The organism is Nocardioides cavernae, assembly GCF_016907475.1.
In the GTDB taxonomy this organism is placed as follows: domain Bacteria; phylum Actinomycetota; class Actinomycetes; order Propionibacteriales; family Nocardioidaceae; genus Nocardioides; species Nocardioides cavernae.
This window is the reverse complement of record NZ_JAFBCA010000001.1, coordinates 566687-623483: the sequence shown is the minus strand read 5'-3', so window position 1 is coordinate 623483 and position 56797 is coordinate 566687. Positions and strand designations below refer to the sequence as shown.

Sequence of the window (56797 nt, the reverse complement as noted above, 5' to 3'; positions counted from 1 at the left end):
GCGTCGACGTGGATCTGTGGTCGGCCTACGTCATCAGCCAGGACCCCGGCCCCGGACTGGAGGAGGCCGAGCTCGCGGCACTGCCCACGCCGAGCCGCACGACCGGCGTCCGCAACCTCCTCTACGCCGTCGAGTGGTGGGTCTTCGGAGCCTTCGCCGCCTTCATCTGGTGGCGCTGGCGGCGCGACGCCACCAGGCCCGACCTGGCACCCGATCTGCCCTCACCGAGTGCCGGATAGGTTGACCGCCGTGTCCCGCAACCTCACCGCCTACCGCGTCATGGCTTCCATCGTGGGGGTCCTGCTCGTGGTGCTCTGCCTGATCGGCGTCCCGCTGGCCAACTTCGACGGATCCCCGATGTGGGGGGTCTTCGACAGCACCCCGACCTGGGTCACCCCCGGGTCCGACGCCCAGCACGTGGGCGAGCTGATCACGACCTACCTCGGCGTCGCGCACGGCTGGCTCTACATGATCTTCCTCTTCAGTGCCTTCCTGCTCTCGCGCCGGGCCAGGTGGGACTTCCCCTTCACCCTGGTGACCCTCGTCTGCGGCACGATCCCGCTGGTCTCCTTCTGGGCCGAGCACCGCGCCACCCGACGCGTGCGCGCGGAGTACCCCGAGCTCGCCTGATCCTCACTAGGGTCGACCCATGGTGACCGCGTTCGTCCTCGGTGGCGGCGGCGTCCTGGGTGCCGTCGAGGTCGGCATGCTGCGGGCGCTGCTCGAGCGCGACATCGTCCCGGACCTCGTCCTGGGCACGAGCGTCGGTGCCCTCAACGGCGCGATGGTCGCCCGGCAGCCCGAGCTCGCGGTCGTGGACCGGCTCACCGACCTGTGGGTCGCCACGGCGGAGGGACGGGACGTGTACGGCGACCGGCCGCTGCGCACGGTCCGGCGAGCCGTCTCGACCGGCACCCACATCTACTCCTCCCAGCCGTTGCGCACCCGCCTGGAGGAGGAGCTCGGCAGCGCACGCTTCGAGGACCTCCCGGTGCGGCTCGAGGTGTGCGCGGCGAGCATCGAGCGTGCGGCCGAGCACTGGTTCACCGAGGGGCCGATCGTGCCGGCGATCCTCGCCAGCGCCGCCGTGCCCGGCCTCCTCCCGCCGGCTGAGGTCGACGGCGAGCACTTCCTTGACGGTGGGCTCGTGAACTCCATCCCGGTGGGCCGGGCGGTCGAGCTCGGCGCCACCCGCGTCTTCGTGCTCCAGGTCGGCCGGATCGACCGGCCGCTGCGGGTGCCGACCCGACCGTGGGAGGTCGCGCGGGTGAGCTTCGAGGTGGCCCGCCGCCACCGCTTCACGCGCGACATGGCGACGATCCCCGACGGCGTCGAGGCCCACGTGCTGCCCGCCGCCGGCACGTCGTCACGCGACGACTCGCTGCTCTCCCACCGCGACTTCTCGGGCGTGCAGGCGCGCATCGACGCGACGTACGTCGCCTCGCGGGACTATCTCGACGCGGAGCTCGGCCGGCCATGAGGCGCTCGCTCGTGTGGGTGCTCCGTCGGCTGGTGGTGGCCCCGGCGGTGATTGCGCTGACGGTGCTGATGTGGGTGACCCTGCCGGGCTGGCTGCTGGTGGCGGCGGCGCTCGCTCCGGTGCTGCCCGGCCGGTGGCGCGCGCTGCGCGTGCTGTGGTTGGTGCTGCTGTACGCCACCTTCGAGACGCTGATGCTCGCGGTGCTGCTCGGCCTGTGGCTGGCCAGCGGCTTCGGCTGGCGGATCCGCTCGCCCTACTTCGCGGGCATCCACTACGACCTGGTGCAGGGCACGTTGATCGTGTTCTTCCGCGAGGCCCGGCGCGTGCTGGCGCTGCGGATCCGCACCGACGGGCCGCACCCGTCGCGGGTGCCCGACGGTCCGGTGCTGGTGATGTGCCGCCACGCGGGGCCCGGCGACTCGTTCGTGCTGATGTACGCCCTGCTGCACTGGTACCACCGCGAGCCGCGCGTGGTCCTCAAGAACACCCTCGCCTGGGACCCGGCGATCGACGTGATCCTCAACCGGGTCCCGGCCCGCTTCATCTCCCCCAACCCGGCGGCCGGGGAGGACCTCGAGTCGCAGATCGCGTCGCTCGCGACGGGCCTCGACCACAACGACGCCTTCGTGATCTTCCCCGAGGGCGGCAACTTCACCGCGGCGCGCCGCGACCGCGCGATCGCCCGGCTCCGCCGGCTCGGCCTGGAGCGGATGGCGGTCCGCGCGGAGGAGATGGTCCACGTCCTGGCGCCCCGCCCCGGCGGCGTACTGGCCGCGCTCGAGGCCGCGCCCGAGGCCGACGTGCTGATGGTTGCCCACACCGGGCTCGACCACATGCTGACCGTCGGCGACGTGTGGCGCGAGCTGCCGATGGACAAGCAGATCACCATGCGGTGGTGGCGGGTGGCCCGCGAGGAGATCCCGGTCGACCGCGAGGAGCGCATCGAGTGGCTCTTCAACTGGTGGGAGCACATCGACGACTGGATCGAGACCAACCGCGTCGACGCGCCCTGACCCTCCGGGCGCCCCGAGCGGTGGCCCACCCACATCGGGAGCCGGCCGAAGGTGGCTGAGCCACCGCCCGACCGACGACACGCCGTGCACGCGACTCGGGCGGTGCCCCACCCACGTCTTGAACCAGTCGAGTGTGGGTGGGGCACCGCCCGGTGCGGTGCTGCGGGTGCTGCTAGTTCTTGCGGGGCACGTCGTCGATGTCGATCACGTCGGCGGGCGCGTCGGGGTCGGTCGGCGGGTGCGCCTCCTCGATCGAGTCGCTGATCGCCTCGCCCGGGGCGCCGCCGCCGGTGTCGTCGGTGGCCGGCGGGTCGACGGTCACGACGTCGTCGGCCGTGACCTCGTCGGGCAGCGGGTCGGTGAGCGGGTCGCCGCCGGGTGCGGCCGACGTCGCGGCCGGGGAGGCGGGCGTGGGCGGCGGGGTGGCCGACCCGGTCGTGGTGGCGGGCTTCGGCGGGGCCGGTGGCACGTAGGTCGACTGCCAGTTGGCCTCGGCGTCCTGCTTGCCCTTGAGCTTGCTGAACACGAAACCGCCGACGGCGAGCAGCCCGGTGAGCACCAGGAGCTTCTTCAGCTTGCTGCCCTGCGGCTCGGGCTCGACGCCACGCAGCTCGTTGACCTTGGCCACGGCGATGTCGCGACCCTCCGCGGCCCGCTCGGAAGCGAGAGCGGCGGCGACGGCCGCCTTGTCGGCGGCGGTGGCGCGTGCCTCGGCCAGCAGCGGGGCAGCCTTCTCGCGCGCCTCGGCGCCCTTGACGGCTGCGAGCGCGGCTCCGGCCGCGGCCGCCTCGGTGGCGCGGGTGCGCCCCTCCTCGAGCAGCGGCTGGGCCTTGTCACGCGCGTCGGTCAGCGCGGGTCCGGCCTTCTCCACCGCCTGCTCCCACGCCGACTCCAGCTGGGGGACGACGGTGTCGGTGACGGTCTCCGAGAGCTGCTCCACGTAGTCGTGCGCACGGTCCATCAGGGACTTCTTGCGGCCGAAAGGCATGCGTGACCTCCTCAGTCAGTGTGGCTCCATCTCACCACGGCCACCCTGACGCGACCAGCCCCGACCGGGTGGGCGAGACGGACGACGTCACGCGGGCGCCCTGCCTGGCTCGCGGGTGGGCGCGGCGTGGCAGGATCGAGGCGCACGGCAGCCGTGCCGCGCCACTTCGACGTACGACAGACCCACAGCTGAGAGGTACATCCCATGGCCGACCCCAAGGCGACCTTCAAGACCAACCGGGGCGACATCGTCGTCAACCTGTTCCCCAACCACGCTCCCGAGACCGTCGAGAACTTCGTCGGCCTCGCCGAGGGCACCAAGGACTACCGCGACGACGCCGGCCGCTCGGGCGAGAAGTACTACGACGGCCTCGGCTTCCACCGCGTCATCGACGGCTTCATGATCCAGGGCGGTTGCCCCCTCGGCACCGGCACCGGCGGCCCGGGCTACACCTTCAAGGACGAGATCCACCCCGAGCTGGTCTTCGACAAGCCCTACCTTCTCGCGATGGCCAACGCCGGCCCGGGCACCAACGGCTCGCAGTTCTTCATCACCGTCGGCGCCACCCCGTGGCTCAACCGCAAGCACACGATCTTCGGTGAGGTGGCCGACCAGGCCAGCCGCGACGTGGTCGACGCGATCGCCACCTCCCCCACCGGCGCGATGGACCGCCCGCAGGAGCCGGTGGTCTTCGAGTCGGTCACCATCGAGCGCTGACCCACCCCGGTCCGCACACCGCGACGCGATCCACGTTGACCCAGCCACGTCCCCGCCATGACCCAGCCGCCTGAGGGGCCGTCCGCGGACCAGACCGCGGCCGGGGTGCCCACCTGCTACCGGCACCCCGACCGCGAGACCTGGATCCGCTGCCAGCGCTGCGACAAGCCGATCTGTCCGGACTGCATGCGTGACGCCGCGGTGGGCTTCCAGTGCCCCGACTGCGTCAAGGAGGCCAGCAAGGGCTCGCGCCAGAACCGCGCCATGTACGGCGGGGAGCGCAGCGCCGACCCGCGGCTGACGACGTTCGTCCTGATCGGCATCAACGCGGTGGTGTGGCTGGCGATCACCATCACGGGTGGTCGCACCTCGTGGCTGACCCACCTGCTGGCGCTGCGACCGGTCGGGGTGTGCGACCCGGCCAACGGCTCGCTCTACGACATCGAGGAGCGGGTCTGCGAGGCGTCAGGGGCGACCTTCCAGGCCGGCTTCTCCGACGGGGCCTGGTGGCAGCTGCTGACGGCGGCGTTCACCCACGTCGAGATCTGGCACCTGGCGATGAACATGTTCGCCCTGTTCCTCTTCGGCCCTGCGCTCGAGGGCATCGTGGGCCGGGCGCGCTTCCTGGCCATCTACCTGATCAGCGCCGTCGCCGGATCGGTGATGGTGGTGTGGTTCAGCTACGACTTCACCTCCACCGTCGGTGCCTCCGGAGCGATCTTCGGTCTGCTGGGCGCCCTGCTGGTCCTGGCCCGCAAGGCCCGGCTCAACTCGCAGTGGCTCGTGCAGAACCTCGTCCTCGGCGTCGTCATCACGGTGGTGGGCTGGCGCTACATCTCCTGGCAGGGCCACCTCGGTGGCCTCCTCGGCGGGGCGCTGGCAGCGGCGATCATCGCCTACGCCCCGGCCTCCAGGCGCGCGCTCGTGCAGTGGGTCGGCCTGGGCCTCCTGCTGGCCGTCCTCCTCGGGCTCGCGCTCGTGCAGGACGTCGCCCTGTCCTGACGCCTGCCCGGGCGGGCTCACCGGCCCCCGCCCCCTCGTCGTACGACGCGGAGGCGGGGGCTGCGTCGTCTCGCGGGCATCGTGAGCCGGGGCGTCGAGCGCCGCGCTCGTTCTCCCCAGCTGTGCACACAGGTGTGGATAACTACAGGCGTGTAATTCTCCACAGGCGTTGTCCACAGTGGGGATATCTCCGTGCCTGACAAGTCGCCCTGAAATCGACTCGAGCGGTGAGAGAGACGCCTTCCCTTCCCCAGGAAGGCGCCTCACTCACCGCTCGAGGCGAGAGTGCCGTGGTGACCCGGATCACCGGGCCGAGGGAGAACCTACTCCCACTTGGTCGCGAAGCTGAACCCGACCGCCATGAAGGCGATGCCGACGACGAGGTTCCACTGGCCGAGGTCGTTGAAGATCGGCAGCTTGGAGAGGTCGTCGGAGAAGACGTAGAAGGTGCAGATCCACACCAGGCCGATGAGGAAGCAGCCCAGCATGCCGACCACGACGCCGCGGCCGCGGCCGAGGGGCGTGGAGGGGTGGGCGGAGACCATCAGGCCGACCAGCAGGAGCCCGAAGCCGATGAGGTAGTTCCAGTCGCCGAGGTCGGCGACAGCCTTGGGCGTGCCCTCGACCGGCGGGAAGGCGAGCGGGTTGCCCCGGGCCTGGACGTAGTAGAAGACCAGCCAGCCGATGCCGGCGAGGATGAGCACCAGGGCGATCACGAACCTCGGGGTGAAGAGCGACGTCTTCTCCGGGGAGGTGACCGTGGGGGACTTCGACACTGCTGCTCCTGGGGCTGGTCTGTCAGGGTCCCGGCGCGCTCGCAGCGCCGGTCACGGGCGGTACGGTGCCCGACGGGGGGTTAGCGTAGTCGTCATGCGGTCACCGTCCCACTCGTCCCCCGGGCGTCGTCGCCTGTGGCGGGTGGCGACCCCGGTCATGATCCTGCTCATCGGAGGCCTGTTCGCGGTCAGCGCGGAGCAGAGCGACGGCTTCGACCTCCGCGGCGGACGGCTCACCGACCTCGCCTCCGTGGTCCGCGCCGAGCGCGACGAGGCGGCCGAGCTCACCGCGCAGGCCGGCTCGCTCAACGCCGAGGTCGAGGCGCTCAGCACCCAGCTCGGCGACCGGTCGGTCAAGCGCGCGCAGGACGAGATCGCGACCCTCGTCGACCCCGCGGGGCTGACCGAGAAGACCGGCCAGGCCGTGAAGGTCTCCCTCGACGACGCCTCCGAGGAGTCGCGGATGGCCTACGAGGGCGACCCCAACGACCTGGTGGTGCACCAGCAGGACATCCAGGCCGTCGCCAACGCCATGTGGAACGCCGGCGCCGAGGCGGTCACCATCCAGGGGCAGCGGCTGATCTCCACGACCGGCATCAAGTGCGAGGGCAACCAGGTCACCCTCCACGGCATCCCCTACTCGCCGCCCTACGTGATCGTGGGCATCGGCGACCCGGCCGCGATGGAGGCCGAGCTCACCACCGACCCCATCCTCGCGACCTACCGCGACTACACCCTCGTGCCCGGCGGCGGCGTCTCGTGGGACATGACCCGCCTGGACTCGGCGGTCGCGCCGCCCTACGAGGGCCTGCTCGACCTCACCTACGCGACCCCGATCCCGGAGTAGTCCACGGCGGCGATCACCGCGGTCACGCCGGCGGGGTCTCCGTGGGCGTCTCGGTCGGAGGCACGGTGGGTGTCTCCGTGGGTGTCTCGGTGGGAGCCTCGGTCGGCGTCTCCGTGGGCGTCTCGACCGGCTCCTCGTAGGCGGAGACGAAGATCGTCACGGTGCTGCCCTGGTCGGCGGTGCCGCCGGCCGGGATCTGGTCGACGACCGTGCCCTTGGGCTCGGTGGAGGCGGCGTCGGTGCGTACGTCCGGGGTGAAGCCCGCGTCGCGGATGGCCCGCTCGGCCTGGCCCTGCTTCAGCCCGCGGACGTCGGGGATCTTCTCGGGGCCGTCGGAGAACACGATCGTGATCGTGGTGCCCTCCTCGACCGACGTGCCGGCGGGCGGGTCGGTGCTGAGGACCTGGAAGCGCGGCTCGTCGGAGTCCTCCTCCTGGAAGCGCACCTTGAGGTCCTGGGCGAGCATCGCGGCGCGCGCATCCTTGCGGAGCGTGCCGACGACGAACGGGACCTCGACCTCAGGCCTGCCCAGGGAGAGCACGAAGTCGACCGAGGAGCCGGGGTCGGCGAAGACGTCGCGGTTGGGGTCCTGCGAGATGACCGTGTCGGGCGCGACCGTCTCGGAGGTCTCCCGGGTGATCCGGCCGACCGCGAAGCCGGCGTCGGCGATCTGGAGGCGCGCCTCGTCCTCGGTGAGGCCGACGACGTTGGGCACCGCGGAACGCTCGGGCGCGTCGTCGAAGAGCATGCCGTTGAGGACGTACGCACCGCCCGCGAGCAGGGCCACGACCAGGATCCCGGCGAGGACCCACCACCCGGCGCGGCTGCGCGACGGCTCGTCGCGCTGGGGCGGCGGCGAGGCGGCCATGGTCGAGGTCGCGTCGCCCGGCGGGACCGGGGGGACGTACTGAGTCTCCGCCGGCGGCGGCACGGCGGGCGCCTGGATCGGGTGCCCGGCGAGGTAGCGCTCGATGTCGGCCTTCATCGCGGCCGCGCTCTGGTAGCGGTCCTCGACGCGCTTGGCCAGCGACTTCATCACGATCGCGTCGATCTCGGGGTCGAGCTGGTCGTCGAGGTCGGACGGCGGGGCCGCCTGCTCGCGCACGTGCTGGTAGGCGACCGCGACGGGGCTGTCGCCGACGAACGGCGGCCGGCCGGTGAGGAGCTCGTAGAGCATGCACCCGGTCGAGTAGACGTCGGACCGTGAGTCCACGGTCTCGCCGCGCGCCTGCTCGGGGGAGAGGTACTGAGCGGTGCCGACCACGGCCGCGGTCTGCGTCATCGTGGAGGAGGCGTCGGAGATCGCGCGGGCGATGCCGAAGTCCATCACCTTCACGTCGCCCGACGGGGTGAGCATCACGTTTCCGGGCTTGATGTCGCGGTGGATGATCCCGGCGCGGTGGCTGTAGTCGAGGGCGGACAGCACGCCGGCGGTGATCTCGAGCGCCCGCTCGGGAAGGATCTTGCGACCCTCCCGCAGGATGTCGCGCAGCGTGCGCCCCTCGACGCACTCCATCACGATGTAGGGCTGGGCGACCCCGGACCCGTCGGTGGCCATCTCCTCGCCCGTGTCGTACGTCGAGACGATCGAGGGGTGGTTGAGCGACGCGGACGACTGCGCCTCGCGGCGGAACCGGGCCTGGAAGGTGGCGTCGCTCGCGAGGTCGGTGCGCAGCCGCTTGACCGCGACCGTGCGACCGAGGCGCTGGTCCTTGCCCTTGCGGACCTCGGCCATGCCACCTCGGCCGAGGAGCTCGCCGAGCTCGTAGCGGCCGCCGATGAGCGTCGGCTCCGGCTGCGTCATCCCTCGTCGTTCCCTTCGTCGTCCTTCTGCTGGCCGGGCGGGATCTTGGCCCAGAAGCTGACCGTCACCTGGTCGCCCTCCTGGAGCGTGCCGCTCGGTTCGACCGACTCCACGATGCCGTCCGGCTGGTCGCCGGGGTTCTCGAGCTCCACGGCGACCGGCTCGAGGCCGAGGTCGCGCAGCTCCTTCTCGACGTCCTTGCGGTCGCGCCCGACGTAGGCCGCCGGGTCGACCTCGACCGTGGCCGGCTCGGTCTCGGTCGGCGTCTCGCTCGGGGTCTCGCTCGGCGTCTCGGAGGGAGACTCGGTGGGAGTCTCCGTCGGCGTGTCCGTGGGCGTCTGGCTCGGTGACTGGCTGGGTGCCTCGCTCGATGACTGCGACTGGTCCTGCGAGGGGGTGTTGTCGCCCGTCGAGCCGGTGGGCTCGTCGTCGCGGGTGCCGAGCCAGACGGCAAGCAGCACGGCGGCCAGCACGGCCGCGATCCCGATGAGCAGCGGCCACGGCGTCGTACGTCGTCGGGCGGGCGCCGGCTCGGGCGCCGGTGTCGGGGCGGGCGCGGGGGCAGGTGCGGCCGCCGGCATCACCTCTGTCGTGCCCCCCGCAGGTGCGACGGCCGGCGCGACGACGGTGGCGGCCCCCGCCCCGGTGACCGACGCGGGCGAACGCAGCGCCCGGGCGAACGCGGCACCGTCGGGGAAGCGCTCCCCGGGCGACTTGGCCATGCCACGGCGTACGACGGCCGCGAGGTCGGCGGGCACCGTGTCGGGCAGGTCGGGGACCGGGTTGCGCAGGTGGGCGATCGCGGTGCCGACCGGGGTGTCGGCGACGAACGGCTTGCGTCCGGCCAGGCACTCGAAGGCCACGACGGCGAGGGAGTAGACGTCGGACGCCGCCGTGGCGGAGGTGCCCTCGGCCTGCTCCGGCGAGATGTAGGCGGGCGTGCCCATGACCTCGCCGGTCTGGGTCAGCGCCATCCCCTCGGCCGCGCGGGCGATGCCGAAGTCGGTCACCTTGATCCGGCGGTCGGGGGTGACGAGCAGGTTGGCGGGCTTCACGTCGCGGTGCACGATCCCGGCGGCGTGGGCGACGCCGAGGGCGTCGGCGGCCTGGGCGAGCAGCTCCTGGGTGGCGGCCGGGTCGAGCGGCGCCCCGGGTCGCAGCAGGGCGGAGAGCGGCTGGCCGTCGACGAGCTCCATGACCAGGTAGGGGCGGTGGGTCGACGACCCGTCGGTGGGTGCGCCCTGCCCGTAGTCGAAGACCGCGGCGATGCCGGGGTGGTGGAGCGCGGCGGCGTTGCGCGCCTCGGTCTCGAAGCGGGTGCGGAAGAGCGCGTCGTCGGCGTACTCGGCCTTGAGCACCTTGACCGCCACGGGCCGGTCCAGGACGGTGTCGCGCGCCGACCACACCTCGCCCATGCCGCCGGTGGCGATCCGTGACTCGAGGAGGTAGCGGTGGGCGTCGTCGACGTGGCCGCCCGGGGTCAGCGCCGTCACTGGTTGATCACCGCCTCCATGACCGCCTTGGCGATCGGGCCGCCGAGGCGCCCGCCGCCGATCTCCGAGCGCGAGGTGTCGCTCGACTGCACCAGCACGGCGACGGCCACCTGGGGGTTGTCGGCCGGGGCGAAGGAGACGAACCAGGCGTAGGGCGGCCGGTCGGCCGTGGACTGCGCGGTGCCGGTCTTGCCGGCGACCTGCACGCCCGGGATCTGGGCCGGGGTCGCGGTGCCGGAGTCGACGGTCGCGACCATCATCGTGGTCAGCTCCTCGGCGGTGGTGCTCGAGATCGCCTTGCTGATGCTCTGCGGGTCGGTGCGGTCGAGCACCGACAGGTTGGCGGCGCGCACCTCGTCGACGACGTAGGGACGCATCACGTCGCCGTCGTTGGCGATCGCGGCAGCGACCATCGCCATCTGCAGCGGCGTGGCGGTGACACTCGACTGGCCGATGCCCGACAGGGCCGTCTGCGGCGGGTCGAGGTCACGCGGGTAGAGCGACTCGGCCTGCCCGCCGAGGTCCTCCAGCGAGGTGTCGTTGAAGCCGAACGCCTCGGCCTGCTCGGCCATCGCGTCGACGCCGAGCTCGTTGGCCAGGCTCATGAAGGTGACGTTGCACGAGACCTGCAGTGCCTGGGTCAGGGTGATCCGGCGACCGCCGCAGTTGCCGCCGTCGTAGTTGCCGACCGTCGTCGAGGACTGCGGCAGCTTGAAGCGGTAGCCACCGGGGACCTGGGAGTCGGCGTCGTAGTTGCCCGACTCGATCGCGGCCGCGGCGGTGACCAGCTTGAACGTCGACCCCGGAGGCAGCGTGGTGCCGATCGCGCGGTTGATGAGCGGCTCGCGGGGGTCGGCGTTGAGCTCCTTGCTGAGGTCGGCCACGGCGCCGAAGTCGTGCGAGGCGAGCTTGTTCGGGTCGAACGTCGGGGTGGAGGCCATCGCCAGCACCCGGCCGGTCGTCGGCTCGAGCGCCACGACGGCACCCTGCGCGTCGCCCGGCAGGCCCTCGAGGCCATCCCAGGCGGCGTCCTGCGCGGCGGCGTTGGTCGCCAGCTGGACGTTGCCGCCCTTGGGGTCGCTGTTGCTGAGCATGTCGACGAGGCGGGTGACGAACAGCCGCGAGTCGTCGCCGGCGAGCACGGAGTTCTGCGAGCTCTCCACACCGGTCTGGCCGTACCAGGAGAAGTAGCCGGTGATGGGGGCGTACTTGTACGGCTGGGAGTAGGTGCGCTGGAACTTGTACTTGTCGTCGGACGGCACGCTGCGGGCGATCGCCTCCTTGCCGACGAGGATCGCACCGCGCTCGCGGGAGAAGGTCGCGGTGATGATCCGCCGGTTGCGGGGGTCGTCGGACAGGCTGTCCGCGCGGACGTACATCAGGTAGGAGGCGTTGACGAGCAGCGCCAGGAACAGGACGAGGCAGAAGACCGACACGACCCGGATGGGCTTGTTCACCGCAGCTTCACCACCTGGGTGCTCTCGCTGTCCTCGCCCGCGTCGTCGACGGGGTCGAGGCGGGGCGCGGGCCGGCGGGCCTGGTCGGACACTCGCAGCAGCAGCGCGACGATGACCCAGTTGGCCACCAGCGAGGAGCCGCCGTAGGAGAGGAACGGCGTGGTCAGGCCGGTCAGCGGGATGAGGCCGGTGACGCCGCCGACGACGACGAAGACCTGGAGGGCGACGATGGCGCCCAGGCCGACGGCGAGCAGCTTGCCGAAGCCGTCGCGCGAGATGAGCGCGATGCGCAGCGCCCGCTCCACGATCAGGCCGTAGCAGAGGATCACCGCCATGATCGCGCTCAGGCCGAGCTCCTCGCCGATCGTGGAGATGATGAAGTCGGAGTAGGCGAACGGCACCCGCTCGGGGAAGCCGTTGCCGAAGCCGCGGCCGATCAACCCGCCCCAGCCCTGCCCGAACAGCGCCTCGACGAGCTGGTAGCTGCCGGGCGTGTCGTCGTAGTGGTCCATCGGGTGCAGCCAGAAGTTGAAGCGGTTCTGCACGTTGCCGACGAAGGTGTACGCCGCCAGCGCGCCGGCGCCGAACAGCAGCCCGCCGACGACGAGCCAGCCGGGGCGCTCGGTGGCGACGTAGAGCATCGCGAGGAACAGGCCGAAGAACAGGAGTGAGGAGCCCAGGTCGTTCTGGAGGACGAGGATCATCATCGAGACGCCGAACATCGCCAGGATCGGGCCGAGGTCGCGGCCGCGGGGCAGGTCGATGAACACGACCCGGCGCCCGGCGAGCGCGAGGGCGTCGCGGTGGAGCACGAGGTAGCCGGCGAACGCGATCACCAGCAGCACCTTGGCGACCTCGCCCGGCTGGAAGCTGAAGCCGGCCACGTTGATCCAGATGCGGGCGCCGTTGATCTCGCGCCCGACGAGGGGGAGGAAGGGCAGGATCAGCAGCAGGATGCCGAGCAGGCCCGCGGTGTAGGTGAACCGCTGGAGCACCCGGTGGTCGCGCAGCAGGACCAGCGTGGCGATGAACAGGATCACGCCGAGCGTCATCCAGGTGAGCTGCTGGCGGGCGAAGGTGTGCTGGGCGAGCCCGTTGGCCTCGTAGGTCAGGTCGAGGCGGCGGATCACGGCGAGGCCGAGCCCGTTGAGCGCGGCGACGAGCGGCAGCAGGACCGGGTCGGCGTAGGGCGCGACGATGCGCACGGTGATGTGGGCGGCGACGATCAGCGCGGTCAGCCAGCCGCCGTAGCCGACGAGGTCGGCGGGGACGACGCCCTCGACTCCGAGGCCGACGGCGGCGTAGGCCCCGATGCCGACCATCAGGGCGAGCACGAGCAGGAACAGCTCCGCACCCCGGCGGCGCCGGTGCACGAAGCCCATGAGGGTCCCGGTCTGACTCATACGCGTCTGCCCGTCACTCCTAGTCGACGTCCTGGCGCGCGGCGTAGTTGTCCACGGTCAGCCGCGCGTCCTCCAGGTCGTCGGACTCGATGCCCTCGCGGACCTGCTCGGCGTCGATGTCGCTGAGCCGGGTCAGCTCGACGTCGGTGACCTCGTAGGGGTGGGAGAGCGAGACGCCGGGCAGGCTGGCGTCGATGCCGCGGAAGATCGTGACCTTCCCGCCGTCCTCGGCGACGTAGAACTGCTGCTGGCTCCACGACCAGCCGGCGGCCAGCACGACCCAGCCCAGGCCGAGCAGCACGGCGGCCATCAGCAGCCGGCGCAGCCAGGCGTGACGACCGGGGTCCCGGGGCGCGTAGCGCGCGGCCTCGGGGTCGATCGGGTCGGCGACGTAGGCGCCCTCGGGCACGTCGTCGGGGACGGGCGGGATCTCGCCGGTGTCGCCGGAGCGGTGGCCACGGAACAGCCCGCCGACCGCGCCGCCGAGCGGCAGGCGCCGCGGCAGGTCGGCGGCCGCGCCGACGAGGAGGGGCGTGAGGTCCTCGGGCGGCGCCTCCTCGGAGACGTCGGCGACGAGGCAGGTGACGTTGTCGGTGCTGCCGGCCTCGAGGCTCGCGCGTACGAGCTCCACGGCGGCGAAGTCGGGGGTGCCGGTGCCGAGGATCTCGGCCATCCGGTCGTGGGTGAGCGTGCCGCACGCGCCGTCGCTGCAGAGGAACACGCGGTCGCCCGGCTCTGCGGGGAACTCGAAGAGGTCGGGCTCCTCGTGGCGGATGCCGTCGAGCGCCTTGAGGATGAGGTTGCGGTGCGGGTGGGTCCGCGACTGCTCCTCGGTGATCCGGCCCTCGTCGATGAGCGACTGGACGAAGGTGTGGTCGTGGGTGAGCTGGCGCAGCTCGCCGCGGCGGTAGAGGTAGGCGCGGCTGTCGCCGATGTGACCGATCCCGAAGCGGGTGCCGTCGAAGAGCGCGACGGTGGCGGTGGTGGAGGTGCCGTTGAGGGCAGGGTCCTCCTCGACCAGCTCGGCGATGCGGTCGTCGGCGCGGTGCACGGCGCCGGCCACCTGGCCGAGGATGTCGTCGTCCGGCTCCTGGTCGAGCTTGCGCAGCGCCTGCACGGCGGTGCTCGAGGCGAGGTCGCCACGGACCGCGCCGCCGACGCCGTCGCAGACGGTCAGCAGCCATGGACCGGCGTAGCCGCTGTCCTGGTTCTCGCGGCGCACGCGGCCGACGTCGGAGATCGCGGAGTAGTGGAGGTACATCACTTCCGCAGCTCCAGGATCGTCTTGCCGACGCGGACCTGGACACCGAGGCCGATGGTGGTGGGCTGCGTGATGCGGACGGGGCCGACGTAGGTGCCGTTGGTCGAGCCGAGGTCCTCCACGAACCACTCGTCGCCGCTCACCGCGACACGGGCGTGGCGGGTGGAGACGTAGTCGTCGTCGAGCTTGATCGCCGCGTCGCTGCCGCGGCCGATGAGGAGCGGGGCGTCGGCGAGCTCGGCGCGGGTGCCGGGGTTCTCACCCTCGACGACGAGCAGGTGGGTGGGGGCACCGCGGCGCGGCTTCTTGTTGGCCTTCGCGTTGCCCTTGCCCTTGCGGGCAGGCGCGGGCGCGCCGTTGCGCGCCGTCTCGGGGACCCGCGCGCCGAACATGTCGGAGCGGATCACCGAGATCGCGGACAGGACGAAGATCCAGAGGATGGCCAGGAACGCCATGCGGATGAGGAAGAGGGTCAGCTCAGACATTCCAGCCCCCGGCCTCGTCGCGTCCGCCGTCGATGCGGACCGTCATCTCGGTGTGTCCGATGCGGATGGTCGACCCGTCGCGCAGGCGGGCGCGAGCCACCTTCGACCCGTCGACGAGGATCCCGTTGGTCGAGCCGAGGTCGACCGCCTCGACGCCGTCGATGCTCACCTCGAGCTCGAGGTGGCGCCGGCTCACGCCGGGGTCGTTGATCCGCAGGTCGGCCTCGGTGCCACGGCCGACCACCAGGCCGGGCGGCCGCAGCGGGTGGCGGGTGCCGTTGACCTCGAGGGTGGCGTGGGAGGAGCGGGTGCGGGTGCGCTGGTCGTTGTCGGTGACGCTCGCCTGCGCCTTGGACCGGATCCGGAAGCGGCCGGTGGTCAGGTCGTCGGCGGACTCGAAGGCGATGCTGATGGGCCCTGTGAAGACGTAGCCCTGGGCGTCGGCGTGGTCCTGCAGCTGGTCGACGAGGTCCTGCTCGAGCGCGCGGCCGAGGCCGACGATGCGCTCGAGGTCGGCGACGGACAGCTCGACGTGGAAGTCGTTGGGCACCAGCCGGCGCTGCCGGCTCAGCACCTGCGCGTTGTTGTCGCACTCGCGCTGGAGGGCGGCGGCGATCTCGACGGGCTGCACGGCGCTGCGGAAGGCCCGCGCGAAGACACCGGAGATCACGGTCTCGAGCCGCTGCTCGAAGCGCTGCAAGGGGTTCATCGTCAGGCCTCCTCTCGTCGAACCGTCGTGGTGGGCAGGCACAAACGACCGCCCGACCGGTGCGGCCGAGCGTACCGGCCGGGCGCTGCTGCGCCACGGTGGCGCCCCGGCGTCCGGCCGATTGGGAGGGCCCGTTGGGGGTGGGGTAGCCTGAGCCCGCTTCTCGCGCGAGTGGCGGAACGGCAGACGCGCTGCGTTCAGGTCGCAGTGTCCGAAAGGGCGTGGGGGTTCAAATCCCCCCTCGCGCACCCAGTGAACAGGGCCCCCGACCAGACGGTCGGGGGCCCTGTTCGTTCCCCGGACCGCCGCCGGAAACTACTCCGCTGTGGGTGAGGCGTCCCTCCCTGTCGACGCCTACTTTCGAGCCACGGAACCGGCGCGGCAACGTCCGATGGAGACGACAGGAGAGTCGCTGATGACGACGGAGCATGCAGTCCCTGGCGCCGCGAGCCCGACGATCGATCCGGTCAGCTCCGACACGGCACAGGTCGCCCAGGCGTTCGGCGTCGTCCCCGAGACAGGCCTCTCCGCACAGGAGGCGACGGCGCGGCTGGAGTCGATGGGCGCGAACCGACTCTCGGAGACCGCCAAGGAGTCCGGCCTGAAGGCCTTCCTGCGGCAGTACCAGGACTTCATGCAGGTCATCCTCCTGGTGGCGGCCGCCGTCAACCAGATCGTGACGCAGGAGACCGGGACCACGGTGCTGCTGGCCGGCCTGACCGTGTTCAACGCCGTGATCGGGCTCCGCCAGGAGTCCAAGGCTGAGGAGAGCGTCAAGGCGCTGGCCCAGATGATGAAGACGATCGCGCGGGTACGCCGCGACGGCCAGGCCGTCGAGATCGACGCCCAGGACCTGGTGCCCGGCGACGTCGTGCTCGTGGAGGCGGGCAACCTGATCCCGGCCGACGGACGGATCTACCTGGCGGCGACGCTGGAGATCGAGGAGGCGGCGCTGACCGGCGAGAGCCTGCCCGTCGGGAAGTCGGTCGAACCCGTCCTGGGCGAGGACGTTCCGCTCGGCGACCGAACCTGCATGGCGTACATGAACACCTCCGTCACCCGCGGGCGCGGCGAGATGATCGTGACGGCCACGGGCATGAAGACCGAGATCGGCCACATCGCCAACATGCTCGCCAGCGCCGAGACCAGCAAGACGCCGCTGCAGAAGCAGCTCGACTCGCTGTCCAAGATCATCGCGAGCATCGCCGGGGTGGCGCTGCTCCTGGTCCTGATGCTGGGGCTCGCACGTGGCGAGTCGTTCGACGCCCTCTTCGTCACCGGCGTCGCGCTCGCGGTGGCCGCCATCCCGACCGGGCTCCCGGCCGTGGTGACCGCCCTGTTGTCGATGGGCACCCGGGAGATCGCGAACCGCCACGCCATCGTCAAGCGGCTGCCGGCGGTGGAGACGCTGGGCTCGACGTCCGCGATCTGCTCGGACAAGACCGGCACGCTGACCCTCAACAAGATGACCGCCCGGCAGCTGCTCATCCCCGGCCAGAACCGCTACACGGTCTCGGGTGAGGGCTACAGCACGGTCGGCGAGTTCACCCACGTCGGCGGCCAGAACCACGACCTCGACCCCTACCTCCTGCCGATGGTGCTGTGTGCGGACGCGGTGCTCGACGGGGAGAGCCTGATCGGCGACCCGACCGAGGGTGCGCTGATCGTGCTGGGCGCGAAGGGCGGGCTGGACATCGCCGGGACCCGGTCCGCGCTGCCACGGGTCGCCGAGGTGCCGTTCGACTCCGACTACAAGTTCATGGCGACGTTCCACGAGATGACGGCGGACGACGGCCGCCCCGTCGTCCGCTGCTACGTCAAGGGCGCACCCGACGTGCTGATCGCACGCGCGACCACCTTCCGGAGCCCCGACGGGACACTGGTGCCGATCACCCCGGACAACCAGCACCTCGCCCTCGAGGCGAACGACAACATCGCGAACGCCGGCGAGCGCGTCATGGTGGTCGCCCAGCGCGACCTCGACCCGCAGGTCCTCCAGGCCGGGGGCGACCTGATCGACCACGTCCACGACCTCACCCTGCTCGCGATGGTCGGCATCGTCGACCCGCCGCGGGCCGAGGCGAAGGCCGCCATCGCGGAGTGCCGCGACGCCGGGATCCGGGTGCGGATGATCACCGGCGACCACGCCACCACCGCGGCCGCCATCGCGACCGAGCTGGGGATCCCGGGCCGGGCGGTGACGGGCCACGAGTTCGCGTCGATGACCGACGACGAGCTGCTCGGTCAGCTGGACGACATCGGCGTCATCGCGCGGGTGGCGCCGGAGGACAAGGTCCGCCTCGTGACCCTGCTCAAGCGCATGGACAACGTGGTCGCGATGACCGGTGACGGCGTCAACGACGCGCCGGCCCTGAAGACCGCGGACATCGGCGTCGCCATGGGCATCACCGGCACCGAGGTCTCCAAGCAGGCCGCCGTGATGATCCTGACGGACGACAACTTCGCCACCATCGTCGGCGCGGTCTCCTACGGCCGGACGCTCTACGACAACCTGCTGAAGTACCTGCGGTTCCAGATGTCCACCCTGGTGGCCTACATCGCCGTCTTCCTCGCTGCCGGTGTCCTCGACATCGCCAACGGCTCACCCCTGAACCCGCTGCAGATCCTGTGGCTCAACATGGTCGTCGACATCCCGCTCGCGATCGCCCTCGGGTTCGACCAACCGGCACGCGGCCTGATGGCCCGCCCGCCGCGCCCCGTGGGAGCCCCGGTCCTCTCGCGCGCGAACTGGATCCGTCTGTGCATCCAGGGTGCCGTGATGACGATCGGCGCGCTGGTGGCCTACCAGATCGGCGACGCCCAGGAGGGCGCCGTGGTCGCCGCGACGATGCTGCTCACCACGCTGTCGCTGTTCCACCTCGCGGGGGCGCTGCTGAGCCGCGACCAGGTGAACACGATCTTCGACCGGGACACCCTCCCGGCCGTGACGCAGCTGCGGCGCTACGGGATCGCGCTCCTGGCGATCATCCTCGTCACGAGCATCGACTTCCTGCAGCGCCTCTTCGGCACCACCGGCCTGACCTTCGCCCAGTGGTGCATCTGCACCGGTCTCGCCGCCTCGCTCATCGTCGTCGACGAGCTGATCAAGCTCATCGGCCGACGTCGCCAGCCGGCCCTCGACGTCCTCCCGATCCCGGCGGCCCCCGCCCACGCGTGAGGTACGGGATGCCGGGGCGGCGGGGTCCGTCCGCGTGCGACGCTGGTCGCGCGGCACCGGACGGGATATAGGGGACGAGTGACCGTCAGCGGAACAGGTCAGCGGTGATCTGCTCGCCCTCGGCGATGTCGCGGACCGCGCGACCTGTGAGCCCGGCCGTCGACGACACGGCGCCCTCCACCATCTCGGCGCCCAGCACGGCATCCAAGTCGAAGCGACCGGCCGCCTGGGCGTCGGCCAGCGACTCGCCGGCCTCGATCAGGTCGGCCGCCACCACGACGAAGTGCATGCCGTCCGAGGCCGGTGACGCGGACTCGGCGGCGGTGGGTGAGGGAGAGGTGCCGTACGGCGTCGGCACGGCGTGCTGGTTGAAGCCGTCCGGCACCCCGTCCTCGAAGGAGGAGTACGGCACCACCGGCGCCAGGAGTGACGGCACGCTCAGCACGACCAGACCGTGCTCGTCGACGCAGGTTGTCGTCAATGGCGGCTGGCGACCCAAGGAGAACGGTGGGGCGTCGAGGTCGACCGCTCGACCCTCGAGGCGAGCGTGCTGACGGGCACGGCCTCCGGTGACCAGACAGTCAAGCGGGCCGGCCGGCGAGTCGACGACGGCCACGGAGGCACTGTCGGGATCGATCCGGCGCAGCTCGTCCGCGGCGACCGTCCCGGCCTGCACGATCGTTCCCGCGGTGAACACCAGAGTGTCGAGGCCGTTGTTGAACAGGTGCGGTGCACCGCCGCTCTCGCGGTCCTCGCCGACCTCTGTGCACGAGTCGTCGGCGAGTGAGCAGAGGACGAACGGGCCGATGTCGAGCAGCTCCTCGCCTGCGTCACGCGGGTCGAGGTGGAGCTCGTAGCCGCTGGTCCAGGCACCGCCGATCGTGACCCGGACGTGCTGAGCGGTCCGGGCGATCTGCAGGTCCATCGTCGGTACCGTCACGGTGTAGGCCGCGCCGGCGAGGTCGGCAACGCGTCGGCTCAGGTCGTCGACGTCGGTCGCCGTGGCGGGGCGCACCCAACGGTAGGACGGCTGCCACGTGCCGTAGTCAGCAGCCGTCGCGCGAGCAGGCTCGGAGTCCTGCGCAGCCGCAGCCGGCTCGTGGACCATGTCGGGTCCCGTGGGCTCGTTCTCGCACGCGGACGCCATGCCTGACAGGCACACGACCAGCGCCACCGCGAGCAGGCCTGACCTTCTCGAACCCCCGTTCATCCGCCCAGTGAAGCAGCGGCAGACGGGATGTGCCGCCGCAATCGGCATACTCGGCCGCGTGACCGACCGAGCACCCCACCCCTCCGCCGCCGGCCTGGCCGAGCCGTTGCGGTCGCGCTGGAGCCCGAGCGTGTACGACGACGCGCACCGGTTGAGCAGCACCGAGGTCGAGACCCTTCTGCGTGCGGCCCAGTGGGCACCGAGCAAGGGCAACACCCAGCCCTGGGCGTTCTTCGTGTGCGTCCCGGGCACCCACCAGCACGACCGGCTCGTCGCGACCCTGAGCCGCGGCAACGCCGGCTGGGTGCCGCGCGCCTCGGTCGTGTTCGTCACCACCGCCCAGGTGCGCGAGAGCGACGACCCGGACGCGCCGTCGTACAGCGACCACGCCCTCTACGACGTCGGCCAGGCCGCGGCCCACCTGACCCTGCAGGCAGGGGCGATGGGCCTGCACGCCCACCAGTTCGCCGGCTTCGACCACGACGCGCTCGCCGAGGCGCTCCGCGTGCCCGCCACCCACCGGGTGCTCACCGGCATCGCGGTCGGGGTGCCGGGCGACCCCGCCGACGTCGACGAGCGCACCGCCGCCCGCGACCGTCGTGACCGCGCGCGCCGGCCACTGGACGAATGGGTGTTCGGGGAGCGGTTCGGCGATCCGTTCGTGCCGGCGCCGCTGGCAGACTCTGGGGCATGACCTCTCTCTCCGACTTCTCGGCCGCCGCGATCGACGGCACCGACACCGCTCTCGCGCAGTACGACGGCAAGGTCGTGCTGGTGGTCAACACCGCCTCGCAGTGCGGGTTCACCGGCCAGTACAAGGGCCTGCAGCAGCTGCAGGACAGCTACGCCGACCAGGGCCTGGTCGTCCTCGGCTTCCCGTGCGACCAGTTCGGCAACCAGGAGCCGGGCGACGAGGCGGAGATCTCCGACTTCTGCGAGCGCAACTTCGGCGTCACGTTCCCGCTGTTCTCCAAGGTCGACGTCAACGGTGACGACGCGCACCCGCTCTTCGAGTGGCTCAAGGACTCCAAGGGCGGCCTGCTCGGCAACAAGATCAAGTGGAACTTCACCAAGTTCCTCGTCGGCCGCGACGGCCAGGTCATCGACCGCTACGCGCCACAGACCGAGCCCGAGAAGCTGTCCGACGACATCGAGAAGGCGCTGTGACCCGGGCCGGCGTCCTCGCCGCGGCGGTCGTCGCCGCGGTGGTGGCGTCGGCAGCACCCGCGGGAGCGGGTCCCGTGACGGCGCCGGGGGCGCCTGCTCGACCAGCGATGACGAGTGCCGACGTCGTCGTCGGCACCGGCACGCCCGCGTCGTGCACCTCGCGCGCGGTCGTACGCGCCGTGGCCAGGGGCGGCGTGATCGGCTTCGACTGCGGTCCGTCCCCCGTCACCATCGCCATGAAGAAGACGGCCAAGGTGGTCAACACCTCCGCGCGCGTCGTCCTCGACGGCGGCGGCACGGTGACCCTGAGCGGCGAGGGCCAGCGGCGGATCCTCTACATGAACACCTGCGACAAGGCCCAGGTCTGGACGACGTCGCACTGCAACGACCAGGCCGAGCCTCGTCTCGTGCTGAAGCGGCTGCGCCTCGTCCGCGGCAACAGCACCGGAGAGACTGCGGACGGCGGCGGTGGCGGCGCGGTCTTCGTGCGCGGCGGCCGGCTCACGATCGCCGACTCGACCTTCGCCGACAACCGCTGCGACCGCACCGGCCCCGACGTGGGCGGAGCCGCCGTCCGGGTGCTCGACCAGCACCGCGACCGCCCCGTCGTCGTACGCCGCTCCACGTTCACCGGCGGCCGGTGCAGCAACGGCTCGGCGCTGAGCAGCATCGGCGTCTCGTGGCGGATCACCGGGTCGACGTTCACGGGCAACCGCGCGATCGGACGCGGCGCCAACCCGGCGCGACCCGGCACCCCCGGTGGCGGCTCGGGCGGCGCGATCTACCTGGACGGCGACGACATCCATCTGACCGTGGAGGACTCCACGATCACCGGCAACCGCGCTCGCGAGGGCGGCGGCGCGATCTTCTTCGTCTCCAACGACCGCACCGGCACCCTCACCATCGACGGCTCGCGGCTGACCGACAACCCGAGTGACGGCTTCGAGACGATCCCGGGGATCTTCTTCCTCGGGGCCAGCCGGACGATCACCGACTCCGTGGTGCGCTAGGGCGAAGGTGGAGCCGACCGAGGACGCGAAGTGGCTGGTCGTCGACGGCCGGCGCTGGCGGCGTACGGACCCGGCGATCCCGGCGGACGCCCTCGCGCGGCTGACGTCGCACCTGGGTCGCGGCCGGTCGGGCGTGCGCACGGCGTCCTCCGAGGCCGAGCTCGAGGCCACCCGGCACCGGACCCAGCTGGCCAAGGTCGGGCTCGGCGAGCGGGGCACGCCTTGGTGGGAGCAGACCGACGCCCAGCGCACGGAGCGCTGGGAGTCGGCGTTGGCGGAGCTGGACGCGCTGGACGATGACGGCTAGCTGAGCGAGGGCGCGTCGGGCCCGACGCGCTCGGCCAGCCACTGCGCGACCTGCTCCTCCGAGGGCGCGAGCCCGTCGCTGATGACGTGGGGCGCGACGCGGGAGAAGTAGTCGGTGACGAGGTTGTCCGACTCCCGCACGAGCATCCCGGCGGCCTCGCCGTCGACGATCCACGAGCCGAGCACCACGCGGTTGCCCTCGAAGCTCGGCAGGTCGGTGTAGGCCTGGTAGACCCAGCCCTCGGCGCCGTAACCGCCGGGCATCACGACGTCCTCGAGGGTGTCGTCGAGGTGGATGCGAATGTTGTCGCCCTCACGTCCGTGCAGCGGCTTGGCGACCCAGCGCTCGAGGTCGCGCGGCTCGTCGAAGTACGCCGGCAGCAGCAGCCGGTGCCGCGGGAACAGCTCCCAGAGCACCGGCAGCAGCGCCTTGGTGCTGAGCAGCGCCTTCCATGCCGGCTCGATCCACCGCGTCGGGCGCGACTCCTGCTGGTCGACGACGTGGCGACCGAACGGCTCGGCCAGCATCTCCTCCCAGGCGTAGAGCTTGAAGGCGTTGCGCAGCGGCTCGTCGTGGACGTCGCGGTAGTCGCGGGTCTCGGGGTTCCAGCCGACCTCGGCCATCGGGTGCGCCATCGTGATCCAGCCGGCCTGCACGGCGGTGTCCATCAGGTAGTGGACGGTCATCTCCATCTCGCCGCCGTCGTAGGAGTCCTCCTCGCCCAGGTCGTAGAGGAAGTGCATCCGGTCGCCGTCGAAGTGCCCGGACCGCCGCAGCTTGCGCCACCCGGCGACCAGCCGGTCGTGGACGGAGTTCCACTGGTCCATCTCCGGCATCACGTCCTCCATCCAGTTCCACTGGACGATCCCGGTCTCCACGAGGCCGGTGGGGGTGTCGCCGTTGATCTCGAGCATCTTGATCGACCCGTCGGCGCCGTACGCCAGGTCGAAGCGGGCGTAGAGCGCCGGGTCGTCGGCCTCGATCGAGCGTCGTACGACGCCCAGCGAGCCGGGCGGGAGCCCGAGCCGCTCGTCGGTCATCGTCGTCGCCATCTGGGTGACGGCCTGCAGGCACATCGCCCACAGCTCCTCGGTGGCGGCCTCGAGCGCCTCCACCTCCTCCATGGTCACCTCGTACCAGGCGTCCTCGTTCCAGTAGGGCAGCTCGGAGCCGTCGGGCATCTTGGTGGTCGGGAAGACCAGCCCCTGCTCGACGACGGTGTCGCGCCAGCCCTCACGCGACCGCGACCGGTGCCGCCACATCTCCTCGACCCCGGCCCGATCAGGCGATGCTGGCGCACACGATGGCGCCGACGGAGAGGGCGACCGCCGCGGCGACCTGGGCGAGGGGGCGTACGGGCCCGGGTGCGGTGACGATCTGGCGCAGGTCGCCCGGGGTGATCGCCTCGACGGCGAAGAACATGAGGGTGTTGAGCGCGATGCCGACCGCGCCGAACGCGATGGTCCACACCAGCGCCGAGCCGAGCGAGGTCTCGCCGTTGGTCCAGATGGCGGTGAAGAGCACCGCCGCGTTGGAGACCAGCCACGCGGAGGTGACCACGCCCGCGCCCTTGGAGTGGGCGTGCACCGACTCGTTGCCGTTCTCGTCGACGCCGCGGAGGTGGGTGCCGAGGTGGCCGGGCGTCGCGAGGTCCAGCACGTAGTAGGCCACCACGAGCATCGCGCCCCCGACGAGGGCGTACGCGACGGCGTGGAGGAGGGCGTCGAACAGGTCGGTCACGGGAAGTCTCCTGGAGCGGTCTGGTGCGGTGCTGGGATGGTCGGGTGCGGGACGGCGTCGGGCAGTCAGGCTCAGCCGAAGCCGCGCGAGCTGCCGCCGAAGCCACCCTTGGTGGTCGAGGACTTCACGGTCGAGCCGCCGGTCGTGGGCAGGCCACCCCGCTGCACGGTGCCGTTGAGGGTGCGGCCGTTGTAGGTGCCGCCGGTCACGGTCGAGCCGACGCCGGGGACGACCGACCTCGCGGCGAGGTAGTACCAGAAGAAGCCGGCGCCGGTCCCGTTGTAGTCGGAGTCGTCGTCGCACTGGTCGTCGGCGACGCGCTCCTCGGTCTCCGGGTCGACGCACACGGCGGCGTAGTCGGCGCTGGAGGAGCACCCGGTCAGGCTGCTGGCCATCAGCGCGGTGATGCCCAGCGAGATGCTGGTCGAGCGCATGCGACGGCGGGTGGGCGTGGTCATCGGGGTCCTCCGGGACGGTCCTGGTCGTCGCTCTTCTGCGCGAACATCGCGAGCATCTGCTCGGCGACGTCGGTGGTGGCCGCGTCGGCGGCCTGGTGCTCGGCGAGGCGCTCGGCGAGCCACTCGCGGCCGTGCTGCGCCTCGAGGGAGGCCAGGGTGAGGTGCTCGAGGCGGTCGATCCTGGCGTGGACGTCCTCGAGGACCGTCGCGACCGCGAGCGACTCCTTGTCGAAGACCAGGTTGGCGATCACGTGACCGATTGCGATCGGCACCAGCACGAGCATCGACACGATGAGGATCGCGCCGACCGCTCGGCCGGCGCTCGAGGACGGGTAGAAGTCGCCGTAGCCGACGGTCGAGCCGGTCACGATGCCCCACCACAGTCCTTCGATCGGGCCCTTGTCCTCGAGCACGGCATAGGTGAACGAGCACACGAGCCAGATGCCCAGCACCACCAGCACCAGCAGGTGGGGGGCGTTGACCAGTCCGCGCACCGGGCGCGCGACGAAGCCGATGCGACGTGCGATCGCCGTCTCGGCGCTGTCGACGGTCTGGTCCGTCCTGCCCTCGTCTGCGGCCACCTCGGCCATGGCGCACCCCCCGTGCTGTCGCGGTGACTATAGGGGTTCGCCGGCGAGCCGGGACCACGCGCGCGAGCGGCGTCGTCGGCTACGCGGCGACGAGGTCGGCGTACTCGGGGTGCTTCTTGATGTACGACGCCACGTAGGGGCAGTCGGGGCGGACGGTCAACCCGCGCGAGCGGGCGTCGTCGAGCGCCGAGCGGGCGAGCGTCGAGGCGTGGCCCTGACCGCTGAAGGCGGACGGCACCTCGGTGTGGATCAGCCGGATCACGTCGCCGTGGAGGCGGTAGACGATGAAGCCGACGAGCTGGCCGCCGGATCGCAGCTCGTAGCGGTGGTTGTCGGGAACGTCGATGAACTCTGTGTCCACAACCTGAGCCTAGTCGCAGGTGACTTGCCCGTAACCCTGCCCGGGGGGGAGGGTGCGGGCATGGCAGCAACCGCATCGTCGTACTCGATCACCATGCGGTTGTACACCGCGGCCGACCACAGCGTCGTCGGCGCCGTCGCGACCACCATCGCGAAGAACGGGGGCGTCGTCACCGCGATCGACGTCGCCGAGTCGCGCCACGACCGCCTCACCGTCGACGTGACCTGCTCGGCCGCCGACGCCAGCCACTCGCAGGAGCTCGTCGCGGCGGTGTCGGGCGTCGAGGGCGTGAAGGTGCACAAGGTCAGCGACCGCACCTTCCTGCTCCACCTCGGCGGCAAGATCGGCGTCCAGTCCAAGGTGCCGCTGCGCACCCGCGACGACCTCTCGATGGCCTACACGCCCGGCGTCGGCCGCGTGTCGATGGCGATCCACGACAACCCCGAGGACGTCCGCAAGCTCACCATCAAGGGCAACTCGGTCGCCGTCGTCACCGACGGCTCGGCCGTGCTGGGCCTCGGCAACATCGGTCCCGGCGCGGCGATGCCGGTGATGGAGGGCAAGGCAGCGCTGTTCAAGCGCTTCGCCGACATCGACGCCTGGCCGATCTGCCTGGCCAGCCAGGACACCGACGAGATCGTCAAGGCCGTCGAGATGATCGCGCCCGGCTTCGGCGGCATCAACCTCGAGGACATTGCCGCCCCGCGCTGCTTCGAGATCGAGGCCCGGCTGCGCGAGTCGCTCGACATCCCGGTCTTCCACGACGACCAGCACGGCACCGCGATCGTGGTGCTCGCCGCGCTCACCAACGCGCTGCGCTGCGTGGAGAAGCAGCTCGCCGAGGTGCGGATCGTCGTCTCCGGCGCCGGCGCCGCCGGCACCGCCATCGTCACGCTGCTCCTCGCGGCGGGCGCAAAGGACGTCGTCGTCGTCGACCGCGAGGGCGCCCTCGCCGCCGGTGACGACTCACTGTCCACCGCCCACGCCGAGCTGGCCGCCGCGACCAACCCGCGCCTGGCAACCGGGTCGCTGCGCGAGGTGCTCGTCGACGCCGACGTGTTCGTCGGCGTGTCCGCCCCCGGCATCCTCGACCCCGAGTGGATCCCGACCATGGCGCCCAAGCCGGTCGTCTTCGCCCTCGCGAACCCCGACCCGGAGGTCGACCCGGCCGAGGCCGACAAGTACGCCGCCGTGGTGGCCTCGGGCCGTTCCGACTACCCCAACCAGATCAACAACGTGCTGGCCTTCCCCGGCGTCTTCCGGGGCCTCCTCGACGCCGGAGCCTCCGAGGTGACCGTCGACATGCTGCTGCGCGCCGCCCAGGCGATCGCCGACACCGTGAGCGCCGAGGAGCTGCACGCGGCGTTCATCATCCCCAGCGTGTTCCACCCTGACGTGACCAAGCGCGTGGCGTCGGCGATCAGCGGCCGCGAGGGCTGAGTGGTTGGCGCCCGCACTGGGCGTCACGCGGCGGTCGACGCCGTACGGCTGAGTGACACGACGCCGTACTTGGAGGGCGAGTCGCGCACTGGTAGGCCGTTGCAACCGCCTCCAGGTGACGGAGTCCCCGCACGAGCGGGGACTCCGACAGCCGGCGAGGGCTGAGCCCGACCCGCGCCGGGGCTCAGGTGGGCCCCACCTTCCGCGGCCACCAGAACTTGTCGCCGAGGGTGAGCGCGAGCGCCGGGACCAGCACCGTGCGGACGACGAGCGTATCGAGCAGCACGCCGACGAAGATGATCGCGCCGAGCTGGGCGAGCACCACGAGCGGCAGCACGCCGAGCACGGCGAAGACCGCGGCGAGCACGATGCCGGCGCTGGTGATGACGCCGCCGGTGGCGGTCAGCGCGCGGAGCATGCCGGTGCGGGTGCCGTGCTCGCGCGCCTCCTCCCGGGCCCGGGTGACGAGGAAGATGTTGTAGTCGACGCCGAGCGCGACGAGGAACAGGAACGCCAGCAGCGGCACCCCGGTGTCCATCGCCTCGAAGCCGAACACCGTCTGGAAGAGCCACCACGACGCGCCCATGCTCGCGGCGTACGTCGCCACGACCGTCCCGACGAGCAGCAGGGGGGCCACGATCGAGCGCAGCAGCAGGAGCAGCGCGCCGAGCACCAGCAGCAGGATGAGCGGCAGGATCAGCTTCCGGTCGCTCGCGGCGTACTCCTCGGCATCGAGGGCCTCGGCATCACCGCCGCCGACGTGGGTGTCGTCGAAGTCGGCCACCGCGTCGCGGACGTCGAGCACGACGGCCTGCGCGCCGTCGCTGCCTGGGGCGGCGTCGGGCACGGCGTCGATGCGGCCGACGCCGTTGCCGGTGCTGGTGACGCGCGCGGAGTCGACACCGTCGACCTCCTCCACCGCGGCGAGGACCTTCTCGGGCTCGTCACGGGTGATGACCTGGACCGGGTCGCTGGTGCCGGCGGGGAAGGACTCGCCCAGCCGTTCTGCCGCCGAGATCGCCTCCGGGCGCTCGAGGAACTGGTCGGCGGGGTCGAGCCCGGTCGTGATGGACGTCGCGCCGGTGGCCAGGATCGCCAGGCCGGCGACCGTGGCGACGACGAAGGTGCGCGGCCGGCGGGAGACGGCGCTGCCGACGCGCTGCCACACGCCGCGCGAGTCGACCAGGACCGCGTCGCCGACGTGCGGCACGCGCGGCCAGAACACCCACCGGCCGAACAGCACCAGTGCCGCCGGCAGCACGACGAGGGCGAACGTCGCGGCGATCAGCACGCCGACGGCGCACGCCAGGCCCAGCCCGCGGGTGGTCGGGACCGCCGAGAGCAGCAGGGTGAGCAGGCCCAGCACGACGGTCGTGGCGCTGGACAGCACCGCCTCGAAGGTCCGGCCGAGCGCGTGCGCCATCGCCTCGTGGCGCGACTCGGTGGTCTTGAGCTCGTCGCGGTAGCGCGAGATCAGCAACAGCGCGTAGTCGGTGCCGGCACCGAAGACGAGCACGCTGAGGATGCCGACGGTCGACTCGTCCCACGCGACGTTGACCGCCTCGAGCACATTGGTCGACACGATCGCGGCGAAGCGGTCGGCGACGCCGACGACCGCCAGCGGGACCAGCCACAGCACGGGGCTCCGGTAGGTGATGATCAGCAGGATCGCCACGACCAGGGCCGTCGCGGCCAGCAGCCGGATGTCCGCCCCGTCGAAGACCTGCCCGATATCGGCCTGGATGGCCGCAGGGCCGGTCACCTGGACCTCCACGCCGTCGGGCGCGTCCTCGCGCAGCTGGTCGCGCAGCTCCTCGACCTTGTCGATGTTGTCGGTGCTGGAGGCGGAGACGACGGGTACGGCGACGATCGCCGCGGTCGTGTCCTCGGACACCACGACGGGGGACTGCTGCCCCTCGCCGCCACCGGGCGGTCCGCCCTGCGACCCGCCCGGCTGCCCGGCCGCGCCGTCCGGGGCGTCGGTCGCACCCTGTCCGTCCGCCTCCCCGCCCGACTGCGACAGCAGGGCTGCCCCCTGCTGGGTCAGCTCGTCCTGAGTCGCCTGGTCGAGCTCGCCGGACTCGGCGGTCCACAGCACGATGGCGACCTGGCCCTCGTCGTCGGGCAGCTGCTCCTCGAGCTCGACCGCCAGGGTGCTGTCGGCGCCGGCGGGCAGCGAGTCCAGGGCCGAGGCCTCGCGCTCGCCCTCCGGCACGAACGCGATCACGACCAGCGCGAAGAGGATCGGCACGAGGGCGAAGAACCAGGCCAGCCGGCGTCCGGCGATCGCCCGAGCAGGCGCGGGAGTGTGGTGGGAAGGCACGAGATCTCCTCGAGAAAAGATAGCTAGGGGAGGTGATTGCTAACTAAGTTACTTATCAAGTTAGCCGTAGTACCATGACAGGGCAAATGGCCGCGACGACGACGGAGGTGAGCGCCCGTGACGGACGACCAGCACCCCGTCGCGCCCCCGTCGTGGGTGGGTCGGGGCAACGAGCGGGCCCAGCCCCCGACGCTCCTCGCGCTGCGCGACCTCGTCGCGGCAGGCAGCCGGGTCAACCACGTCGTGTCACGGCGCGCCGGACTCAGCGAGTCGGAGCTGGTGGCGCTCGATCACCTCAGCCGCGAGCAGATCGGACCCGCCGAGGTCGCCAGACGGCTCGAGGTCTCGACCGCCGCGGCGACCGGCATCGTCGACCGTCTGGTCGCGCGCGGCCACGTCGAGCGTCGTCCCCACGAGCTCGACCGCAGGCGCACGCAGCTGCACATCACCGACTCGGGGCTCGGGGAGATCGTCGGCCACCTGATGCCGATGTTCCGGGCGCTCGACCGGCACGACGCGTCCTTCACCGAGGAGGAGAAGGCCGTCGTGCAGCGCTACCTCCGCGGGGCGACGGCGGCGTTCGAGCGGGTGCTGGACGACTGAGGCCGGGACGGGTCGCCTGCCGCGCCCACCCGGTCGTCGTACGGAGTCAGTCCTCGATGCCGGCCATGCGGTGCGCCACGAGCGCGGCGCCGACGATGCCGGCGCGGTTCTGCAGCGTCGCGGGCACCATCTCGGTCTCGGCCTTGATGAGGTGGCCGAACTTGTCCCAGGACTTGCTGACCCCGCCGCCGATCACGAACAGGTCGGGGGAGAACAGCCGCTCGAGGTGGCGGAAGTAGGCCGTGAGGCGCTCCGACCACTCCTCCCAGGACAGGCCCTCGCGCTCACGGGCGCTGGTCGCCGTGGTCGCTTCCGCGACGGCACCGTCGAGCTCGAGGTGACCCATCTCGGAGTTGGGCACGAGCTGGCCGTCCCAGATCATCGCCGAGCCGATGCCCGTGCCGAGCGTGATGACCATGACCAGTCCGCCCCGGCCCTTCGCGGCGCCGTACTCCGCCTCCGCGAGCCCCGCGGCGTCGGCGTCGTTGACCACGTGCACCTCACGCCCGAGGGCGGCGGTGAAGATCGCGTCGGCGTCCTCGCCGATCCATGACTTGTCGATGTTGGCCGCCGAGTGCACCACGCCCCGGCGGACGATGCCGGGAACGGTCACGCCGACGGGCCGCGTGGAGGCCGGGAAGCTGTCGATGATCTGGCCGAAGACCTCGGCGACCGCCTGCGGTGTCGCGGGTCGCGGGGTGTCGATCCGGATCCGGTCGTGCGCGAAGTCGCCGACCTCGAGGTCGACAGGGGCGCCCTTGATGCCGGTGCCGCCGAAGTCGATGCCGAAGGGGTGTTCCATGGCGCCCAACCTATCGCCAGCCGCTCGCAGGTGTGACGGGGGCAACACCCGGCGAGACGAGCCGACGCCGCGACTTGACAGAAGTCTGGGTCTTGTCAACAAGGTTTACACATCCTATGGTCATGTAAACCCAACGGCAGGAGGTCACGACGATGGCCGGCTACCCCACCCGACTCGCCCCCAGCGGCACGGTCCCCGACGGCACCACCGCGCTCTGGACCGACAGCAAGCGCTACCTCTGGCTCATCGGCCTGGTCGTGCCGAGCCTCGCGTTCGTCGCCTTCGGCGGCTACGTCGCGACCGGCTGGAGCGTGTGGTTCTGGGTGGGACCGATCGTCATCCTCGGCATCGTGCCGGCGATCGACCTCATCGCCGGGCTCGACCGATCCAACCCGCCGGACGACGTGATCGAGGCGCTCGAGCAGGACCGCTACTACCGGTGGATCACCTATCTCTTCCTGCCGATCCAGTACGCAGGCTTCCTGGGCGCCATGGCGGTGGTCAGCGGCTGGGACGTCTTCGGGCTGCTCGCCGACCAGCCGCTGTCGACGATCGACCGGGTCGGCCTGGCGGTCTCGATCGGCTGCATCGGCGGCATCGGCATCAACACCGCCCACGAGCTCGGCCACAAGAAGGAGGCCAACGAGCGCTGGCTGTCCAAGATCGCGCTGGCCCAGGTCTGCTACGGCCACTTCTACATCGAGCACAACCGCGGCCACCACGTCCGGGTCGCCACCCCCGAGGACCCCGCGAGCGCCCGGCTGGGGGAGAGCTTCTACGCGTTCTGGCCGCGCACGGTCGGCGGATCACTGAGGTCGGCGTGGCGGCTGGAGAAGCGGCGGCTCGCGCGGCGCAAGCAGTCACCGTGGCGCCTCGACAACGACGTCCTCAACGCGTGGATGATGACCCTCGTCCTCTGGGCCGCGGTGCTGGTGGCGTTCGGCATCGAGGTGCTCCCCTTCCTCGTGATCCAGGCCGTCGTCGGGTTCTCGCTCCTCGAGGTCGTCAACTACATGGAGCACTACGGGATGCTGCGGCAGAAGGTCGGCGAGGGGGACCGCGAGCGCTACGAGCGCGTCCTGCCCGGCCACAGCTGGAACTCGAACAACATCGCGACCAACGTGCTGCTCTACCACCTGCAGCGCCACAGCGACCACCACGCCAACCCGACCCGGCGCTACCAGACGCTGCGCGACTTCGAGGAGAGCCCGGTGCTGCCGACCGGCTACGCCGGGATGATCGTGCTCGCGGCCGTGCCGGCCGTCTGGCGGCGGGTGATGGACCAGCGGGTCGTCGACCACTTCGGCGGCGACGTGTCGCTCGCCAACATCAGCCCGCGCAAGCGGGAGACCTACCTCGAGCGCTACGGCGCCGGGAGTCGAGTGCGCAGCCCCGCGGGGACTGCTACCGCGCCCGCACTCGACCCGGGCACGGAGGTGCTGGCCGCGCGCTGCCCGGGTTGCGAGTACGTCTACGAGGTCGCGGTCGGGGACGAGCACGAGGGCTTCGCGGCCGGTACGGCCTGGGCGGACGTCCCCGAGGACTGGTCCTGTCCCGACTGCGGGGTCCGCGAGAAGGTCGACTTCGTCCCGTGTCCGCCCGAGCGCTCGGCGGTCTGAGCCCGGCCTGGCGTCAGACAGGCGGCGGCCTCAGCGCACGACCTCGCGCCGGTCGTCGGCGAGGCGCCGGGTGAGCCCGGCCCGGTCGAGCCGGTCGAGCAGCGGCAGCACCACCCGGCGCGAGGTGCCGAGGTCCTGACGGGCCGCGCTGGTGGTGAAGGGCTGCTCGAGCAGGGCCAGGCGGGCCGCCGCCTCCTCCGCCGCCCCCGGCAGCAGGACGAGTCCCGGGGCGACGCGCCACAGCAGGCCGGCGCGCTCGGCCGCACCGAGGGAGCGGTCGTCGAGGCCGAGCTCGCGCAGCCGGTCCGCGGTGGGAGCGGCGAACGGCGCGGCCTCCAGCTCACGACGTACGACGTCGACGGCGGCAGTCACGGCCGTCGGGAGGCCCGCCCCGGGCGATCGCACCCGCCCGCCCACGACCTGCAGCGGCGGGCGGACCAGTGGCAAGACGAGGTCCGGGCTCGGCAGGCGGAGCCGGTCGGCCAGCACGGCCAGCGGCACGTCGGGGTCGAGCGGGTGGGAGCGGGCGTGCTCCTCGACGAGGGGCACCAGGCGCTCCGTCAGCGCCCCGACGAGGGCCGGGCTCACCACCCAAGGGCCGGCCTCGAGGTGGTCGCCGGACGTCACGGGCACACCGATGCGGCGCAACCGGTCTCGGTGCGCGAGCCCGCGGCGGGCGAGCTCGTCGGCCAGGCGCGGGGTGCCGTCGGCCCCCGCGAGCTGCGCGGCACGCCGCTCGGCCGCACCCCGTCGCCGCAGTCGCGGTGGGTCGGGGTCGAGGACGTCGACGCGCCAGATCCGGCGGTCACCCGGGTCCCGCAGCAGCATCCGGTCGCCCACCCGCAGCGGCAGGGCGCGTTCGAGCGTGAGCCGGGCGATGCCGCCGCGCGGGTCGCCGAGCGGGCGGTGCCGCGCCGCGACGTCCGCGGCCCCGACGTGCAGCTGCGGGGCGAGCGGAGGACCGGCGCCGGGCCCCGGTCGGAGTCGTACGTCGACCACCTCGGTGCGGTGCCACGCGTCGGGCGTGGTCAGCACCGTCTGGCGCGCGATCCCGTCGACGTCGCCGGTGAGGTTGAGCGCGACACGGGCGGTGCCGCTCACCGCGTCGGTGTCCTGCCCGAGCGCCTGCAGCCCGCGGACGCGCACCAGCCGGTCACCGTCGGCGAGGGTGTCGCCGACCCGGACGGTGCCGGCTGGCAGCGTGCCGGTGACCACGGTGCCCGCACCCCGGACGGTGAAGCGTCGGTCCACCCAGAGGCGTACGTCGGCGTCCGGATCGGGTGGTGGCAGCGCGGCGAGCATGTCGGCGAGGGCGGAGCGGAGGTCGTCGAGCCCGGCGCCCGTGCGGCCGCTGACGGCGACGACCGGTGCACCGGCCAGGCTGGTGCGGGCCACCTCGGCCGTCGCCCGCGCCACGGTGGGCCCGGGGTCGGCGAGGTCGCTGCGCGTGACGGCGACGACCCCGTGGGCGACGCCGAGGGCGTCGAGTGCGGCGAGGTGCTCTGCCGCCTGCGGCATCCACGGGTCGTCGGCCGCGACGACCAGCAGGGCCGCCGGCACCGGGCCGATGCCGGCGAGCATGGTGGTGAGGAACCGCTCGTGGCCCGGGACGTCGACGAACGCCACCTGATCGAGGTCGCCCAGGCCGGGCCACGACGTCCAGGCGTAGCCGAGCTCGATCGTCAGCCCGCGTCGCCGCTCCTCCTCGAGCCTGTCGGGGTCGGTGCCGGTGAGGGCGCGCACCAGGGTGGACTTCCCGTGGTCGACGTGACCCGCGGTCGCGACGACGTGCATCAGGCCCGGCCCGCCCCCGCGGCGCGGCGTACGGCGTCGGCGATGGCGTCGTCCTCGGCGGGGTCGACCGCCAGCAGGTCGAGCAGCAGCCGGCCGCGCACCGTGCGACCCAGCACCGGCGGCTCGCCGTCGCGCAGCGGTGCGGCGAGGTGCTCGGGCAGCGAGACGGCCGCGCTCGCCAGCTCCACGCCGGGTGCGCCGCCGCCGCCGACGGCGCCCGCGGAGTCGACGACCTCGGCCCCGAGCGCCGCGACCAGGTCGGCGGGCCACGCCGCGACGATCGCGCGCGCCCGCGTCCGGAGGTCGTCGACCGACCGACCGAGGGCGGCCCGCACCGGGGGCACGGGTCCGACGAGGGTCGCCTCGAGGGCAGCCAGGGTGAGCTTGTCCACGCGCAGGGCTCGGGCGAAGGGGTCGCGCCGCAGCCGCTCGACCAGGCCGGCCTCGCCGAGCAGCAGCCCGGCCTGCGGGCCGCCGAGGAGCTTGTCGCCGGAGGCGGTGACGAGGTCGGCGCCCTCGCGGAGGGCCCGCCCGGCGTCGGGTTCGTCGGGCAGGCGCGGGTGCTGCTCGAGCAGCCCGGAGCCGATGTCGACCACGAGCGGGACCCGTCGCCCGGAGTGCTCGAGGCCGGCGAGCTCATGGGCCGGCACCGAGGAGGTGAAGCCGGTGACGGCGAAGTTGGAGGGGTGGACCTTGAGCACGAACGCGGTCGAGTCGTCGACCGCCGAGGCGTAGTCGGCGAGGTGCACCCGGTTGGTCGTGCCGACCTCGCGCAGCCGGGCGCCCACGGACTCCATCAGCTCGGGGATGCGGAAGCCGTCGCCGATCTCGACGAGCTCGCCGCGGGCGATGACCACGGTGTCGCGCCCGTCGTCACCGCGCGCCAGCACCCGCGTGACGAGGGCGAGGGCGGCCGCGCCGTTGTTGACGACGTGGACCGCGCCGGCGTCGGGCACGGCGGCGGCCAGGGCCTCCAGCGCGCCGCGGCCCCGTCGTCCGCGCTGCCCGGTCGCGAGGTCCAGCTCGACGTCGGTGGCCCCGGCCGCCGTCCGGATGGCCTCGACGGCGGCGCCGGACAGGGGTGCTCGGCCCAGGTTGGTGTGGACCACCACCCCGGTCGCGTTGACCACCCGCCGGAGCGTGGTGGCGGAGGCCGGGAGCGCCGCGACCGCGGCGTCGGCGACCGCCGCCGGGCCGAGCTCGCCGGCCCGGCACCGCTCCAGCGCTGCGGTGACCGCGTGCTTGACCAGGACCGGTCCCAGCCGGGTCGCGGCCGCCTGCAGGCGCTCGTCGGCGAGGACGTGGTCGGTGCGGGGCGTGGCCCGGCGCGGATCTGGCACCCACCCTCCTCGTCCGACGCCCCGGCTCACGGGTGGCTCACGACTGGCGGAGGCGGACGGGAATCGAACCCGCCCGACCCAGCTGCTGGGTCGCAACGGTTTTGAGGACCGCGTCCGTCACCAGACGAGAACCGCCTCCGCGAGCCAGCCTAGTGCCTGGCGACACGTCTCTCGGTGGCGATCACGTCCGCCTGCACCTCCGCGACGTACGCCGACCACGCGGTGAAGCCGCCCGCCAGGTCGGTCGCCCGCCGCAGGCCCAGCTGCTGCAGGGTGTGGGCCGCGAGGCTGGAGCTGTAGCCCTCGTTGCAGACCAGGACGATGCGCCGGTCGGGGTCGTCGGAGACGGCCAGGCGGTGCGGGCTGGTCGGGTCGAGGCGCCACTCGAGGACGTTGCGGTCGACGACGAGAGCGCCCGGCAGCTCGCCGTCGCGGAGGCGCTGCTGCACCGGCCGCATGTCGATGACGAGGGCCCCACCCGCGGCGACGGCCTCGAGGTCCGCGGGCTCGACCCTGTCGAGCGCCCGCTGGCACTCGGCCAGCAAGCGGGCGATCGCGGAGCCGTCGCTGTACATGTCTCGACACTAGGCGCGCGTCGCCTGCGCCGCCACGGGCAACGGGGTGAGGAGGGACGCCCGGCCGGGTGCCTACATTGGGCGGGTGACCACGCGCGCGAGCACGACCGATCAGGCGATCCGCCTCACCCAGTACGCCGCAGGTGGTGGGTGCGCGTGCAAGGTGCCGCCCGGTGAGCTCGAACGCGTATTGAGCGGGCTCGGACGCGGCCGTGCCTCGGGCGACCTGCTGGTCGGTCTCGACCACGGCGACGACGCAGCCGCCGTGCGCATCGATCCCGCCCCCGACGGCACCGGCCGCGCCGTGATCGCCACCGCCGACTTCTTCACCCCGGTCGTCGACGACGCCTACGCCTTCGGGCGTATCGCCGCCACGAATGCGATGTCGGACGTGTGGGCGATGGGCGGCACCCCGGTGGTCGCGGTCAACCTGCTCGGGTGGCCGCGCGACCGGATCCCCTTCGACGTGGCCGCCGAGGTGCTGCGCGGCGGAGACGACGCGTGCACCGAGGCGGGGGCGTTCCTCGCCGGCGGGCACAGCATCGACGACCCCGAGCCGAAGTACGGCCTCGCCGTCACCGGCCTCGCGGACCCCGACAAGCTGCTGCGCAACGACGCGGCGCAGGTCGGGATGCCGCTGACGCTGACCAAGCCGCTCGGCCTCGGCGTGCTCAACAACCGCCACAAGGCGACCGGCGAGTGGTTCGAGGCGGCGGTCGCGGTGATGACCGAGCTCAACCGCGACGCCAGCCGCGCGGCCGTCGACGCCGGGCTCCGCGCGGCGACCGACGTCACCGGCTTCGGCCTGCTCGGCCACCTGATGAAGATGATGCGCGCGAGCGGCACGACGGCGGTGATCGACGCGGCGGCGGTGCCTTACGTCGACGGCGCGCGCACGTCGCTGGCCGACGGCTTCGTGCCGGGCGGCAGCCGCCGCAACCTCGACTGGGTGCGGCCGCACCTCGACGCCTCCGTCGACGAGGACGAGCTCGTGCTGCTCGCCGACGCCCAGACGTCGGGCGGTCTCCTGGTGGTCGGTGAGCTGCCCGGACACCCGGTCGTCGGCGAGGTCGTGGCGGCCGGCGACCACGCGATCGTCGTCCGCTGACAAACGCACCCCTCTGGTGGTGGACGGACGTCGTACGCCGTCCGTAGGGTCACGAGCCAGCACACACGGTGGAGGTGACGGCATGGCGGAGTCGAGGTCGCTCCTCCCGTGGCCCGTGCTCCGCCAGCTGACGAGTGGCGACCTCCTCGGCCGTGGAAAGGCCGTGCGCTCGCGCCGCACCGACGAGGTCGAGCCGCGCACCTCGACCGCCGACCGCGTCGCCCGCAGCGTCTGCCCCTACTGCGCCGTCGGGTGCGGGCAGAAGATCTTCGTCAAGGACGAGAAGATCGTGCAGATCGAGGGCGACCCCGACAGCCCGGTCAACCGCGGCAGGCTGTGCCCCAAGGGCTCGGCCAGCAAGAACCTCGTCACGAGCGCCCTGCGCGAGACCACGGTCAAGTACCGCCGCCCCCACGGCACCGAGTGGGAGGAGCTCGACCTCACGACCGCCATGGAGATGGTGGCCGACCGGGTGGTGAAGTCGCGGCGCGACGCGTGGCAGGAGCTCGACGAGAAGGACCGTCGGGTGCGCCGCACCATGGGCATCGCCAGCCTGGGTGGGGCGACGCTCGACAACGAGGAGAACTACCTCATCAAGAAGCTCTTCACCGCGATGGGCGCCATCCAGATCGAGAACCAGGCGCGTATTTGACACTCCGCCACCGTCCCCGGTCTGGGGACCAGCTTCGGACGCGGCGGCGCCACCGGCTTCACGGCTGACCTGGCCAACGCGGACTGCATCATCATCCAGGGCTCCAACATGGCCGAGGCCCACCCGGTGGGCTTCCAGTGGGTGGTGGAGGCCCAGCAGCGTGGCGCCAAGGTGATCCACGTCGACCCGCGGTTCACCCGCACCAGCGCGGTCGCGGACAAGCACGTCCCGATCCGCGTCGGCAGCGACATCGCGTTCCTCGGCGGCATCATCAGCCACGTCCTGGAGAACGGCCTCGACTTCCGCGACTACGTCGTCAACTACACCAACGCCGCGACGCTCGTCAGCGACAGGTTCGAGGACACCGACGACCTCGACGGGCTCTTCAGTGGCTTCGACCCCGAGAAGCGCACCTACGACCCCACCAGCTGGCAGTACGACGTCGAGGACGGCCCGGGCCAGCAGAGCAAGGCGCAGGCCGACGACTCCGAGGAGACCCAGGAGCAGCGCGACTCCGCGGCGGGCCTGCAGCACGAGGCCCACGGCATGCAGGTGGAGGGCAAGCCGCGGCGTGACGAGACCCTGCAGCACCCGCGCTGCGTCTACCAGGTGCTCCGCCGCCACTTCGCCCGCTACACGCCCGAGGTGGTGGAGCAGACCTGCGGCGTCAGCCAGGCCGACTTCCTCGAGGTGTGCCGGGCGTGGACGGAGAACTCCGGACGCGAGCGCACCACGGCGCTGGTCTACAGCGTCGGCTGGACCCAGCACAGCGTCGGCGTGCAGTACATCCGCACCGGCGCGATCCTGCAGCTCCTGCTCGGCAACATGGGTCGCCCCGGCGGCGGGGTGATGGCGCTGCGCGGCCACGCGAGCATCCAGGGCTCGACCGACATCCCCACCCTGTTCAACATCCTCCCGGGCTACCTGCCGATGCCCAACCCCGACCAGCACCCGACGCTGACCGACTACGTCGACAGCATCCGCCACCCCGGCAGCAAGGGCTTCTGGTCCAAGGCCGACGCCTACACGGTGAGCCTTCTGAAGGCCTACTGGGGCGACGCGGCGACGGCCGACAACGACTTCTGCTTCGACTACCTGCCCAGGATCACCGGCGACCACGGCACCTACCGCACCGTGCTCGACATGATCGACGGCAAGGTGTCCGGCTACTTCCTGCTCGGCCAGAACCCCGCCGTCGGCTCGGCCCACGGCAGGGCCCAGCGGCTCGGCATGGCCAACCTCGACTGGCTCGTCGTGCGCGACCTCTTCGAGATCGAGAGCGCGTCGTTCTGGAAGGACTCACCCGAGGTCGCGACCGGCGAGATCGTGCCGGAGGAGTGCGGCACGGAGGTGTTCCTCTTCCCGGCGGCGTCGTACGCCGAGAAGGAGGGCACGTTCACCCAGACCCAGCGGATGCTCCAGTGGCGCGAGAAGGCGGTCGACCCGCCGGGCGACTGCCGCTCGGAGCTGTGGTTCTTCTACCACCTGGGCCGGATGGTGCGTGAGCGCCTGGCCGGCTCCACCGACGACCGCGACCGCCCCGTGCTCGACCTGGCGTGGGACTACCCCGTCCACGACGAGGGCGTGCTCGGCACCGAGGGTGCGCGGGCCTGGGGCGAGCCCAGCGCCGAGGCGGTGCTGAAGGAGATCAACGGCTACGAGGTCGCGACCGGTCGCCCGCTGTCGACCTTCATGGAGATGAAGGCCGACGGCTCGACGGCCGGCGGATGCTGGATCTACACCGGCGTCTTCGCCGACGGCGTCAACCAGGCCAACCGCCGCACGTCGCGCCACGACCAGTCGTTCGTCGCCCCCGATTGGGGCTGGGCGTGGCCGTTGAACCGCCGCATCCTCTACAACCGCGCCTCGGCCGACCCCGACGGCAAGCCGTGGAGCGAGCGCAAGGCCTACGTCTGGTGGGACCCCGAGAAGGGCGAGGCGGGGGAGTGGACCGGGCAGGACGTCCCCGACTTCGAGAGGACCAAGCCGCCGTCCTACCGGGCGCCCGAGGGATCCGAGGGCGTCGAGGCCATCGAGGGCGTCGACCCGTTCATCATGCAGGGTGACGGGAAGGGTGCGCTCTACGTGCCGCAGGGCCTCATCGACGGTCCGATGCCCACCCACTACGAGCCGGTCGAGTCGCCGTTCCGCAACCCGCTCTACGGGCAGCAGGCCAACCCGACGCGCAAGGCGTACGACCGCAACGACAACCAGCTGAACCCGGCGCCCCCGGAGGAGCACAGCGACGTCTTCCCGTTCGTCTTCACCACCAGCCGGCTCACCGAGCACCACACGGCCGGCGGCATGAGCCGCTACCTCGAGCACCTCGCCGAGCTCCAGCCCGAGATGTTCGTCGAGGTGTCCCCGGCGCTGGCGCAGGAGCGGGGCCTCGAGCACATGGGGTGGTGCCACGTCGTGACCGCCCGCTCGGCCGTCGAGGGCCGGGTGCTGGTGACCGAGCGGCTGCGGCCGCTGAGGATCGAGGGTCGTACTGTCCATCAGGTGTGGATGCCCTACCACTGGGGCGGCGGTGGCCTCGTCACCGGCGACTCGGCCAACGACCTGTTCGGCATCTCGCTCGACCCCAACGTCCTCATCCAGGAGAGCAAGGTCGGCACCTGCGACGTACGTCCGGGGCGTCGGCCCACCGGTGCCGCGCTGCGCGAGCTCGTCACCGACTACGCCCGACGGGCCGGGATCGTCGACGACGTCCACCCCAGGATCGTCACCGCGTCAGCAGACGCCCAGGCGCGGTCGCTCGCGGCTGCCGAGACCAGCGACGACGACCAGGAGGGCCAGTGATCGGCCGCAAGAGTCTCTTCGGACCGCTCGACCCGGCGGCCGACGCCGGCTACACCGACGCGCCCAAGCGCAAGGGCTTCTTCACCGACACCAGCGTCTGCATCGGCTGCAAGGCGTGCGAGGTGGCGTGCAAGGAGTGGAACGACGTCCCGGAGAACGCCTTCGAGATGCTCGGCACGTCCTACGACAACAGCCACTCGCTCAACGCCAACCAGTGGCGGCACGTCGCCTTCATCGAGCGGCCTGCGTCCAAGCCGGCCGTCGACCTGGGGATGCCGTCGGTCGGCGCGCCGGTGAGCGACGTGGACGAGGACGACAAGCCCGACTTCCAGTGGCTGATGTCGTCCGACGTGTGCAAGCACTGCACGCACGCCGCCTGCCTCGACGTGTGCCCGACGGGTTCGCTGTTCCGCAGCGAGTTCGGCACCGTGGTGGTGCAGGACGACATCTGCAACGGGTGCGGCTACTGCGTCGCCGCCTGCCCCTACGGCGTGATCGACCGCCGCCGTGGGCCGGAGGGCGACCCCAAGGTGGGCATCGCCCAGAAGTGCACGCTCTGCTACGACCGGCTCACCGACGGCCAGCGTCCCGCCTGCGCGGCGGCGTGCCCGACCGAGTCCATCCAGTACGGCGACGTCGAGGAGCTGCGCGAGCGCGCCAACGCGCGGGTGGAGCTGCTCCACGAGCGTGGGGTGATGGACGCCCGGCTCTACGGCAACGACCCCGAGGACGGTGTCGGCGGCACCGGGGCGATGTTCCTGCTGCTCGACGAGCCGGAGGTCTACGGCCTGCCGCCCGACCCCGTCGTGACGACCAAGGACCTGCCGCGGATGTTCACCCGGGCCGGGATGGCGGGCACCGCGCTGCTGATCGGCGCGGCCCTGTCCTTCGTGAGGAGGCGGCCGTGAGCGAGCCGACGGGCGGCCGCGGGTCCGGTGCCGAGGTCCAGCACGGCGGCAGCCCCGGCCGCTCGCGGGGCAGCTCCCGCGGCGGCGACCGGGTGATGGTGCCCGAGGCCGACTTCACCTCCTACTACGGCCGACCGATCGTCAAGGCCGCCCCGTGGGAGCGCGACATCGCCTACTACCTCTTCACCGGCGGGGTCGCCGCCGGGTCCTCGCTCCTCGCGGGCGGCGCCGACCTGACCGACCGACCGGGGTTGCGGCGTGCGGGCCGGATCGGCTCGCTCGTCGCGCTGCTGCTCAGCGTCGTCGCCCTGGTCCACGACCTCGGCAAGCCCAGCCGCTTCCTCAACATGCTGCGCGTGGTCAAGCTGACCTCGCCGATGTCGGTCGGCACCTGGATCCTGTCCCTGCACGCACCCTTCGCCGGACTGGCCTCCGCGGCCGAGCTGGTGGGCATGCTGCCCGCCCGCTGGCAGCGCGGGCCGGTGCGCCTGCTGCTGCGGCTCGGACGTCCGGCCGGCCTGGTCGGGGCCGTGACCGCCCCGCCGTTGGCCGCGTACACCGCGGTGCTGCTCTCCGACACCGCGACCCCGGCGTGGCACTCGGCCTACGAGGAGCTCCCGTTCGTCTTCTGCGGGTCCGCCGCTGCGGCGTCGGGCGGGTGGGCGATGGCCACTGCCCCCGTCGCCGAGGCCGGACCTGCCCGCGCCTTCGCGGTGGGTGGTGCCGCCGTCGAGCTGCTGATGGCCCACCGGATGGAGTCGTCGATGGGCCTGTCCGCCGAGACGCTGCACACCGGGAAGGCCGGCACGCTGATCCGCGCCAGCAAGGTGCTCACCGCCGCCGGTGCCGCGGGCGCCCTCCTCGGCGGCCGCAGCCGACTGCTCTCCGTCGTCTCGGGCACGGCGTTGATGGCCGGCTCGCTCTGCACCCGACTGGGTGTCTACGAGGCCGGGCTGGCCTCGGCCAACGACCCGAAGTACACGGTGGTGCCGCAGCGCGAGCGGGTCGAGCGCGGCGAACAGGTGCGCTACCAGGGCTGAGGTGCCGGCCGGCCGGGACGTCGACCGCACCTGACCTGCGAGACTTCCGGCATGCCGACCACGACCCGCGAGCGCATCGTCGCCGCGGCCGTGGAGATGACGACCTCGTCGGGCTGGGCGGCGGTGACGATGGGTCGGCTCGCCGACGCGGCCGGGGTGAGCCGGCAGACCGTCTACAACGAGGTCGGCTCCAAGCCGGCACTCGCCGAGACGATGATCCTCGAGGAGCTGGCGCGCTTCCTGCAGGTCGTCGAGCGGGCCTTCGACACCGAGCCCGACGACCTCACCCGCGCCATCGAGCGCGCGGTCACCGACGTGCTGACCTACGCCAGCGCCAACAAGCTGCTGCACGCCGTCGTCAGCGCGACCCACGGCGCCGACACCGAGCTGCTGCCCCTGCTGACGACCAACGCCGGCTCGCTGCTCGGCGCGGCCAAGGAGGTCATCAGCGCCCGCGTGGCGCCGTACACCCCCGGAATCGACGCCGAGCACCTCGACCCGGCCATCGACATGGTCGTGCGCGTCGTGCTGAGCCATGTCATGCAGCCGTCCGGGTCGCCCGAGCGGACGGGCGCCGACATCGCCTGGCTGGCCGGTCAGGTCCTGCGCGGCTGAGCCCTAGGGTGGGCGCGTGAGCGGAGTCGTCTGGGGTACGCCGACCGCGCGGGGGATCGTGGCTGCGGCCACGCTCGGTTCGGGGCTGACGCTGCTGGACGGCACGGTGGTCAACGTGGCGCTGAGGTCGATCGGCGCCGACCTCGACGCATCCCTGGCGCAGCTGCAGTGGATCACCAACGGCTACTTCCTCTCGATGGCGTCGCTCATCCTGATCGGGGGGTCGCTCGGCGACCGGCTCGGCCGGCGGCGGGTCTTCGTCATCGGCACGATCTGGTTCGCCCTGGCGTCCCTGCTGTGCGGGCTGGCGCCCAACGCCGAGGTGCTGATCGCGGCCCGGGTGCTGCAGGGCATCGGCGGCGCCCTCCTCACGCCCGGCAGCCTGGCGATGATCCAGGGAGCGTTCCGCTCGGAGGACCGGAGCCGGGCCATCGGTGCCTGGTCGGGCCTCGGCGGCATCGCCGCGGCGCTCGGCCCGCTGGTGGGTGGGCTGCTCGTCGACCACGCGTCGTGGCGGTGGATCTTCCTGATCAACCTCCCGCTCGCGGTCCTGACGGTGTGGCTGGCGCAGCAGTGGGTGCCCGAGACGCGCGACCCACGTGCGCAGGGGCGCTTCGACATCCCAGGGGCCGCGCTCGCCTCGCTCTCGCTCGCCTGCCTCACCTGGGCGCTCACCGATGCCGGGGGGCCGGTGACGCTGTGGGCGGCCGGCGGGGCGCTGGTCTCGGCGATCGCGTTCGTGGTGGTCGAGCGCCGCTCACGCGGGCCGATGGTGCCGCTCGGCCTCTTCCACGACCGCACCTTCAGCGCGGCGAACCTGATGACGCTCCTCGTCTACGCCGCGCTCGGCGCCATCCTGTTCTTCCTCGTGCTGCAGCTGCAGACCGTCAGTGGCTACAACGCGCTCGAGGCCGGGCTGGCCACCCTTCCGATCACCATCTGCATGCTCCTCCTCGCCTCGCGCGGCGGCGCCCTCGGCGAGCGGATCGGACCGCGGATCCCGATGACGTTCGGCCCGCTGGTGATGGCGGTCGGCACGCTGTGGCTGCTGCGGGTCGGGCCCGACGTCTCGTGGTGGCGCGACGTCGCACCGGGGCTCACCGTCTTCGGCCTCGGCCTCGCACTCATGGTCGCCCCGCTCACCGCGACCGTCCTGGCCGCCGCACCCGACGAGGAGGCCGGCATCGCCAGCGGCATCAACAACGCCGTCGCCCGTGCCGGCTCCCTGCTCGCGGTCGCGGCGCTGCCCACGGCGGTCGGCCTCGCGGGTGACGACTACCGCGACGCGGCGGCGTTCGACTCGGCGTACGCCACCGCGATGATCGCCTGCGCGGCGCTCCTCGCCGTGGGCGGGCTGATCTCGTGGTTCACGATCCCCAGCCGCGTCCAGACACCGACTGCCTAGGGTCGGGTCGTGCGCGTACGACGAGGGGCGGGGGTGGCGGCGACAGCCGTCCTGCTCGTGCTGCTCGCCGCGTGCAGCGAACCGGCCGCGCGCGAGGAGCCGGACCCGGCGCCGGACTCGACCACCGAACCGACCGCCGAGCCGACCGAGCCTGCCTCGACGGTCCCCGTGGCCGACCCCGCCCACGCGGTCGACCCGCCCGGCGAGCGCGACGGGCGGCTGTGGAGCGCCGACATCCTCGTGCAGTGGGACAAGGCGATCGACGACGAGCTGCTCGAGAAGATCGAGGCCCTGGAGGGCGTGGCCCACACCGAGCGCATCGGTCTGGGCCAGGTCAGCCTGGAGAACCGGGTGCTCACCGTCGCCTCGGTCGACCCGGGCCGCTACCGCAACTTCACCCAGGCGCAGGTCGCCGACTTCCAGGAGGCGTGGGACCGTGTCGCCGGCGGTGAGCTGGCCATCGACCGCACCGTGGCCAAGCGGCTGGCCGACACGGCGGGGATGATCCGGCTCGGGCCCGAGGACGACGCACCGGAGCTGCACGTGGGTGCGTACACCCCGCAGGTGCCGACCATCGACATGGTGGTCAACACCGCGTGGGCCGAGGACATCGAGATGGCCACCGACAACGGGCTGCTGATCTCCACCGACCGCAAGACGCCGGCGAGCATCCGCAAGCCGCTCGAGCGGCTCGTCGGCAAGGACGCGTCGGTGCAGATGCTCGACGTCGCCTCCCGCATCGGCCTCGACCCCGACGCGAAGCTGACCGCGGTCCCGACCGGTGGCACCCTCGGCAGCGTCGTCGGGACCTTCCGCTACCGCGTCCTCGGCGGCGGCCGCATCGCGCCCGACCCGGCGTGGGTGTCGGCCAACATCCGCACCGAGGTGGTGCCGATCCTCGGCAGCGTCACCTGCCACAAGGACCTCTTCCCGCAGCTGCGCGCGGCGCTGCTCGAGGTGCAGCAGCGTGGGCTGTCCGACGCGATCGACCCCGGCCAGTACGCCGGCTGCTACTACCCGCGCTTCATCGCCGACACGACCACGCTGTCCAACCACTCCTTCGGCCTCGCCCTCGACATCAACACCCGCGGCAACCAGCGCGGCACGGTCGGCGAGATCAACCGTGACGTGGTCGCGATCTTCAAGACCTGGGGCTTCGCCTGGGGCGGCGACTGGCGCTGGACCGACCCCATGCACTTCGAGCTGGCCGAGGTGAAGCGGGCCGGCTGACTCCGACCCTTGCACCCGAGTCTCCCGCTTGTCGGCCGAGATCTGGTGTGACAAGCGGGGAGGTCACCGGATATCCGGTGACTCCAGCGATGGCTAGGGTCGGGCCATGAAGGCAGTCCAGGTCGTCACGCTCACCGGTCCGTCCGACGTCGAGGTGCGCGAGGTCGACCCGCCCACCCAGGGCCACAACGACGTCCTGGTCGAGGTGCACAGCGTCGGTGTCGCCTTCCCCGACCTGCTGCTGAGCCGTGGCGAGTACCAGTTCCGGCCCGAGCCGCCCTTCACGCTCGGCGTCGACTTCGCCGGCGTCGTCCTCGACCCGGGCGCGCCGGAGTCGAGCGCGTTCACCGTCGGCCAGCGGGTGGCCGGGGTGAACCTCAACGGCGGGGCGGCCGAGCAGGTCGCCAACCCGGCGATCTTCACCTTCGCGCTGCCTGACGCGATGTCGTACGACGAGGGGGCGGCGCTGCCGATGAACTACCTCACCGCGCTCTTCGCGCTCGAGGAGCGCGGGGGCCTGCGCGAGGGCGAGACCGTCCTCGTCCACGGCGCCGCCGGCGGGGTCGGCACCGCCACCCTGCAGGTCGCCAAGGGCCTCGGCGCGCGGACGATCGCGGTGGTCAGCACCGAGGAGAAGGCGGCGTTCGCACGGGCCGCCGGGGCGGACGAGGCCGTGGTCGGACCCGACTTCAAGGACGCCGTCAAGGAGCTCACCGGCGGCCGCGGGGTGGACGTCGTCCTCGATGTGGTGGGCGGCGACGCCTTCACCGACTCCCTGCGCTGCCTCGCCGAGCAGGGCCGGATCCTGGTCGTCGGCTTCGCCTCCGGGCAGGGCATCCCGGAGGTCAAGGTCAACCGGCTGCTGCTGGGCAACACCGACGTCCGCGGCGTCGGCTGGGGGGCGTACGCCATGACCCGGCCCGGCTACATGCAGAAGCAGTGGCACCGACTCGTCCCGATGATCGAGGCGGGCGTGGTGAAGCCGCCGGTCGGTGCGACGTACGACCTGGCCGGCTTCGCGCAGGCGCTGGTCGACATGGACGAGCGACGCACGCTCGGCAAGTCGGTCGTACACGTGCGCTGACGCTGGGACCACGGCGTTAGGGTCGAGCGCGTGACGATCCTCGACGCCGCGCGCGACGGCATGAACCCGGACATCCGACCGCAGGACGACCTCTTCGGCCACGTCAACGGCCGCTGGCTCGACGAGACGGAGATCCCGTCCGACAAGTCGAGCTGGGGCGCCTTCATCGCCCTCGCCGACGCCGCCGAGCAGCAGGTGCGCGACATCATCACCGAGCTCGCCGACCGTCCGGCCGGCGACCTCGACGAGGACGAGCGCAAGATCGGTGACCTCTACGCGTCCTTCATGGACACCGACACCATCCAGGCCAAGGGCCTCGGCCCGGTGCAGGGCCTGCTCGACCGCGCCCACAGCGTCACCGACCTGACCGAGCTGGCAGCGTTCCTCGGCATGTTCGAGCGCATCGGCGGCCCCGGGCTGTTCGGCTCCTACATCACCCCCGACCGCGGCGACGCGTCGAAGAACATCGTCTACCTCGCGCAGGGCGGCCTCGGCCTGCCCGACGAGTCCTACTACCGCGAGGACAAGTTCGCCGAGATCCGCGAGAAGTACCTCGCCTACCTGACGACGCTGCTCACCCTCAGCGAGCACGACGACCCGGCGGGCGCGGCCGCGCGCGTGCTGGCGTACGAGTCCCGGCTGGCCGAGGGCCACTGGGAGGCCGCCGAGACCCGCGACGTCCAGAAGACGACCAACCACCGGAGCCTCGAGGAGCTGCGCGAGCTCTGCCCGGCCTTCGACTGGATCACCTACGTCACCGGCCTCGGCGGCACCGAGGAGACGCTGCGGCGCTCGATCGTCATGCAGCCCGACTTCTTCTCCCACCTGTCGACGGTGCTGGAGGAGACGCCGATCGAGACCTGGCGCGAGATCCTGCACGTCCGCGTCGTGCGGAGCTCCGCGCCCTACCTGCCCGACGCGTTCGTCGAGGCCAACTTCGACTTCTACGGCCGCACCCTCAACGGCACCCCGGAGCTGCGGGCCCGCTGGAAGCGCGGCGTCGACTTCGTCGAGGGCGCCATCGGCGAGGCCGTCGGCAAGGTCTACGTCGAGCGGCACTTCCCGCCGACGTCCAAGCAGATGATGGACGAGCTCGTCGCCAACCTCGTCACGGCCTACCGGCGCTCGATCGAGGCCCTCGACTGGATGGGCGACGACACCAAGCAGAAGGCGTACGACAAGCTCGACCGCTTCTACCCCAAGATCGGCTACCCGACGGAGTTCCGCGACTACTCCTCGCTGACCGTCTCCGCCGACGACCTGATGGGCAACGTCGCGTCGGCCTCGGCCTTCGAGACCGACCGCCAGCTCGAGAAGGTCGGCCAGCCGGTCGACCGCGACGAGTGGCTGATGCTCCCGCAGACCGTCAACGCCTACTACCACCCGGGCACCAACGAGATCTGCTTCCCGGCCGCCATCCTCCAGCCCCCGTTCTTCAGCCCCGACGCCGAGGACGCCGAGAACTACGGCGGCATCGGCGCGGTCATCGGCCACGAGCTCGGCCACGGCTTCGACGACCAGGGCGCCCAGTACGACGGCGACGGCAACCTCCAGGACTGGTGGACCGCCGACGACAAGGCCGCCTTCGAGGGCAAGTCGCAGGCGCTGATCGCGCAGTACGACGCCTTCGAGCCGCGCAACCTGCCGGGCGAGCACGTCAACGGCAGCCTCACGGTCGGCGAGAACATCGGCGACCTCGGCGGGCTGACCATCGCGCACAAGGCGTACGTCATCAGCCAGGGCGGCGAGGCCTCGATCGACGACCGACGCACGCTGTTCCTCAACTGGAGCCACGTCTGGCGCACCAAGCGCCGCAAGGAGCAGGAGCTCCAGTACCTCACCATCGACCCGCACAGCCCCGCCGAGTTCCGCGCCAACATCGTGCGCAACCTCGACGAGTTCCACGAGGTCTTCGAGACGCAGCCGGGCGACGGACTGTGGCTCGAGCCCGAGGGTCGCGTCCGGATCTGGTGACCGCGGCGGAGTCGGGCGATCGGGACCTTCGACCCCTGTCGCTCGGCCCGCCCGCTTCCTACGATGGAGCATGGTCAGGATAGAAGCCGACATCACCGGGGGGATCGTCGTCGGGCACGACGGCTCGCGGGCGGCCGGTGCCGTCGTACGTCGCGCGGGTGACCTCGCCAGGCGCCTCGGGGTGACGCTCCACGTCATCCGCGTGTGGAACCTCGCGACCGCGCCGCGACCCGACTCGATGGTGGGCGGCTACGTCCCACCGTTCGCGGAGTTCGAGCAGGCGGTCATCGCCGACCTCAAGGCCGACTGCGCCTCGGCCGGTCTGGGCGACGACGTCGAGGTCCAGCTCTACGCACTCCGGGGACAGGCCACGGAGTGCCTGATCACGGCGGCGGCCCACGCCGAGATGCTGGTCGTCGGCACCCGTGGCGCCGGCGGCTTCCGGGGCCTGCGCTTCGGCTCGACGGCCACCCAGATCGTGCGCCACTCGCCCGTCCCGGTGCTCGTGGTGCCCAACATCCCGGACTGACCGGCCACGGTGTTGCGCGGGCGCCCCGCCGGGGTTGTTGAATGGCTCGCGTGACGCTGCCCGGACACGACCAGTCGACCTACCGGCTCCGCATGGAGTGGGGGCCGACCGGTGCCGAGGCGGTGCCGGCGGACTTCGCCGTCGTGGTCGACGTCCTGTCGTTCACGACGACGCTCTGCGTCGCGCTCGAGCGCGGCATCGAGGTGTTCCCGTTCCGCTGGAAGGACTCCCGCGCGGCCGAGCACGCCATGCGCCACGGCGCGACGCTCGCGGTCGGCCGGTTCGAGGCGCTCTCTCGCGGCGACGCGCGCCACGTCTCCCTCTCGCCCGCCAGCCTCGCGGAGGTCGACGGTGTCGAGCGACTCGTGCTGCCCTCGCCCAACGGCTCGACCATCGCCTTCGCTCTCGCCGAGTCCGGCGCCCAGGTCGTCGGGGCGTGCCTGCGCAACGCCGGCGCGGTCGCCCGGTGGCTGGGGCCGCGGGTCGCCGACGGCGCCAGCGTGGTCGTCGTACCCGCGGGGGAGCGGTGGCACGACGACACCCTCCGGCCGGCCGTCGAGGACCTCTGGGGAGCCGGGGCGGTCCTCGCCGCGCTCGACGCCGAGGCCGAGGCCGGGGCCAGCCCCGAGGCGCGGATGGCGGTCGCCGCCTGGCACGCGGCGGTGCTGCCCCACGACCTGCTCCACTGTGCCGGCGGCCGCGAGCTGACCGAGGCCGGCTTCGTGGCCGACGTGGAGATCGCGGCGCAGTGCGACGTCAGCGAGGTCGTGCCGGTGCTGGTGGGGGAGTCGTTCCGCGACGCCACCTCGCTGCCGCCGGCCGGCGCCCGGCTGCGGCGCGTCGGCGACTGACCGCCGGCAAAGACTGACCGATCGGTCTGGTGGAGCGGTCCGACTGGTCCCTACTGTGATCGAGGCCACACTCGGGTGGCCCCTTCTCGACAGGACCGATCAGATGAATCGCTCGTCCCGCCTCGCCGTGCTCGGCACGGCACTCGCCGGCCTGCTCACCCCGTTGCTGCTTCAGCCGGCCCAGGCCGCCGCCCCGGCCTACGTCGCCCTCGGCGACTCCTACGCCTCGGGCACCGGCACCCGCTCCTACATCGCGGACGGCACCAGCTGCCAGCGCTCGACCTCGGCCTACCCCAGCCTGATCGCCGCGGCCCGCGGCTACGCGCTCAACTTCCGCGCCTGCTCCGGCGCGACCGTCGCCGACGTGACCAACACCCAGCTGTCCGCGCTGACCTCGGCGACCACCTACGTGTCGATCTCTGTCGGCGGCAACGACGCCGGGTTCGCCGACGTGCTGACCGAGTGCGCGCAGCCGGGCTGGATGAGCAACTGCGACGGCGCGATCAACACCGCCCAGTCCTTCATCAACGCCACCCTGCCCTCCCGGCTCGCCACGCTCTACTCCGGCATCCGCAGCCGCGCGCCGTACGCCAAGGTGGTCGTCGTCGGCTACCCGCGCATCTTCAACGGCGAGGACTGCAACGCCTTCACCTGGTTCTCCCCGGCCGAGGAGTCGCGCCTCAACCAGACCGCCGACCTGCTCAACTCGCGTCTGGCCACCGCGGCGTCGGGCGCCGGCTTCTCCTTCGCCAACCCCACCAGCCGTTTCGTCGGCCACGCCGTCTGCGACTCCGACGAGTGGATCAACGGCCTCTCCAACCCGATCAGCGAGAGCTACCACCCCAAGGCCACCGGGCACGCGGGCGGCTACACGCCGACCGTGAGCCCGCTGCTGACCGGCGCCACCGTGGCGGTCACCGCAGACGTCGTCGCCGCCTCGTCCGCGAGCGCCGGTGAGCAGGCCGCGCTCCAGCAGCAGTACGTCGACGCCGACCGCACGATCGAGCAGGAGACCTTCGTCGCCCCCGACCTCACCACCCCGGCGGCCCGCCGGGCCGCGCGCAAGACCGGCGTCGACATCGACCGCTTCATCGCCCGCAGCAACCGCTGACACGATCCGGTGACCCGTCGCTCGAGGAGCGACGGGTCACCGGATGCGGGTGGGACTACTTCACCTCCGAGCGGAGCACCGCTCGCAGCCCGAGGAGGGCCGGCAGGACCAACCACAGGGCTGCAGTGACAGCGACCTGGGCCCACTGCTCACCCTGCGGCGGGCCCTCGAAGAGGAACGACCGGGCGAGCTCGGCGTCGACCCAGGGGCGGATGTCCACGAAGTCCGGCTGGCTGGTGGCCAGGATCCCGAAGAGCGTCGGGAGGACCAGTGTCAGCACGAAGTAGGTGACCAGGGCCCCGGGCGAGCTCCGGATGACCATGCCCAGCATCGTGCCGGTCAGCAGGCACAGCAGGCTGCCGATGACGATGGTGCCGAACTGGGCGGCCGAGAGGTCCCACACCAGGTCGGTCCCGGTGATGGCGGTCCCGACCAGGTTGCCGACGACACCCACGACGAGGGCGACGAGCATCGACGCGATGCCCACGACCACGGACGCGACGGTCTTGGCCAGGAGCACCCGCCCGCGGTTCGGGACGAGGGTGAACGTGGTGAGTCCGGTGCGCTGGCTCCACTCTCCGGTGATCGCGAGGATGGCGATGATGGGGAGCACGATCGTCATCGGGAAGCCGATCGCCGCAGCGAACGTGTTGTGGGTGAGCTGGTCGTCGGGTGCGAAGAGGATCGTCCCGATCGTGGCGACGACGCCCAGGATCACCAGGCTGGCGATGAGCCAGAACCCGGAACGCGTGTCGAACATCTTGCGCAGCTCGACGCGGACGACGCGTGCCAGCGGGATGCCCGGCTGGTCCTCGTGCTGCTCGTGGACAGGGTGGTACGTCGGTGGGGCCATGGTGCTCATGCCGCTTTCCTCTCTCGGCGGTTCTTCCTGGACGGGGTGACTTCTCGTTGGGTGTCGGCGGTCAGCTCGAGGAACATGTCCTCGAGACCGCCGTCGGCGGTGCGGAGCTCGGTGAGCGCGACGCCCGCCCTGAAGGCGACGTGGCCGACGTGGGCCGGCTCCGCGGTCGTGGTGACGGTGCCCTCGTCGCTGACGTCCGTGTCGACGCCGGACGCGTGCAGGGCCCGGCGCAGGGCCGCTGTGTCGTCGGCGCGGACGACGGTCCCGAGGGACCGGACGAGGTCGGCCTTGGTGCCCTCGCACACGACCCGACCGTGCCCGATCATCACGATGTCGTCGGCGATGACCTCGACCTCGCGGAGCAGGTGCGAGGACAGCAGCACCGTCCCGCCCCGGTCGGCGAAGTCGCGGAGCAGGTCGCGCATCCAGCGGATGCCGGCGGGATCGAGCCCGTTGGCCGGTTCGTCGAGCATCAGCACACCGGGGTTGCCGATGAGTGCGGTCGCGATCCCGAGCCGCTGACGCATGCCGAGGGAGTAGTTGCCGACGCGGCGATCGGCCTCGGCGGGAGTGAGGCTGACCAGGTCGAGCATCTCCTCCACCCGCCGGGCGGGGAGGCCCAGCATCTGCTGGACGATCGTGAGGATCTCGCGGCCGGTCCGACCGGCGTGCTGGGCCGACGCGTCGAGCATCACGCCGATCTCCCGGCCCGGGTTGGACAGCTCTGCGAACGGGCGGCCGGCGACCGTCGAGGAGCCCGAGGTGGGCTTCGTCAGGCCCACGACCATGCGCATCGTGGTGGACTTGCCGGCGCCGTTGGGGCCCAGGAAGCCGGTGACCCGGCCGGGTCGGGCGACGAAGCTGACGCCGTCCACCACGGTGGTGCGGCCGTACTTCTTGGTGAGTGAGTCGATGGTGATCATGGGGTTCCTCCGTGATCTCGGGACGCTTCTTGGGGACACCTCGACGCTAGGTACGACGGCTCCGACGTGCGTCGTCGCGAGGTCGTGACGCACCTACGACGCGTGGCGCAGGCGGGGTCCTCCGGAGGTAGGAGCCCGGCGCTCACGCGTCGTCGAAGAGGCCCGTCTGGTAGGCGAGGACGATCGCCTGCGCCCGGTCGCGGAGGTCGAGCTTCTGCAGCAGCCGGGTGACGTGGGTCTTGACGGTCGTGTCGCTGATGAACAGCTCCGCGCCGATCTCGGCGTTGGAGAGACCGCGGGTGATCAGCCGGAAGACCTCCAGCTCCCGGGGGGTGAGGTCCTCGACCGCTGTGGGCGGGGACTGGCGTCGTACGGTCGCGAAGCGCCGGATCACACGGCGGGTCACGGTAGGCGACAGGAGTGCTTCACCCGCTGCGATCGTGCGCACCGCTGCGAGGAGCTGCTCGGGCGGGTCGTCCTTGAGGACGAAGCCACTCGCTCCCGCGCGAAGCGCCTCGAAGACGTAGTCGTCGAGGTCGAACGTCGTGAGGACGAGGACGCGGGCCGCGGTGTCGGTGGCCAGGATGCGCCGGGTGGCCTCGAGGCCGTCCATCTCCGGCATCCGGATGTCCATCAGGATGACGTCGGGTCGGAAGCGTGCCGCCTGCGCGACGGCGTCGCGGCCGTTGCTGGCCTCGGCCACCACCGCGATGTCAGGCTCGTCGGCGAGGAGCAGGTGGAAGCCCGCGCGCACCATGCTCTGGTCGTCGACGACGAGGACGCGGATGGTCATGTGCCACCTCCCAGGGGCAGGCGCGCCCGCACCAGGAAGCCGCCGCCCGGTGCGGGTCCGGCATCGAGGTCGCCCTCGAAGAGCTTGACCCGCTCGCGGATGCCGACCAGGCCGTGCCCGCCGCTCGCGCCCACCGTCGGGCGGGCACCGTTGCCGCCGAGGTCGTGCACCTGCAGGCTCAGCTCCGAGGGCGCGTACGCCACGACCACCTCGGCGCGTGCGGCCCCGGAGTGCCTCAGGCTGTTGGTGAGCGCCTCCTGCACGATGCGGTAGGCCGAGAGGTCCAGGCCGCGCGGGAGGGCGACGGGTGTCCCACGGACCTCGACCCTGACGTCGAGCCCCGCGGCGCGGACGTCGCGGACGAGGCGGTCGAGGTCGTCGAGACCGGGTGTCGGCGCCAGCTCCGGGGCGTCCTCGTCGTCGCGCATCGCGGCCAGCAGGCGCCTCATCTCGGTGAGCGCCGTGCGTCCTGCCTCCTCGACGTTGCGCAGGGCCTCGCGGTCCGCAGCCGCGTCCTCCGGCATCCGGTGCCTGACGGCACCGACCTGCAGCACGATCACGCTCACCGCGTGGGCCACGACGTCGTGCAGCTCCCGGGCGATCCGGCCGCGCTCCTCGGCCACCGCCACCCGGGCCGCGGCCTCCCGCTCGAGCTCGGCGATCCGTGCGCGCTCCTCCGCCGCCTCGGTCCGCTCCGTGCGCTCCCGCAGGGACCACCCGACCAGCCAGCCGAGGGCGAACATCACCGGGACCGAGATCATGTCGTCGGTCGTGGAGCTCGGCCCGTTGCGCACCACCGTCAACGAGCTCGCCAGGGCGATCACCAGACCGAGGCGGGAGAGCGACGCGTTGCGGACGGTGCCCAGCAGCACGGCGGCTCCCATCCCGGCGACGAGGATGCCGGCACCGTTGACGATCAGCTGCGGGTCCACGAACGAGAGGGCGGCGCACACCAGCCACGTCGTGGCCGGCGCGGCGAAGGGAAAGCGTCGCCGAGCCAGCAGGACCAGCACCGACGACGTGATGCCGAGCAGCTCGAGCACGAACAGCGGCCCGTCCGGGTTCTCCAGGTCGTCACGCAGCAGGGTTCCCACTGCGGTCACGACCGCGGTGGCGACGACCAGGAGGTCGAGACCATGCCTGGCGAGGAAGGCCCGCGCTCGGCTCACCTCGACACGGTACGACGACGCCGGACGCGGTTGCGTCCACACAAGGTAGGACGTGGCGTCGTCGTGAGGTGCTCGGGCAGACCGGCCGTTCCGACGACGCGCCAGGACCCCCTCGCGGCCTAGCGTCGTGGCATCGACAGGCAACGACAACAACGACCACCAGGAGCCGGAGATGGACATCGAGTTCGAGCAGGGGAGCAACATGCCGACGATCCGCCGTCGCCACAACGGCTACTGGGCGGGAGACTTCAGCCAGACCGCGCCGATGTCGTGGGAGCAGCTGCGCCGGGTGACCGAGCAGTGTCGCCCGAGGTGGCCGGGCTCGCCCTGACCACGTCGCACGCCGCACCGGGACGGTGGGCATGTCGGGGTGTGTTGGTAGACAGGACCCATGACCACCACCCCGGCCGCCCCCGTCGCCACCGACGACGTACGCCTCTCCGCCCGGGAGGCCGCGGAACGGCACCTGCGTGCGCTGGTCGGGCGCGACGACGCGCGACTTCGCGAGGACCAGTGGGCGGCCATCGAGGCGCTGGCCGTCGACCACCGGCGCGCCCTGGTCGTGCAGCGCACCGGGTGGGGCAAGTCGGCCGTCTACTTCGTGGCCACCAAGCTGCTGCGCGAGGCCGGCGCCGGCCCGACGGTGATCGTCAGCCCGCTGCTCGCGCTGATGCGCAACCAGATCGCCGCGGCCGAGCGGGCCGGCATCCGGGCGGTGACGATCAACTCCACCAACATCGACCAGTGGCAGCCGATCCACGACCAGATCCACGCCGGTGAGGTCGACGTGCTGCTGGTGAGCCCCGAGCGGCTCAACAACCCCGGCTTCCGCGACGAGGTGCTCCCGCGGCTGGCAGCGACCTGCGGCCTGCTCGTCGTCGACGAGGCCCACTGCATCTCCGACTGGGGCCACGACTTCCGTCCCGACTACCGGCGGCTCCGCACGCTGCTCGCCGAGCTGCCGTCGGGCATCCCGGTCCTCGCGACCACCGCCACCGCCAACGCCCGGGTGACCGACGACGTCGCCGAGCAGCTGGGGGTGCACGCCGACGGCACGAGCGACGCGGCCGTGCTCGTGCAGCGCGGCACCCTCGACCGCGAGTCGCTCCGGCTGGGCGTCGTCCAGATGAAGACCCCCGAGCAGCGGCTCGCCTGGCTGGCCGACCACCTCGCCGAGCAGCCAGGGTCGGGCATCGTCTACTGCCTCACCGTCGCCGCCACCCAGGAGGTCGCCGGCTACCTCCGCGACCGTGGCCTCGAGGTCGCCGCCTACTCCGGCCAGACCGAGGCCGACGAGCGGCACGCCCTGGAGCAGGCGCTCGTCGACGGCCGGGTGAAGGCGCTGATCGCCACGAGCGCCCTCGGCATGGGCTTCGACGCCAGCCTCGGTTTCGTCATCAACCTCGGGGCGCCGGCGTCGCCCGTGGCCTACTACCAGCAGGTCGGTCGTGCCGGCCGCGGCACCGACGAGGCCACGGTGGTGCTGCTGCCCCAGATCGAGGACCGCGACATCTGGGCCTACTTCGCCTCGCTCGGCTTCCCTCGCGAGGAGCAGGTGCGCGAGACCCTGGCCGCCCTCGCCGAGTCGGACCGTGCGCTGTCGACCGCGACCCTGGAGACCCGTGTCGAGCTCGGGCGCAACCGGCTCGAGTCGATGCTCAAGGTCCTCGACGTCGACGGCGCCGTGCAGCGGGTGCAGGGCGGCTGGGTCGCGACCGGGCGCCCCTGGTCCTACGACGCCGAGCGCTACGCCCGCGTCGCCGAGGCGCGCGAGCGCGAGCAGCAGGCG

The 56797-nt window shown here is 72.0% G+C and carries 53 protein-coding genes, 2 tRNA genes and 1 pseudogene (2 of these 56 cut by a window edge); 31 read left to right on the top strand and 25 right to left on the bottom strand.

What is annotated here, in order from left to right:
* The 4 genes in view from JOD65_RS02975 to JOD65_RS02960 are tightly spaced (at most 19 nt apart) and all read left to right on the top strand, a layout consistent with a single transcriptional unit that may run on beyond the window.
* Window positions 1–239 carry the 3' portion of an SURF1 family protein gene (locus JOD65_RS02975; protein WP_191193826.1) on the top strand. 502 nt of this gene lie to the left of the window's left edge, so only the last 239 of its 741 coding nucleotides appear in the window; the start codon falls outside the window, past its left edge; its stop codon occupies window positions 237–239.
* Between the two features lie 10 nt (window positions 240–249).
* On the top strand, window positions 250–630 hold the full coding sequence (locus tag JOD65_RS02970; RefSeq protein WP_191193827.1) for a DUF3817 domain-containing protein: 381 nt from the start codon (window positions 250–252) through the stop codon (window positions 628–630).
* Window positions 631–649: 19 nt separating this feature from the next.
* Complete coding sequence (locus tag JOD65_RS02965) at window positions 650–1480, top strand: patatin-like phospholipase family protein (RefSeq protein ID WP_191193828.1); 831 nt, start codon at window positions 650–652, stop codon at window positions 1478–1480.
* The gene (locus JOD65_RS02960; RefSeq protein WP_191193829.1) at window positions 1477–2493 is read left to right on the top strand and encodes a 1-acyl-sn-glycerol-3-phosphate acyltransferase; all 1017 of its coding nucleotides are present in this window, start codon (window positions 1477–1479) and stop codon (window positions 2491–2493) included. The genes JOD65_RS02965 and JOD65_RS02960 overlap by 4 nt, the downstream gene beginning before the upstream one ends.
* Window positions 2494–2665: 172 nt before the next feature.
* Here JOD65_RS02960 and JOD65_RS02955 read toward each other — a convergent pair whose 3' ends face one another.
* The gene (locus tag JOD65_RS02955; RefSeq protein ID WP_191193830.1) at window positions 2666–3481 is read right to left on the bottom strand and encodes a hypothetical protein; all 816 of its coding nucleotides are present in this window, start codon (window positions 3479–3481) and stop codon (window positions 2666–2668) included.
* Window positions 3482–3685: 204 nt separating this feature from the next.
* On the opposite strand from JOD65_RS02955, the gene JOD65_RS02950 reads away from it, so the two are divergent.
* Window positions 3686–4198, top strand: a complete 513-nt coding sequence (locus tag JOD65_RS02950; RefSeq protein ID WP_191193831.1) for a peptidylprolyl isomerase — start codon at window positions 3686–3688, stop codon at window positions 4196–4198.
* Window positions 4199–4255: 57 nt separating this feature from the next.
* Window positions 4256–5200 (top strand): rhomboid family intramembrane serine protease, encoded by a 945-nt coding sequence (locus tag JOD65_RS02945; RefSeq protein ID WP_224747137.1) that lies wholly within the window; start codon window positions 4256–4258, stop codon window positions 5198–5200.
* Between the two features lie 323 nt (window positions 5201–5523).
* Here the strand turns inward: JOD65_RS02945 and JOD65_RS02940 are convergent, their stop codons facing one another.
* Window positions 5524–5976 (bottom strand): cell division protein CrgA, encoded by a 453-nt coding sequence (locus tag JOD65_RS02940; protein WP_191193832.1) that lies wholly within the window; start codon window positions 5974–5976, stop codon window positions 5524–5526.
* Between the two features lie 94 nt (window positions 5977–6070).
* Between JOD65_RS02940 and JOD65_RS02935 the strand changes: the two genes are divergently transcribed.
* Window positions 6071–6823 (top strand): DUF881 domain-containing protein, encoded by a 753-nt coding sequence (locus JOD65_RS02935; protein WP_191193833.1) that lies wholly within the window; start codon window positions 6071–6073, stop codon window positions 6821–6823.
* A gap of 22 nt (window positions 6824–6845) precedes the next feature.
* Here the strand turns inward: JOD65_RS02935 and pknB are convergent, their stop codons facing one another.
* The 7 genes from pknB to JOD65_RS02900 are packed head-to-tail and all read right to left on the bottom strand — an operon-like array spanning window position 6846 to window position 15435.
* A complete protein-coding gene (pknB, locus tag JOD65_RS02930; protein ID WP_191193834.1) occupies window positions 6846–8627 on the bottom strand; it encodes a Stk1 family PASTA domain-containing Ser/Thr kinase in 1782 nt (593 codons plus the stop codon).
* The gene (locus JOD65_RS02925; protein WP_191193835.1) at window positions 8624–10120 is read right to left on the bottom strand and encodes a serine/threonine protein kinase; all 1497 of its coding nucleotides are present in this window, start codon (window positions 10118–10120) and stop codon (window positions 8624–8626) included. Before JOD65_RS02925 ends, pknB begins: the two co-directional genes overlap by 4 nt.
* Window positions 10117–11577, bottom strand: a complete 1461-nt coding sequence (locus JOD65_RS02920) for a peptidoglycan D,D-transpeptidase FtsI family protein (protein ID WP_191193836.1) — start codon at window positions 11575–11577, stop codon at window positions 10117–10119. Before JOD65_RS02920 ends, JOD65_RS02925 begins: the two co-directional genes overlap by 4 nt.
* Entirely contained in the window at window positions 11574–12980 is a 1407-nt protein-coding gene (locus JOD65_RS02915) for an FtsW/RodA/SpoVE family cell cycle protein (protein WP_191193837.1), read from the bottom strand. The genes JOD65_RS02920 and JOD65_RS02915 overlap by 4 nt, the downstream gene beginning before the upstream one ends.
* 19 nt (window positions 12981–12999) lie before the next feature.
* Entirely contained in the window at window positions 13000–14241 is a 1242-nt protein-coding gene (locus tag JOD65_RS02910; protein ID WP_191195376.1) for a PP2C family protein-serine/threonine phosphatase, read from the bottom strand.
* A complete protein-coding gene (locus tag JOD65_RS02905) occupies window positions 14241–14726 on the bottom strand; it encodes an FHA domain-containing protein FhaB/FipA (RefSeq protein WP_191193838.1) in 486 nt (161 codons plus the stop codon). The genes JOD65_RS02910 and JOD65_RS02905 overlap by 1 nt, the downstream gene beginning before the upstream one ends.
* Window positions 14719–15435 carry an FHA domain-containing protein gene (locus JOD65_RS02900; RefSeq protein WP_191193839.1) on the bottom strand — a complete coding sequence of 239 codons (717 nt, stop codon included), beginning with the start codon at window positions 15433–15435 and terminating at the stop codon, window positions 14719–14721. The genes JOD65_RS02905 and JOD65_RS02900 overlap by 8 nt, the downstream gene beginning before the upstream one ends.
* A gap of 165 nt (window positions 15436–15600) precedes the next feature.
* On the opposite strand from JOD65_RS02900, the gene JOD65_RS02895 reads away from it, so the two are divergent.
* Together JOD65_RS02895 and JOD65_RS02890 are read left to right on the top strand one after the other, a co-directional pair.
* Window positions 15601–15683: transfer RNA gene (locus tag JOD65_RS02895), tRNA-Leu, on the top strand.
* 167 nt (window positions 15684–15850) lie between these two features.
* The gene (locus JOD65_RS02890) at window positions 15851–18613 is read left to right on the top strand and encodes a cation-translocating P-type ATPase (RefSeq protein WP_191193840.1); all 2763 of its coding nucleotides are present in this window, start codon (window positions 15851–15853) and stop codon (window positions 18611–18613) included.
* Between the two features lie 85 nt (window positions 18614–18698).
* Here JOD65_RS02890 and JOD65_RS02885 read toward each other — a convergent pair whose 3' ends face one another.
* Complete coding sequence (locus JOD65_RS02885) at window positions 18699–19823, bottom strand: hypothetical protein (protein ID WP_191193841.1); 1125 nt, start codon at window positions 19821–19823, stop codon at window positions 18699–18701.
* Between the two features lie 58 nt (window positions 19824–19881).
* Between JOD65_RS02885 and JOD65_RS02880 the strand changes: the two genes are divergently transcribed.
* From JOD65_RS02880 to JOD65_RS02865, 4 genes are read left to right on the top strand one after another with little or no spacing between them, the layout of a single operon-like run.
* Complete coding sequence (locus JOD65_RS02880; protein WP_191193842.1) at window positions 19882–20517, top strand: nitroreductase family protein; 636 nt, start codon at window positions 19882–19884, stop codon at window positions 20515–20517.
* Entirely contained in the window at window positions 20514–20990 is a 477-nt protein-coding gene (locus tag JOD65_RS02875; RefSeq protein WP_191193843.1) for a glutathione peroxidase, read from the top strand. The genes JOD65_RS02880 and JOD65_RS02875 overlap by 4 nt, the downstream gene beginning before the upstream one ends.
* Window positions 20987–22000, top strand: a complete 1014-nt coding sequence (locus JOD65_RS02870; protein WP_204810921.1) for a right-handed parallel beta-helix repeat-containing protein — start codon at window positions 20987–20989, stop codon at window positions 21998–22000. The genes JOD65_RS02875 and JOD65_RS02870 overlap by 4 nt, the downstream gene beginning before the upstream one ends.
* 7 nt (window positions 22001–22007) lie before the next feature.
* A complete protein-coding gene (locus JOD65_RS02865) occupies window positions 22008–22307 on the top strand; it encodes a biopolymer transporter Tol (protein ID WP_191193844.1) in 300 nt (99 codons plus the stop codon).
* Here the strand turns inward: JOD65_RS02865 and JOD65_RS02860 are convergent.
* The 5 genes from JOD65_RS02860 to JOD65_RS02840 all read right to left on the bottom strand — a co-directional run bounded on the left by JOD65_RS02860 (window position 22304) and on the right by JOD65_RS02840 (window position 25456).
* Window positions 22304–23569, bottom strand: a complete 1266-nt coding sequence (locus JOD65_RS02860) for a glutathionylspermidine synthase family protein (RefSeq protein ID WP_191193845.1) — start codon at window positions 23567–23569, stop codon at window positions 22304–22306. The genes JOD65_RS02865 and JOD65_RS02860 overlap by 4 nt on opposite strands.
* 19 nt (window positions 23570–23588) lie before the next feature.
* Window positions 23589–24047: a DUF350 domain-containing protein gene (locus JOD65_RS02855; RefSeq protein WP_191193846.1), complete on the bottom strand. Its 459-nt coding sequence runs from the start codon at window positions 24045–24047 to the stop codon at window positions 23589–23591.
* A 71-nt stretch (window positions 24048–24118) separates the two neighbouring features.
* Window positions 24119–24505: a hypothetical protein gene (locus JOD65_RS02850; RefSeq protein ID WP_224747138.1), complete on the bottom strand. Its 387-nt coding sequence runs from the start codon at window positions 24503–24505 to the stop codon at window positions 24119–24121.
* A complete protein-coding gene (locus tag JOD65_RS02845) occupies window positions 24502–25095 on the bottom strand; it encodes a potassium channel family protein (RefSeq protein WP_191193847.1) in 594 nt (197 codons plus the stop codon). Before JOD65_RS02845 ends, JOD65_RS02850 begins: the two co-directional genes overlap by 4 nt.
* A gap of 79 nt (window positions 25096–25174) precedes the next feature.
* Window positions 25175–25456: a GNAT family N-acetyltransferase gene (locus tag JOD65_RS02840; protein WP_191193848.1), complete on the bottom strand. Its 282-nt coding sequence runs from the start codon at window positions 25454–25456 to the stop codon at window positions 25175–25177.
* A 60-nt stretch (window positions 25457–25516) separates the two neighbouring features.
* On the opposite strand from JOD65_RS02840, the gene JOD65_RS02835 reads away from it, so the two are divergent.
* On the top strand, window positions 25517–26896 hold the full coding sequence (locus tag JOD65_RS02835) for an NAD-dependent malic enzyme (RefSeq protein ID WP_191193849.1): 1380 nt from the start codon (window positions 25517–25519) through the stop codon (window positions 26894–26896).
* A gap of 184 nt (window positions 26897–27080) precedes the next feature.
* Here the strand turns inward: JOD65_RS02835 and JOD65_RS02830 are convergent, their stop codons facing one another.
* The gene (locus JOD65_RS02830) at window positions 27081–29219 is read right to left on the bottom strand and encodes an MMPL family transporter (protein ID WP_204810919.1); all 2139 of its coding nucleotides are present in this window, start codon (window positions 29217–29219) and stop codon (window positions 27081–27083) included.
* Window positions 29220–29336: 117 nt separating this feature from the next.
* Between JOD65_RS02830 and JOD65_RS02825 the strand changes: the two genes are divergently transcribed.
* Complete coding sequence (locus JOD65_RS02825; RefSeq protein WP_307820894.1) at window positions 29337–29822, top strand: MarR family winged helix-turn-helix transcriptional regulator; 486 nt, start codon at window positions 29337–29339, stop codon at window positions 29820–29822.
* 46 nt (window positions 29823–29868) lie between these two features.
* On the opposite strand, the gene ppgK is transcribed toward JOD65_RS02825, so the two are convergent.
* Window positions 29869–30624, bottom strand: a complete 756-nt coding sequence (gene ppgK, locus JOD65_RS02820) for a polyphosphate--glucose phosphotransferase (protein ID WP_191193850.1) — start codon at window positions 30622–30624, stop codon at window positions 29869–29871.
* A 152-nt stretch (window positions 30625–30776) separates the two neighbouring features.
* Between ppgK and JOD65_RS23570 the strand changes: the two genes are divergently transcribed.
* Window positions 30777–32243: a fatty acid desaturase gene (locus JOD65_RS23570; protein ID WP_191193851.1), complete on the top strand. Its 1467-nt coding sequence runs from the start codon at window positions 30777–30779 to the stop codon at window positions 32241–32243.
* A gap of 30 nt (window positions 32244–32273) precedes the next feature.
* Here the strand turns inward: JOD65_RS23570 and JOD65_RS02810 are convergent, their stop codons facing one another.
* The 4 genes from JOD65_RS02810 to JOD65_RS02795 form a co-directional block, all read right to left on the bottom strand.
* Entirely contained in the window at window positions 32274–34037 is a 1764-nt protein-coding gene (locus tag JOD65_RS02810; protein WP_191193852.1) for a selenocysteine-specific translation elongation factor, read from the bottom strand.
* Window positions 34037–35377 carry an L-seryl-tRNA(Sec) selenium transferase gene (gene selA / locus JOD65_RS02805; RefSeq protein ID WP_191193853.1) on the bottom strand — a complete coding sequence of 447 codons (1341 nt, stop codon included), beginning with the start codon at window positions 35375–35377 and terminating at the stop codon, window positions 34037–34039. The genes JOD65_RS02810 and selA overlap by 1 nt, the downstream gene beginning before the upstream one ends.
* Before the next feature lie 44 nt (window positions 35378–35421).
* Window positions 35422–35516: transfer RNA gene (locus tag JOD65_RS02800), tRNA-Sec, on the bottom strand.
* 10 nt (window positions 35517–35526) lie between these two features.
* On the bottom strand, window positions 35527–35952 hold the full coding sequence (locus tag JOD65_RS02795) for a rhodanese-like domain-containing protein (RefSeq protein ID WP_191193854.1): 426 nt from the start codon (window positions 35950–35952) through the stop codon (window positions 35527–35529).
* Window positions 35953–36037: 85 nt separating this feature from the next.
* Here JOD65_RS02795 and selD point away from each other — a divergent pair, with 85 nt between their 5' ends.
* From selD to JOD65_RS02730, 13 genes and pseudogenes are all read left to right on the top strand, one after another.
* Complete coding sequence (selD, locus tag JOD65_RS02790) at window positions 36038–37060, top strand: selenide, water dikinase SelD (RefSeq protein WP_191193855.1); 1023 nt, start codon at window positions 36038–36040, stop codon at window positions 37058–37060.
* Window positions 37061–37142: 82 nt separating this feature from the next.
* Window positions 37143–37712, top strand: coding sequence for a molybdopterin-binding domain-containing protein (locus JOD65_RS24235; RefSeq protein WP_191193856.1), 570 nt, complete (start codon window positions 37143–37145; stop codon window positions 37710–37712).
* A gap of 12 nt (window positions 37713–37724) precedes the next feature.
* A pseudogene (gene fdh / locus JOD65_RS02780) lies at window positions 37725–40514 on the top strand (formate dehydrogenase); the annotation flags it as partial.
* A complete protein-coding gene (locus JOD65_RS23005) occupies window positions 40511–41422 on the top strand; it encodes a 4Fe-4S dicluster domain-containing protein (RefSeq protein WP_307820893.1) in 912 nt (303 codons plus the stop codon). The pseudogene fdh and the gene JOD65_RS23005, both read left to right, overlap by 4 nt.
* On the top strand, window positions 41419–42462 hold the full coding sequence (gene nrfD / locus JOD65_RS02770; protein WP_204810915.1) for an NrfD/PsrC family molybdoenzyme membrane anchor subunit: 1044 nt from the start codon (window positions 41419–41421) through the stop codon (window positions 42460–42462). Before JOD65_RS23005 ends, nrfD begins: the two co-directional genes overlap by 4 nt.
* Window positions 42463–42513: 51 nt before the next feature.
* Window positions 42514–43077, top strand: a complete 564-nt coding sequence (locus tag JOD65_RS02765) for a TetR/AcrR family transcriptional regulator (RefSeq protein ID WP_191193857.1) — start codon at window positions 42514–42516, stop codon at window positions 43075–43077.
* Between the two features lie 16 nt (window positions 43078–43093).
* Window positions 43094–44482 carry an MFS transporter gene (locus JOD65_RS02760; RefSeq protein ID WP_191193858.1) on the top strand — a complete coding sequence of 463 codons (1389 nt, stop codon included), beginning with the start codon at window positions 43094–43096 and terminating at the stop codon, window positions 44480–44482.
* Window positions 44483–44491: 9 nt separating this feature from the next.
* Window positions 44492–45712, top strand: a complete 1221-nt coding sequence (locus JOD65_RS02755; RefSeq protein ID WP_191193859.1) for a M15 family metallopeptidase — start codon at window positions 44492–44494, stop codon at window positions 45710–45712.
* 106 nt (window positions 45713–45818) lie between these two features.
* On the top strand, window positions 45819–46796 hold the full coding sequence (locus JOD65_RS02750; RefSeq protein WP_191193860.1) for an NADPH:quinone oxidoreductase family protein: 978 nt from the start codon (window positions 45819–45821) through the stop codon (window positions 46794–46796).
* 30 nt (window positions 46797–46826) lie between these two features.
* Complete coding sequence (locus JOD65_RS02745; RefSeq protein ID WP_307820892.1) at window positions 46827–48770, top strand: M13 family metallopeptidase; 1944 nt, start codon at window positions 46827–46829, stop codon at window positions 48768–48770.
* Between the two features lie 70 nt (window positions 48771–48840).
* The gene (locus tag JOD65_RS02740; RefSeq protein ID WP_191193861.1) at window positions 48841–49299 is read left to right on the top strand and encodes a universal stress protein; all 459 of its coding nucleotides are present in this window, start codon (window positions 48841–48843) and stop codon (window positions 49297–49299) included.
* A 50-nt stretch (window positions 49300–49349) separates the two neighbouring features.
* Window positions 49350–50150, top strand: a complete 801-nt coding sequence (locus JOD65_RS02735; RefSeq protein ID WP_307820891.1) for a 2-phosphosulfolactate phosphatase — start codon at window positions 49350–49352, stop codon at window positions 50148–50150.
* A gap of 103 nt (window positions 50151–50253) precedes the next feature.
* Complete coding sequence (locus JOD65_RS02730) at window positions 50254–51261, top strand: SGNH/GDSL hydrolase family protein (RefSeq protein ID WP_191193863.1); 1008 nt, start codon at window positions 50254–50256, stop codon at window positions 51259–51261.
* A 55-nt stretch (window positions 51262–51316) separates the two neighbouring features.
* On the opposite strand, the gene JOD65_RS02725 is transcribed toward JOD65_RS02730, so the two are convergent.
* The 4 genes from JOD65_RS02725 to JOD65_RS02710 all read right to left on the bottom strand — a co-directional run bounded on the left by JOD65_RS02725 (window position 51317) and on the right by JOD65_RS02710 (window position 55008).
* Entirely contained in the window at window positions 51317–52123 is an 807-nt protein-coding gene (locus JOD65_RS02725) for an ABC-2 transporter permease (protein WP_191193864.1), read from the bottom strand.
* Window positions 52120–53046 (bottom strand): ABC transporter ATP-binding protein, encoded by a 927-nt coding sequence (locus tag JOD65_RS02720; RefSeq protein WP_191193865.1) that lies wholly within the window; start codon window positions 53044–53046, stop codon window positions 52120–52122. Before JOD65_RS02720 ends, JOD65_RS02725 begins: the two co-directional genes overlap by 4 nt.
* 142 nt (window positions 53047–53188) lie before the next feature.
* Window positions 53189–53839, bottom strand: coding sequence for a response regulator (locus JOD65_RS02715; RefSeq protein ID WP_191193866.1), 651 nt, complete (start codon window positions 53837–53839; stop codon window positions 53189–53191).
* The gene (locus JOD65_RS02710) at window positions 53836–55008 is read right to left on the bottom strand and encodes a sensor histidine kinase (RefSeq protein WP_191193867.1); all 1173 of its coding nucleotides are present in this window, start codon (window positions 55006–55008) and stop codon (window positions 53836–53838) included. Before JOD65_RS02710 ends, JOD65_RS02715 begins: the two co-directional genes overlap by 4 nt.
* Window positions 55009–55135: 127 nt before the next feature.
* Between JOD65_RS02710 and JOD65_RS02705 the strand changes: the two genes are divergently transcribed.
* Window positions 55136–55339, top strand: a complete 204-nt coding sequence (locus tag JOD65_RS02705) for a hypothetical protein (protein ID WP_191193868.1) — start codon at window positions 55136–55138, stop codon at window positions 55337–55339.
* Window positions 55340–55399: 60 nt separating this feature from the next.
* Window positions 55400–56797 carry the 5' portion of a RecQ family ATP-dependent DNA helicase gene (locus JOD65_RS02700; protein ID WP_191193869.1) on the top strand. 753 nt of this gene lie beyond the right edge of the window, so the window shows 1398 of its 2151 coding nt (coding positions 1–1398); the start codon lies at window positions 55400–55402; its stop codon lies off the right edge, out of view.

Excerpts from the sequence above, each read along its gene's own strand:
- JOD65_RS02860 (WP_191193845.1), bottom strand. The coding sequence starts at position 23,569 with ATGTGGCGGCACCGGTCGCGGTCGCGTGAGGGCTGGCGCGACACCGTC.
- JOD65_RS02955 (WP_191193830.1), bottom strand. The coding sequence starts at position 3,481 with ATGCCTTTCGGCCGCAAGAAGTCCCTGATGGACCGTGCGCACGACTAC.
- JOD65_RS02715 (WP_191193866.1), bottom strand. The coding sequence starts at position 53,839 with ATGACCATCCGCGTCCTCGTCGTCGACGACCAGAGCATGGTGCGCGCG.
- JOD65_RS02950 (WP_191193831.1), top strand. The coding sequence starts at position 3,686 with ATGGCCGACCCCAAGGCGACCTTCAAGACCAACCGGGGCGACATCGTC.
- JOD65_RS02965 (WP_191193828.1), top strand. The coding sequence starts at position 650 with ATGGTGACCGCGTTCGTCCTCGGTGGCGGCGGCGTCCTGGGTGCCGTC.
- JOD65_RS02910 (WP_191195376.1), bottom strand. The coding sequence starts at position 14,241 with ATGTACCTCCACTACTCCGCGATCTCCGACGTCGGCCGCGTGCGCCGC.
- JOD65_RS02945 (WP_224747137.1), top strand. The coding sequence starts at position 4,256 with ATGACCCAGCCGCCTGAGGGGCCGTCCGCGGACCAGACCGCGGCCGGG.
- JOD65_RS02915 (WP_191193837.1), bottom strand. The coding sequence starts at position 12,980 with ATGAGTCAGACCGGGACCCTCATGGGCTTCGTGCACCGGCGCCGCCGG.
- JOD65_RS02810 (WP_191193852.1), bottom strand. The coding sequence starts at position 34,037 with ATGCACGTCGTCGCGACCGCGGGTCACGTCGACCACGGGAAGTCCACC.
- JOD65_RS02765 (WP_191193857.1), top strand. The coding sequence starts at position 42,514 with ATGCCGACCACGACCCGCGAGCGCATCGTCGCCGCGGCCGTGGAGATG.
- JOD65_RS02725 (WP_191193864.1), bottom strand. The coding sequence starts at position 52,123 with ATGAGCACCATGGCCCCACCGACGTACCACCCTGTCCACGAGCAGCAC.
- JOD65_RS02740 (WP_191193861.1), top strand. The coding sequence starts at position 48,841 with ATGGTCAGGATAGAAGCCGACATCACCGGGGGGATCGTCGTCGGGCAC.
- pknB (WP_191193834.1), bottom strand. The coding sequence starts at position 8,627 with ATGACGCAGCCGGAGCCGACGCTCATCGGCGGCCGCTACGAGCTCGGC.
- JOD65_RS02730 (WP_191193863.1), top strand. The coding sequence starts at position 50,254 with ATGAATCGCTCGTCCCGCCTCGCCGTGCTCGGCACGGCACTCGCCGGC.
- JOD65_RS02960 (WP_191193829.1), top strand. The coding sequence starts at position 1,477 with ATGAGGCGCTCGCTCGTGTGGGTGCTCCGTCGGCTGGTGGTGGCCCCG.
- JOD65_RS23570 (WP_191193851.1), top strand. The coding sequence starts at position 30,777 with ATGGCCGGCTACCCCACCCGACTCGCCCCCAGCGGCACGGTCCCCGAC.
- JOD65_RS02850 (WP_224747138.1), bottom strand. The coding sequence starts at position 24,505 with ATGACCACGCCCACCCGCCGTCGCATGCGCTCGACCAGCATCTCGCTG.
- JOD65_RS02795 (WP_191193854.1), bottom strand. The coding sequence starts at position 35,952 with ATGTACAGCGACGGCTCCGCGATCGCCCGCTTGCTGGCCGAGTGCCAG.
- JOD65_RS02845 (WP_191193847.1), bottom strand. The coding sequence starts at position 25,095 with ATGGCCGAGGTGGCCGCAGACGAGGGCAGGACGGACCAGACCGTCGAC.
- JOD65_RS02905 (WP_191193838.1), bottom strand. The coding sequence starts at position 14,726 with ATGTCTGAGCTGACCCTCTTCCTCATCCGCATGGCGTTCCTGGCCATC.
- JOD65_RS02875 (WP_191193843.1), top strand. The coding sequence starts at position 20,514 with ATGACCTCTCTCTCCGACTTCTCGGCCGCCGCGATCGACGGCACCGAC.
- JOD65_RS02720 (WP_191193865.1), bottom strand. The coding sequence starts at position 53,046 with ATGATCACCATCGACTCACTCACCAAGAAGTACGGCCGCACCACCGTG.
- JOD65_RS24235 (WP_191193856.1), top strand. The coding sequence starts at position 37,143 with ATGGCGGAGTCGAGGTCGCTCCTCCCGTGGCCCGTGCTCCGCCAGCTG.
- JOD65_RS02885 (WP_191193841.1), bottom strand. The coding sequence starts at position 19,823 with ATGAACGGGGGTTCGAGAAGGTCAGGCCTGCTCGCGGTGGCGCTGGTC.
- JOD65_RS02890 (WP_191193840.1), top strand. The coding sequence starts at position 15,851 with ATGACGACGGAGCATGCAGTCCCTGGCGCCGCGAGCCCGACGATCGAT.
- ppgK (WP_191193850.1), bottom strand. The coding sequence starts at position 30,624 with ATGGAACACCCCTTCGGCATCGACTTCGGCGGCACCGGCATCAAGGGC.
- JOD65_RS02750 (WP_191193860.1), top strand. The coding sequence starts at position 45,819 with ATGAAGGCAGTCCAGGTCGTCACGCTCACCGGTCCGTCCGACGTCGAG.
- JOD65_RS02935 (WP_191193833.1), top strand. The coding sequence starts at position 6,071 with ATGCGGTCACCGTCCCACTCGTCCCCCGGGCGTCGTCGCCTGTGGCGG.
- JOD65_RS02900 (WP_191193839.1), bottom strand. The coding sequence starts at position 15,435 with ATGAACCCCTTGCAGCGCTTCGAGCAGCGGCTCGAGACCGTGATCTCC.
- JOD65_RS02835 (WP_191193849.1), top strand. The coding sequence starts at position 25,517 with ATGGCAGCAACCGCATCGTCGTACTCGATCACCATGCGGTTGTACACC.